General features: G+C 66.3%; 56 protein-coding genes and 1 tRNA gene (1 of these 57 running past the window's edge). 42 read left to right on the top strand and 15 right to left on the bottom strand.

All coding sequences use genetic code 11. From position 1 onward, the window contains the following. Positions 1 to 421, top strand: the 3' portion of a protein-coding gene (gene gspF, locus GEM_RS00285) for a type II secretion system inner membrane protein GspF (RefSeq protein WP_014895461.1). It extends 797 nt beyond the left edge of the window; 421 of the gene's 1218 nt are visible here — the last part of the coding sequence; its start codon lies beyond the left edge, outside the window; it ends in the stop codon at positions 419 to 421. Between the two features lie 30 nt (positions 422 to 451). Here the strand turns inward: gspF and GEM_RS00280 are convergent, their stop codons facing one another. Beyond that, the gene (locus tag GEM_RS00280) at positions 452 to 862 is read right to left on the bottom strand and encodes a hypothetical protein (RefSeq protein WP_014895460.1); all 411 of its coding nucleotides are present in this window, start codon (positions 860 to 862) and stop codon (positions 452 to 454) included. Positions 863 to 1039: 177 nt separating this feature from the next. On the opposite strand from GEM_RS00280, the gene gspG reads away from it, so the two are divergent. The 8 genes from gspG to GEM_RS00240 are packed head-to-tail and all read left to right on the top strand — an operon-like array spanning position 1040 to position 7066. After that, complete coding sequence (gene gspG, locus GEM_RS00275; protein WP_014895459.1) at positions 1040 to 1492, top strand: type II secretion system major pseudopilin GspG; 453 nt, start codon at positions 1040 to 1042, stop codon at positions 1490 to 1492. A gap of 43 nt (positions 1493 to 1535) precedes the next feature. After that, entirely contained in the window at positions 1536 to 2078 is a 543-nt protein-coding gene (locus GEM_RS00270; RefSeq protein ID WP_014895458.1) for a GspH/FimT family pseudopilin, read from the top strand. 2 nt (positions 2079 to 2080) lie between these two features. After that, positions 2081 to 2536 (top strand): type II secretion system minor pseudopilin GspI, encoded by a 456-nt coding sequence (gene gspI / locus GEM_RS00265; RefSeq protein WP_080599416.1) that lies wholly within the window; start codon positions 2081 to 2083, stop codon positions 2534 to 2536. Continuing rightward, positions 2514 to 3218, top strand: a complete 705-nt coding sequence (locus GEM_RS00260; protein ID WP_187293236.1) for a PulJ/GspJ family protein — start codon at positions 2514 to 2516, stop codon at positions 3216 to 3218. The genes gspI and GEM_RS00260 overlap by 23 nt, the downstream gene beginning before the upstream one ends. Before the next feature lie 2 nt (positions 3219 to 3220). Beyond that, positions 3221 to 4348: a type II secretion system minor pseudopilin GspK gene (gene gspK, locus GEM_RS00255; RefSeq protein ID WP_014895455.1), complete on the top strand. Its 1128-nt coding sequence runs from the start codon at positions 3221 to 3223 to the stop codon at positions 4346 to 4348. Positions 4349 to 4372: 24 nt separating this feature from the next. Beyond that, positions 4373 to 5743: a type II secretion system protein GspL gene (gene gspL / locus GEM_RS00250; RefSeq protein WP_014895454.1), complete on the top strand. Its 1371-nt coding sequence runs from the start codon at positions 4373 to 4375 to the stop codon at positions 5741 to 5743. Continuing rightward, positions 5740 to 6246 carry a type II secretion system protein GspM gene (gene gspM, locus GEM_RS00245; RefSeq protein WP_014895453.1) on the top strand — a complete coding sequence of 169 codons (507 nt, stop codon included), beginning with the start codon at positions 5740 to 5742 and terminating at the stop codon, positions 6244 to 6246. Before gspL ends, gspM begins: the two co-directional genes overlap by 4 nt. A 31-nt stretch (positions 6247 to 6277) precedes the next feature. Next, entirely contained in the window at positions 6278 to 7066 is a 789-nt protein-coding gene (locus GEM_RS00240) for a type II secretion system protein N (RefSeq protein ID WP_014895452.1), read from the top strand. 27 nt (positions 7067 to 7093) lie between these two features. On the opposite strand, the gene GEM_RS00235 is transcribed toward GEM_RS00240, so the two are convergent. Together GEM_RS00235 and GEM_RS00230 are read right to left on the bottom strand one after the other, a co-directional pair. After that, positions 7094 to 8629, bottom strand: a complete 1536-nt coding sequence (locus GEM_RS00235) for an efflux transporter outer membrane subunit (RefSeq protein ID WP_014895451.1) — start codon at positions 8627 to 8629, stop codon at positions 7094 to 7096. A gap of 280 nt (positions 8630 to 8909) precedes the next feature. Further along, positions 8910 to 9194, bottom strand: coding sequence for a multidrug ABC transporter ATPase (locus tag GEM_RS00230; protein ID WP_014895450.1), 285 nt, complete (start codon positions 9192 to 9194; stop codon positions 8910 to 8912). A 174-nt stretch (positions 9195 to 9368) separates the two neighbouring features. Here GEM_RS00230 and GEM_RS00225 point away from each other — a divergent pair, with 174 nt between their 5' ends. After that, complete coding sequence (locus tag GEM_RS00225; RefSeq protein ID WP_014895449.1) at positions 9369 to 9857, top strand: MarR family winged helix-turn-helix transcriptional regulator; 489 nt, start codon at positions 9369 to 9371, stop codon at positions 9855 to 9857. 175 nt (positions 9858 to 10032) lie between these two features. Next, positions 10033 to 11595: a DHA2 family efflux MFS transporter permease subunit gene (locus GEM_RS00220; protein ID WP_014895448.1), complete on the top strand. Its 1563-nt coding sequence runs from the start codon at positions 10033 to 10035 to the stop codon at positions 11593 to 11595. Positions 11596 to 11661: 66 nt separating this feature from the next. Here the strand turns inward: GEM_RS00220 and GEM_RS00215 are convergent, their stop codons facing one another. Then, on the bottom strand, positions 11662 to 12588 hold the full coding sequence (locus GEM_RS00215) for a LysR family transcriptional regulator (protein WP_014895447.1): 927 nt from the start codon (positions 12586 to 12588) through the stop codon (positions 11662 to 11664). 140 nt (positions 12589 to 12728) lie between these two features. On the opposite strand from GEM_RS00215, the gene GEM_RS00210 reads away from it, so the two are divergent. From GEM_RS00210 to fliR, 9 genes are all read left to right on the top strand, one after another. Continuing rightward, the gene (locus GEM_RS00210; protein ID WP_014895446.1) at positions 12729 to 13205 is read left to right on the top strand and encodes a CidA/LrgA family protein; all 477 of its coding nucleotides are present in this window, start codon (positions 12729 to 12731) and stop codon (positions 13203 to 13205) included. Between the two features lie 13 nt (positions 13206 to 13218). Beyond that, on the top strand, positions 13219 to 13941 hold the full coding sequence (locus GEM_RS00205) for an LrgB family protein (protein WP_014895445.1): 723 nt from the start codon (positions 13219 to 13221) through the stop codon (positions 13939 to 13941). Positions 13942 to 14145: 204 nt separating this feature from the next. Beyond that, positions 14146 to 14682 carry a flagellar basal body-associated protein FliL gene (gene fliL / locus GEM_RS00200; RefSeq protein ID WP_051137955.1) on the top strand — a complete coding sequence of 179 codons (537 nt, stop codon included), beginning with the start codon at positions 14146 to 14148 and terminating at the stop codon, positions 14680 to 14682. A gap of 22 nt (positions 14683 to 14704) precedes the next feature. Continuing rightward, positions 14705 to 15703 (top strand): flagellar motor switch protein FliM, encoded by a 999-nt coding sequence (gene fliM / locus GEM_RS00195; protein ID WP_014895443.1) that lies wholly within the window; start codon positions 14705 to 14707, stop codon positions 15701 to 15703. Continuing rightward, positions 15696 to 16187 carry a flagellar motor switch protein FliN gene (gene fliN, locus GEM_RS00190; protein WP_014895442.1) on the top strand — a complete coding sequence of 164 codons (492 nt, stop codon included), beginning with the start codon at positions 15696 to 15698 and terminating at the stop codon, positions 16185 to 16187. The genes fliM and fliN overlap by 8 nt, the downstream gene beginning before the upstream one ends. Beyond that, a complete protein-coding gene (gene fliO, locus GEM_RS00185; RefSeq protein ID WP_014895441.1) occupies positions 16184 to 16732 on the top strand; it encodes a flagellar biosynthetic protein FliO in 549 nt (182 codons plus the stop codon). The genes fliN and fliO overlap by 4 nt, the downstream gene beginning before the upstream one ends. Positions 16733 to 16768: 36 nt before the next feature. Next, positions 16769 to 17530, top strand: a complete 762-nt coding sequence (gene fliP / locus GEM_RS00180; protein WP_014895440.1) for a flagellar type III secretion system pore protein FliP — start codon at positions 16769 to 16771, stop codon at positions 17528 to 17530. A gap of 16 nt (positions 17531 to 17546) precedes the next feature. Further along, positions 17547 to 17819: a flagellar biosynthesis protein FliQ gene (gene fliQ, locus GEM_RS00175; RefSeq protein WP_014895439.1), complete on the top strand. Its 273-nt coding sequence runs from the start codon at positions 17547 to 17549 to the stop codon at positions 17817 to 17819. A 28-nt stretch (positions 17820 to 17847) separates the two neighbouring features. Then, on the top strand, positions 17848 to 18630 hold the full coding sequence (gene fliR / locus GEM_RS00170) for a flagellar biosynthetic protein FliR (protein ID WP_014895438.1): 783 nt from the start codon (positions 17848 to 17850) through the stop codon (positions 18628 to 18630). A 111-nt stretch (positions 18631 to 18741) separates the two neighbouring features. On the opposite strand, the gene GEM_RS00165 is transcribed toward fliR, so the two are convergent. Together GEM_RS00165 and GEM_RS30995 are read right to left on the bottom strand one after the other, a co-directional pair. Further along, positions 18742 to 19230 (bottom strand): type II CAAX prenyl endopeptidase Rce1 family protein, encoded by a 489-nt coding sequence (locus GEM_RS00165; RefSeq protein ID WP_041490414.1) that lies wholly within the window; start codon positions 19228 to 19230, stop codon positions 18742 to 18744. 140 nt (positions 19231 to 19370) lie between these two features. Continuing rightward, positions 19371 to 19916 (bottom strand): cupin, encoded by a 546-nt coding sequence (locus tag GEM_RS30995; protein WP_014895437.1) that lies wholly within the window; start codon positions 19914 to 19916, stop codon positions 19371 to 19373. 409 nt (positions 19917 to 20325) lie between these two features. Here GEM_RS30995 and GEM_RS00160 point away from each other — a divergent pair, with 409 nt between their 5' ends. The 9 genes from GEM_RS00160 (at position 20326) to GEM_RS29150 (ending at position 31564) form a co-directional block, all read left to right on the top strand. After that, a complete protein-coding gene (locus GEM_RS00160) occupies positions 20326 to 21813 on the top strand; it encodes a TolC family outer membrane protein (RefSeq protein ID WP_272148359.1) in 1488 nt (495 codons plus the stop codon). Further along, positions 21810 to 23069 (top strand): HlyD family secretion protein, encoded by a 1260-nt coding sequence (locus GEM_RS00155; RefSeq protein ID WP_014895435.1) that lies wholly within the window; start codon positions 21810 to 21812, stop codon positions 23067 to 23069. Before GEM_RS00160 ends, GEM_RS00155 begins: the two co-directional genes overlap by 4 nt. Positions 23070 to 23115: 46 nt before the next feature. Then, positions 23116 to 25266, top strand: coding sequence for a peptidase domain-containing ABC transporter (locus GEM_RS00150; RefSeq protein ID WP_014895434.1), 2151 nt, complete (start codon positions 23116 to 23118; stop codon positions 25264 to 25266). Between the two features lie 100 nt (positions 25267 to 25366). Then, a complete protein-coding gene (locus GEM_RS00145) occupies positions 25367 to 25684 on the top strand; it encodes a hypothetical protein (RefSeq protein ID WP_014895433.1) in 318 nt (105 codons plus the stop codon). Between the two features lie 49 nt (positions 25685 to 25733). After that, positions 25734 to 25985: a hypothetical protein gene (locus GEM_RS00140; RefSeq protein WP_014895432.1), complete on the top strand. Its 252-nt coding sequence runs from the start codon at positions 25734 to 25736 to the stop codon at positions 25983 to 25985. Between the two features lie 227 nt (positions 25986 to 26212). Then, positions 26213 to 26752 carry a fimbrial protein gene (locus GEM_RS00135; RefSeq protein WP_014895431.1) on the top strand — a complete coding sequence of 180 codons (540 nt, stop codon included), beginning with the start codon at positions 26213 to 26215 and terminating at the stop codon, positions 26750 to 26752. Positions 26753 to 26970: 218 nt separating this feature from the next. Beyond that, the gene (locus GEM_RS00130; protein WP_014895430.1) at positions 26971 to 27741 is read left to right on the top strand and encodes a molecular chaperone; all 771 of its coding nucleotides are present in this window, start codon (positions 26971 to 26973) and stop codon (positions 27739 to 27741) included. 104 nt (positions 27742 to 27845) lie between these two features. Further along, complete coding sequence (locus tag GEM_RS00125) at positions 27846 to 30530, top strand: fimbria/pilus outer membrane usher protein (protein WP_014895429.1); 2685 nt, start codon at positions 27846 to 27848, stop codon at positions 30528 to 30530. Continuing rightward, positions 30527 to 31564 (top strand): fimbrial protein, encoded by a 1038-nt coding sequence (locus GEM_RS29150; RefSeq protein WP_014895428.1) that lies wholly within the window; start codon positions 30527 to 30529, stop codon positions 31562 to 31564. Before GEM_RS00125 ends, GEM_RS29150 begins: the two co-directional genes overlap by 4 nt. A 61-nt stretch (positions 31565 to 31625) precedes the next feature. On the opposite strand, the gene GEM_RS00115 is transcribed toward GEM_RS29150, so the two are convergent. After that, positions 31626 to 32273 (bottom strand): response regulator transcription factor, encoded by a 648-nt coding sequence (locus GEM_RS00115; RefSeq protein ID WP_041490412.1) that lies wholly within the window; start codon positions 32271 to 32273, stop codon positions 31626 to 31628. Positions 32274 to 33032: 759 nt separating this feature from the next. Here GEM_RS00115 and GEM_RS00110 point away from each other — a divergent pair. From GEM_RS00110 to GEM_RS00075, 8 genes are all read left to right on the top strand, one after another. Beyond that, on the top strand, positions 33033 to 34037 hold the full coding sequence (locus tag GEM_RS00110) for an ABC transporter substrate-binding protein (RefSeq protein WP_014895426.1): 1005 nt from the start codon (positions 33033 to 33035) through the stop codon (positions 34035 to 34037). A 121-nt stretch (positions 34038 to 34158) separates the two neighbouring features. Beyond that, positions 34159 to 34956: an ABC transporter ATP-binding protein gene (locus tag GEM_RS00105; RefSeq protein ID WP_014895425.1), complete on the top strand. Its 798-nt coding sequence runs from the start codon at positions 34159 to 34161 to the stop codon at positions 34954 to 34956. 58 nt (positions 34957 to 35014) lie between these two features. Beyond that, positions 35015 to 35863: an ABC transporter permease gene (locus tag GEM_RS00100; RefSeq protein WP_014895424.1), complete on the top strand. Its 849-nt coding sequence runs from the start codon at positions 35015 to 35017 to the stop codon at positions 35861 to 35863. A 73-nt stretch (positions 35864 to 35936) separates the two neighbouring features. Then, the gene (locus GEM_RS00095) at positions 35937 to 37304 is read left to right on the top strand and encodes a sensor histidine kinase (RefSeq protein WP_014895423.1); all 1368 of its coding nucleotides are present in this window, start codon (positions 35937 to 35939) and stop codon (positions 37302 to 37304) included. A gap of 119 nt (positions 37305 to 37423) precedes the next feature. Next, entirely contained in the window at positions 37424 to 38101 is a 678-nt protein-coding gene (locus tag GEM_RS00090; protein WP_014895422.1) for a response regulator, read from the top strand. A 273-nt stretch (positions 38102 to 38374) separates the two neighbouring features. Then, positions 38375 to 39505: a porin gene (locus GEM_RS00085; protein ID WP_014895421.1), complete on the top strand. Its 1131-nt coding sequence runs from the start codon at positions 38375 to 38377 to the stop codon at positions 39503 to 39505. A 348-nt stretch (positions 39506 to 39853) separates the two neighbouring features. Then, complete coding sequence (locus GEM_RS00080) at positions 39854 to 41860, top strand: site-specific DNA-methyltransferase (RefSeq protein WP_014895420.1); 2007 nt, start codon at positions 39854 to 39856, stop codon at positions 41858 to 41860. After that, positions 41860 to 44895, top strand: coding sequence for a type III restriction-modification system endonuclease (locus GEM_RS00075; RefSeq protein ID WP_014895419.1), 3036 nt, complete (start codon positions 41860 to 41862; stop codon positions 44893 to 44895). Before GEM_RS00080 ends, GEM_RS00075 begins: the two co-directional genes overlap by 1 nt. A gap of 248 nt (positions 44896 to 45143) precedes the next feature. On the opposite strand, the gene GEM_RS00070 is transcribed toward GEM_RS00075, so the two are convergent. The 5 genes from GEM_RS00070 to egtB form a co-directional block, all read right to left on the bottom strand. Then, a complete protein-coding gene (locus tag GEM_RS00070; protein WP_014895418.1) occupies positions 45144 to 45512 on the bottom strand; it encodes a hypothetical protein in 369 nt (122 codons plus the stop codon). A gap of 227 nt (positions 45513 to 45739) precedes the next feature. Beyond that, positions 45740 to 45994 (bottom strand): hypothetical protein, encoded by a 255-nt coding sequence (locus tag GEM_RS00065; protein ID WP_014895417.1) that lies wholly within the window; start codon positions 45992 to 45994, stop codon positions 45740 to 45742. Positions 45995 to 46050: 56 nt separating this feature from the next. Continuing rightward, positions 46051 to 46350: a hypothetical protein gene (locus GEM_RS00060; protein WP_014895416.1), complete on the bottom strand. Its 300-nt coding sequence runs from the start codon at positions 46348 to 46350 to the stop codon at positions 46051 to 46053. A 224-nt stretch (positions 46351 to 46574) separates the two neighbouring features. Next, positions 46575 to 47588 (bottom strand): L-histidine N(alpha)-methyltransferase, encoded by a 1014-nt coding sequence (egtD, locus tag GEM_RS00055; RefSeq protein WP_014895415.1) that lies wholly within the window; start codon positions 47586 to 47588, stop codon positions 46575 to 46577. Next, positions 47572 to 48798: an ergothioneine biosynthesis protein EgtB gene (gene egtB / locus GEM_RS00050; RefSeq protein ID WP_014895414.1), complete on the bottom strand. Its 1227-nt coding sequence runs from the start codon at positions 48796 to 48798 to the stop codon at positions 47572 to 47574. The genes egtD and egtB overlap by 17 nt, the downstream gene beginning before the upstream one ends. Positions 48799 to 49338: 540 nt before the next feature. Here egtB and GEM_RS00040 point away from each other — a divergent pair. Then, positions 49339 to 49815 (top strand): carboxymuconolactone decarboxylase family protein, encoded by a 477-nt coding sequence (locus GEM_RS00040; RefSeq protein ID WP_014895413.1) that lies wholly within the window; start codon positions 49339 to 49341, stop codon positions 49813 to 49815. After that, complete coding sequence (locus tag GEM_RS00035; RefSeq protein ID WP_014895412.1) at positions 49815 to 50696, top strand: sigma-70 family RNA polymerase sigma factor; 882 nt, start codon at positions 49815 to 49817, stop codon at positions 50694 to 50696. Before GEM_RS00040 ends, GEM_RS00035 begins: the two co-directional genes overlap by 1 nt. A 221-nt stretch (positions 50697 to 50917) precedes the next feature. Here the strand turns inward: GEM_RS00035 and GEM_RS00030 are convergent. Beyond that, positions 50918 to 50994, bottom strand: a tRNA-Val gene (locus GEM_RS00030). 810 nt (positions 50995 to 51804) lie between these two features. On the opposite strand from GEM_RS00030, the gene GEM_RS00025 reads away from it, so the two are divergent. Next, entirely contained in the window at positions 51805 to 52086 is a 282-nt protein-coding gene (locus tag GEM_RS00025) for a hypothetical protein (RefSeq protein ID WP_051137984.1), read from the top strand. A 740-nt stretch (positions 52087 to 52826) separates the two neighbouring features. On the opposite strand, the gene GEM_RS00020 is transcribed toward GEM_RS00025, so the two are convergent. Then, positions 52827 to 53585 carry an anti-sigma factor family protein gene (locus GEM_RS00020; protein WP_014895410.1) on the bottom strand — a complete coding sequence of 253 codons (759 nt, stop codon included), beginning with the start codon at positions 53583 to 53585 and terminating at the stop codon, positions 52827 to 52829. Then, positions 53582 to 54100 (bottom strand): sigma-70 family RNA polymerase sigma factor, encoded by a 519-nt coding sequence (locus GEM_RS00015; protein ID WP_014895409.1) that lies wholly within the window; start codon positions 54098 to 54100, stop codon positions 53582 to 53584. Before GEM_RS00015 ends, GEM_RS00020 begins: the two co-directional genes overlap by 4 nt. Positions 54101 to 54256: 156 nt before the next feature. On the opposite strand from GEM_RS00015, the gene GEM_RS00010 reads away from it, so the two are divergent. Then, positions 54257 to 55345 (top strand): catalase family peroxidase, encoded by a 1089-nt coding sequence (locus GEM_RS00010; RefSeq protein WP_014895408.1) that lies wholly within the window; start codon positions 54257 to 54259, stop codon positions 55343 to 55345. Beyond that, a complete protein-coding gene (locus GEM_RS00005) occupies positions 55345 to 55875 on the top strand; it encodes a cytochrome b (RefSeq protein ID WP_014895407.1) in 531 nt (176 codons plus the stop codon). The genes GEM_RS00010 and GEM_RS00005 overlap by 1 nt, the downstream gene beginning before the upstream one ends. Positions 55876 to 56267 lie beyond the last annotated feature (392 nt).

The raw sequence follows: 56267 nt of genomic DNA, 5'->3' as shown, positions 1-56267 counted from the left end.
GCGCGGCTACAACACGGTGCGCTTCGCGAGCACGCTCGGCATCCTCACCGCGGCCGGCGTGCCGATCCTGCGCGCATTGCAGGCGGCCGGCGAGACGCTGTCGAACCGCGCGATGCGCGCGAACATCGACGATGCGATCGTGCGCGTGCGCGAAGGCTCGGCGCTGTCGCGCGCGCTGAACAACGTGAAGACGTTTCCGCCGGTGCTCGTGCACCTGATCCGCTCCGGCGAAGCGACGGGCGACGTGACGACGATGCTCGACCGTGCGGCGGAAGGCGAGGCGCGCGAACTCGAGCGGCGCACGATGTTCCTGACGAGCCTGCTCGAGCCGCTGCTGATCCTGGCGATGGGCGGGATCGTGCTCGTGATCGTGCTGGCCGTGATGCTGCCGATCATCGAGCTGAACAACATGGTGCAGTGACGGCCTGAGCGTCGGTCAGGCCGCCAGCGTTCAACGCATGTAGATCGCGGGGGACGGCGTGTTGGCCGGGAGCTGGATTTCGGCGCGGGCGCCGTTGCGGTCGACGATGATCGAGCGGCTGCGGACTTCGGCGAGCTTCGCGCCGGGCGTGACGTCCGCGCCGAGCGACACGGCGCGCGGCGGCTCGCCGCCGACGCCGACGATCGCAGCGCCGCCATGATCGAGCGCGAGAATGCCGAACAGGTGGATGTCCTGCACGGGATTCTTGTCGAGCTGTCCGCCGAAGAGCGCGGCGGCGTCCTCGGTGCGGATCGGCAACCGCGCGGCGGCGGCGGGCAGCGGCGCTTGGCGGGCTGACAGCGTGACGACCCAGTAGGTGGCCGTCGCGCACAAACCCGCGAAGAGGGCTAGGGAGAGGATCCGGATCGAGAGCGCGTTCATGCGCGCTATTGTACGGATGTATATGAAATTTGCGTTGGGTGAAAGCCCTCGGCAATGCACGCCTTACAATGCGTGCTCCGCGCCCGGGGAAACGGAAGCTTGCCGTCAGGCAAGCGTCCGGAATGCGCCGGCTGCGTCACTCAATCGACGACATTTTTTGTAAAGAGGTAGTCAGTCATGCAAACGTGGATCACTCGCCGTAATGCGGCCGTGCGCCGTCAGCGCGGTTTCACGCTGATCGAGATCATGGTGGTGGTCGCGATCCTCGGGATCCTGGCGGCACTGATCGTGCCGAAGATCATGAGCCGTCCCGACGAGGCGCGCCGTATCGCCGCGAAGCAGGACATCGGCACGATCATGCAGGGGCTCAAGCTGTACCGTCTCGACAACGGCCGCTATCCGACCCAGGAGCAGGGCCTGAACGCGCTGATCCAGAAGCCGTCCACCGATCCGATCCCGAACAACTGGAAGGACGGCGGCTATCTCGAGCGCCTGCCGAACGATCCGTGGGGCAACGGGTACAAGTACCTGAACCCGGGCGTGCACGGCGAAATCGACGTGTTCAGCTACGGCGCCGACGGCAAGGAAGGCGGCGAAGGCAACGACACCGACATCGGTTCGTGGCAGTAAGCCTGCGCTGGTCGGCCCGACGTTCGTCCTAGTTCTTCATTTCATGCCCGCCCTTCGCACGCCGTTGCGCTCTGCTCGCGCTCGCCGCGCCGACCGCGACAGCCGCGTGCGTCGCGTCGCGGCCGTGGCGCATGCGCGCGCACGCGGCTTCACGCTGCTCGAGATGCTGGTCGTGCTCGTGATCGCGGGCCTGCTGGTGTCGCTGGCATCGCTGTCGCTGACGCGTAACCCGCGCACCGACCTGCGCGAGGAAGCGCAGCGCATTGCGCTGCTGTTCGAGAGCGCCGGCGACGAAGCGCAGGTACGCGCGCGCCCGATCGCGTGGCAGCCGACCGCGCACGGCTTTCGTTTCGACGTGAGCTCGCCCGACGGCTGGCGCACGCTGCGCGACGACCTGCTGCGCCCGCGCGACTGGGACGGCGGCGTCACGGGCGCCGACATCGACTATCCCGGGTCCGACACGCGCGCGAGCCGCGTCGTGTTCGGCACCGAAAGCATCGACACGCCGGTGCGCGTGACGCTGCATTCGGCGGTCGGCAGCGCGACGATCGTCGGCACCGGCAACGGCCGCTACGAGGTGCAATGACGATGCGTCGTCGCCTGCCCTTCCCGGCTTCTTCTTCCCGCCGCCCAAGTGAACTTGTTGCGGCGCGCCCCCCAAGGGGACTTCCTGTGGCGCGCGGCTTCACGATGATCGAGGTGCTGGTCGCGCTCGCGATCATCGCGGTCGCGCTCGCCGCGTCGATCCGTGCGGTCGGCACGATGGCGACCAACGCGTCCGATCTCCATCGCCGGCTGCTCGCCGGCTGGAGTGCCGACAACGCGCTCGCGCAACTGCGGCTCACGCATGCGTGGCCGGAGGTCGGCGAGCAGAGCTTCGATTGTTCGCAGGGCAACGTGCAGCTGGTCTGCACGCAACGCGTGAGCACCACGCCGAACCCGGTGTTCCGGCGCGTGCAGATGTCGGTGAGCATGCCGGGGCGCGCCGGCGTGCTCGCGCAAATGGTGACGGTGGTCGCGAATGAAACCATCCGTCCGCTCTGACGCGCCGATGCGACGCCCGCCGGCGCGCCGCGTGCACGTGCCGCGTCCGAAAGGCTTCACGCTGATCGAACTGATGATCGCGATCGCGATCCTCGCGGTGGTCGCGATCCTTTCGTGGCGCGGGCTCGACCAGATCATGCGCGGCCGCGACAAGGTCGCGTCCGCGATGGAAGACGAGCGCGTGTTCGCGCAGATGTTCGACCAGATGCGCATCGACGCGCGGCTCGCCGCGACCGACGACGAAGCCGGCCAGCCGGCGATCGGCGTCGCCGGCAATACGCTGCAGATCGTGCGTGAACTCGATGTGCCGGGCGCCGCGCCGCGGCTGCAGGTGGTCCGCTACCGGATCGCCGGCGGGCGCGTCGTGCGCTACGCGTCGCCGCCGCTCGACGATGCGAACCGGTTGCAGGGCGTGCTGAAGGACAGCAGCGTCGAGGGCTGGAGCTGGGTCGCGCTGATGGGTGGCGTCGGCGCGATCGACGCGAAGCTGTACGTGCCGCGCGTCGGCTGGACCACCAACCTGCAGACGGCCAACGACGCGCTGTCGCAGAACAACGATGCGCTGAAAGTGCCGCAGATCGGCAACGCGCCGCCGACGCGCGCGGTGACGGGGCTGCAGGTCAGCATCGGCGCGACGTCGCTGCGCGTGCCCGTCACGCGCATCTTCCTCGTCGGGGAATGACGATGTGCACACGCCCTCGCCGCTCCCGGTTCGCCGCTGGTGCCGCCGCACGCAGGCCGGCGCGCGCCCGCCGCGAGCGCGGCGCGGCGATCATCACCGCGCTGCTCGTCGTCGCGCTGTCGGCGATCCTCGTGTCGGGGATGCTGTGGCGCCAGCAGGTGCAGATTCGCCGCATCGAGAACCAGCGCGTGATCGCGCAGGCGCAGTGGGTCGCACGCGGCGCGCTCGACTGGACGCGCATGATCCTGCGCTCCGAAGGCGACACGGCGCCCGGCATCACCTATCTCGGCGGGATCTGGGCCGTGCCGATCGCGAAGACCAAGCTGTCGGATTTCCTCGGCCGGATCGGCGCGCCCAACGACAATGGCGGCGAAGACACCTACATCTCCGGATCGATCGAGGACGCGCAGGCGAAGTACAACTTGCGCAACCTCGTGTCGTCGCCGGCGCCCGGCGTGCTGCAGCTCAACGTGATGCAGCTCAAGGCGTTCCAGCGGCTGTTGACGACGCTCGGCTACGACGGCGCGTTGGCAAAACGGATCGCGCTGCAGATGCGCGCGGGCCTGATGCATTCGGCAACGCGCTTCCAGACGCCGGCGTTGCCCGGCGCCGGTACGGCCGCGACCGCGCCGGTCGCCGGCGACGACATGCAGGCCGGCAACTTCACCGACGAACCGGGGATGTCCGACGGCGATCGCGGCCCCGCGCCGCTGCTGCTGACGGGCGTCGACAGCCTGCTCGACGTCGAAGGCGTGACGCCCGAGATGGTCGCGCGGCTGCGCCCGTTCGTCACCGTGCTGCCGACCACGACGCCGGTCAACATGAATACCGCCCCGGCCGAGGTAATCGCGGCGCTGATACCGGGGATGGGCGTGTCGTCCGCGCAGGCGCTCGTGGCGCGCCGCGAGACCGTGTTTTTCCGCAACGTCGGCGACGTGCAGCTCGCGCTGCGCGGTGCCGGCGCGCCGAACGTGACGATCGATTCGAGCCTCGTCGACGTCAATTCGAGCTATTTCATCGTGCACGGCCGGATCCAGCACGACCGCGCGGAGGTCGATCGCACCTCGCTCGTGTATCGTGATCCGACCACACATTCGACGCGGGTCGTGCGCATCCGCGACCAGCTATAACGACGCCATTCGGGAGAGGAGCTCTTGAGCACGCTGATTGTTTCTTTGCCGCCGCGCGAGCCGGCCGTGCCGCTGCAGGAGTGGCAGTGGCCCGAGCTGCCGTTCACGCTCGTGGACAAGGCCGGCCAGGTGCAGCGCGCAGGCCGCGCCGCGCTCACGCTGCTGCCGCGCGCGAATGCGACGGTGCTGATCGTCGCTGCGCGCGACGTGCTGCTGCTGGCCGCGACCGTGCCGCCGCTCAAGGGGCCGAAGCTGCGCCAGGCGCTGCCCAACATCGTCGAGGATCAGCTGATCCAGGATCCGCTCGGCTGCCATATCGCACTCGATCCGGTCGCGCTGCCCGACGGCCGCCGCGTGTTGGCCGTCGTCGATCGCGCGTGGTTCCGCACGATCTGCGAAGCGTTCACCGCGGCCGGCCATCGGCACCTGAGCGCGGTGCCCGCGACACGCTGCCTGCCCGCGCCGCGCGCGGCGGCGGAAACGGCACTTCAAGCACCTGCCGACGGTGAGGCCGTCAAAGCCGACGCGATCACGGATGCGGCCGAGCCGACCGTTCGCCCGACCGCGGTGGCCGCGGTGCTCGGGCTCGCGACGACGGTCGAACCGGCACTCGTCGAAGCCGGTGCGCAGCCGGCGGCGGCCGGTGCGCCGCGACTCGAACTCGCGGTCGCGCGCGGTGCGCTCGGCGAAGGTTTCGCGGCGCCCGCATCGCGCGCCGGCGGCACGCTGGCCGCGCTCGCGGGCGGCGGCGACGTCGAACTGTACGAACTCGGCGAGCCGGGCGCGGAGCCGCGGCTCGCGTCGGTCGGACGCGCCGACGGCCCGCTGCTGCCGGGTGCGCAGCCGCTGTCGTTCGACACGTTCGCGCGGCGTGCGCTCGCCGAGCACTTCGATCTGTGCCAGTTCGAATTCGAGTCGCAGCCGTGGCGCTTCGATCGCGCGACGGTGAAGCGCCTGCGCGTGCCGATCGCACTGGTCGCGGCCACGCTCGGCGTCGCGGTGATCGGCATGAACGTGCACTGGTGGAAGCTGTCGCGCGAGCGCGACGCTCTGTCCGCGCAGATCACCGAGACGCTGTTGTCCGCGTTCCCGAAGACGACGACGGTGCTCGATCCGCCCGCGCAGATGCAGCGCCAGCTCGACCAGCTGCGCGTTGCGGCGGGCGAGCTGTCGCCGAACGATTTCCTCGCGCTGTCGAGCGGGCTGTCGCGTTCGATGGGCGCGCTGCCGCTGAACGGGATCGCGTCGCTCGATTATCACGATCGGCGGCTCGACGTCGGCTTCAAGCCGGAGGTCAAGGTCGACCCCGATTTCCCGCAGCGTCTCGCACGCAACGGGCTGGCCGGCGAAGTCGACAGCAGCACCGGCAAATGGACGATCCGGAGCCGCTCATGAAGACCGAACAACTGAACCAGACGCTGGCCCAGTTCTGGGGCGAGCGCACGCCGCGCGAAAAGACGCTGCTCGGCTGGGGCGGCGCCGTGCTGGCCGTCGCGATCGCGTATTCGGTGCTGTGGTCGCCGGCGCAGGAAGGCCGCGCCAGGATCCGGCACGAACTGCCGACGATGCGCCGCGAGCTCGCGCAGATGACCGAGCAGGCCAACGAGGCGAAGTCTCTGACGGCCGCCGCGCAAGGCGTCGCGCCGACCGGGCTGGCGCTGAAGGATGCGCTGACCGCGTCGCTGTCCGATCACGGGCTGCAGGGCGCGCAGGCGCAGATCGTCGGCAACGGCGTGCAGATCCAGATGAAGAACGTGCCGTTCCCGGTGTGGACGCAGTGGCTCGACGACGCGCGCCGGCAGTTCAAGGTGCAGGTTGGCGAAGCGCACGTGACCGGACTGAAGGAAGACGGCCAGGTCGACCTGACGGCCGTGATGCAACCCTCGATGCAGAAATGACGCAGTGGATGAAACCAGCGGCGGTCGGCCGATGAGGCCAGGGATCAGGCGGCTCGTCGCCGCATTGCAGTGGGGGATGGCAGGCGGGCTCGCGACCGCGGTGACGCTCGTCGCGCTCGCGCCGGCCGCGTGGATCGCGCCGCAGTTCGCGCGCGCGACCGGCGGCCACGTGAACCTCGTCGATCCGGACGGCTCGCTGTGGCACGGGTCGGGCACGCTGATGCTCGCGCCGGGCGCGGACCAGAGCGCGGCGACGCTGCTGCCGGGCCGGGTCGAATGGACCACGCGCTTCTGGCCGCTCCTGACCGGGCGCGTGCAGATGCACATGCGGCAGACCGAGGCGATGCCCGATGCGGTCACGCTCGACGCAACGTGGCGCGGCGCGGTGCTGTCGGCGGGCACGATGGCCGTGCCCGCGTCGCTGCTCGCGGGGCTCGGCACGCCGTTCAACACGCTCGACCTGCAGGGCAACGTGCGGCTCGGCTGGACCGACTGGCGGATGATCGGCGCCAACGCGTTCGGCCAGCTGACGGTGACGATCGATTCGATGAGTTCGCGCGTGTCGCGCGTGAAGCCGCTCGGGTCGTACCGCGCAGTAGTGCAGGCGAAGGGATCGGGCGCCGATCTCGACCTGTCGACGACGCAGGGCCCGCTGTTCCTCGACGGGCACGGCAGCTTCGGCCCCGGTCAGGGCGGGTTTCGCGGCACCGCGCATGCGGCGCCCGAGCAACAGGCGAACCTCGCGGGGCTGTTGAACCTGCTCGGCCATCCGCTCGGCAACAACGAGGTGTCGCTGATCTTCGGCGACGCGACGCGCTGACGCGCGCGGCGCCCACTCCTTTCCCGCTTACTTCTGTGCGACCGGCACGGCGGCCGGCGCCGCCGCCCCGGACGCCGGCACCGGTGCCGGCGCGGCCATGTCGCCCGTTTCGCGCGTCATGTCCGACGCATCCCAGCCGCCGCCGAGCGCCTTCACGAGCCCGACCGACGACACCATCCGCTGCCCGGCGATCGTCGCGAGCTTCTGCTGCGCGGTGAACGCGGTGGTCTGCGCGGTCAGCACGTTCAGGTAGGCGACCGTGCCGGCCTTGTACTGGTTCGTGACGATCGCGAGCGCGTGCTCGGCACTGTCGACGGCCTGCCGCTGCACGTCGACTTCCTGCGCGAGGATGCGCTGCGACGCGAGGTTGTCCTCGACGTCCTGGAACGCGGTGAGCACCGCGAGGCGATACGCGGCGACGTCCTGGTCGTAGGTCGCGCGCGCGGCGTCGGTTTGCGCGGCGCGCAGGCCGGCGTCGAACAGCGTTGCAGCGAGTTGCGGGCCGACCGTCCAGAACCGCGCGGGCAGCGTAAACAGTTGCGACCACACCGAGCTCTGGAAGCCGCCGGTGGCCGACAGCGTGAGCGTCGGGAAGAACGCGGCGATCGCGACGCCGATCTGCTCGTTCGCGGAAGCCGCGCGGCGCTCGGCCGCCGCGATGTCGGGCCGACGCTCGAGCAGCGCGGACGGCACGTCGACCGGCGTGATCGGCGGTTCGGCCGCGAGCGGGTTCGGCGGCAGCGAGAACGTCGAGGCCGGTTCGCCGATCAATGTCGCGATCGCATGTTCGTACTGCGCGCGCGCGACGCCGTTTTCGATGGCCGCCGCCTGCGCGCTCTGCAGCTGCGTCTGCGCCTGGATCACGTCCGCGCGCGCGGCGACACCCTGCGCGTACTGGTTCTGCGTGAGCTTCAGCGATTCGCCGTACGACTTCACGGTGTCGTCGAGCAGCTTCTGCAGCGCATCGGACGTGCGCAGCTGGAAGTAGGTTTGCGCGAGCAACGCCTGCTGCGACAGCCGCGCGTTCGCGAGATCGGCCGCGGCGGCCGCTTCGCCGGCGCGCTGCGCGCTGACGGTGCGGCTCACCTTGCCCCACAGGTCGGGTTCCCAGCTTGCGTCGAGGCCGACGCTGTAGCTGTTGCTGATCGATGAGCTGCTGCCGAAGCTCGACGACCCCGACGTGCGCGCCGAGCGGGCGCGTGAGCCGGACGCGGTCAGCCCGACGGTCGGGAAATACGCGGCGCGCGCCTCGGTGACGAGCGCGCGGGCCTGCCGGTACGCGGCGGCCGATTGCGCGATGGTCTGGTTCGACGCGTTGAGCTTGCCGATCAGCGCGTCGAGCTGCGGATCGTTGTAGACGCTCCACCACGGGCCGCGGTCGGCCCGGTCGGCCGGCTGCGCGACCTTCCAGCCGGCCGGCGCTTCCTTGAAGGCGGCGGGGATCGACGTGTCGGGCCGGTGATAGTCGGGCCCGACGGCGCAGCCGGCGAGCAGCACGGCCGTCGCAACGGCGACGGCGGCGCTCAGCGGGCGAAAGGCGCGCGGGAGGGGGGCGTACGGCATCGTGGTATTCCTGTCTGGGCGCGACGGCCGGCGAGCGGCGTCGCGCGATGCGGTCGTGGTGCCGCTGGCGGACAAATGGTAACTGACGGCGGGAAAGCTGCGCAGCCCTAAGGGTACGGTGCGCAGCGGTGCGCATGTGTTACCGGCGCGGCCGGCCGGTTTACGGGCCATTACGGACCGCTTGCGGGCGAAACAGGGAACGCGTCCGTCGAATACGACAACGGGCCGCGGCTGGCGCGGCCGTTGGTCAGTCAGTCAGGCGGGCGGCAGTGGCGCGGCGTCAGTGGCAGCGCACGGGCAGCGGGACGGGTTCGGCGGCGGACCGCCATGTCGACGGCTCCGTTGCCGCCGGCTGGCTCGTGCGGCGTGCGGCGCCCTTCGCGTTGCGCTGCCGGCGATGATCGAACCATGCGAACCCGAGCGCCGCCAGCGATCCGCCCGGTACCACCAGCATCGTCACGTACAGCGCGATTTTCCAGCCGCGGTGCGGCCCGGAGAACACATGATGAGCGGTATCGGTCAGGTTGCGGCGCAGCGCGCCGGCGGCATTTTTCAGGAACAGCATCGCGAACATCCTCGGGGGCCTGGCAGCGCAGGCGCAGCGGTCAGAACATCGTCTCCGGCAGTGCAACATGCACGTCGTAACTGGTTGACTGAAATAATATTGACTAAGCAAGCATTTTTCAAGATACTGGGCGCGTTTTGACCTGAAACGCACTGTTGCTGCGCGCGCAATCGCATGAACGGCGGCCTCTACGATCCCGACACCATCGCACTGGAAACGAGCCTCGGTTACTACCTGACCAAGGCCCGGCAGGCGCTCGTCGAGCGGATGGATCGCGCGCTCGAGCCGTACGACCTCACCGCGCAGCAGATCGGTGTGATCCTGCTGCTGTCGCGCGGCTATGCGCGTACGCCGTTCGAGCTGTCGCGCAAGATGTCGTACGACAGCGGCTCGATGACGCGGATGCTCGACCGTCTCGAGCGCAAGGGCCTGGTCGCGCGCTCGCGCAGCGAACAGGACCGCCGGGTGATCGAGTTGACGCTGACCGAACGCGGCGCCGATGCGGCCCGCGCGCTGCCGTCGCTGATCGCGACCGCGCTGAACACGCAGCTCGCCGGCTTTTCGGCCGACGAACTTGCGACGCTCACCGGCCTGCTGCAGCGCTTCATCGCCAACGGGCCCGGCGACGCCGGCTGCCCGAAGCCCGACGAACCGGACTGCTGAGCGCGGGAGGCCCGATGTCTAGGTTAAGCATTCGCTTATTTCTCTGTCTGGGCAGAAGATGACGAGGCACGTGCTCTGTCTGTCCGCTTATCCGTTCCCCCCGGCCGGGCCGCGCGGTGTCGCGCGCCCGTGCTCTGTGCCGGCGCGTCGTGTGCGCCGGGCCTAGGAGATTCCGATGTCCGCCACCACGACATCCGCCGCGCCCCCTGCCGCCGAACCCGCGCCGCTTACCGGCGGCGCGCTCGCGCTGCTCACCGTCGGGCTCGCGCTCGGCACCTTCATGGAAGTGCTCGACACGTCGATCGCGAACGTCGCGGTGCCGACCATCTCGGGCAGCCTCGGCGTCGCGACGAGCGAAGGCACGTGGGTGATCTCGTCGTATTCCGTCGCGTCCGCGATCGCGGTGCCGCTGACCGGCTGGCTCGCGCGACGAGTCGGCGAGGTGCGGCTCTTCACGCTGTCGGTGCTCGCGTTCACGGTCGCGTCGGCGCTGTGCGGCTTCGCGTCGAACTTCGAGACGCTGATCGCGTTCCGGCTGCTGCAGGGCCTCGTATCGGGGCCGATGGTGCCGCTGTCGCAGACGATCCTGATGCGCAGCTACCCGCCCGCGAAGCGCGGGCTCGCGCTCGGGCTATGGGCGATGACGGTGATCGTCGCGCCGATCTTCGGTCCATTGCTCGGCGGCTGGATCAGCGACAACTACACGTGGCCGTGGATCTTCTATATCAATTTGCCGATCGGCATCTTCTCCGCGACCTGCGCGTACTTCCTGCTGCGCGGCCGTGAGACCAGGACGACCAAGCAGCGGATCGACGCGATCGGCCTCGCGCTGCTGGTGATCGGCGTGTCGTGCCTGCAGATGATGCTCGACCTCGGCAAGGACCGCGACTGGTTCAACTCGACCTTCATCGTCGCGCTCGCGCTGATCGCGGTCGTGTCGCTCGCGTTCATGCTCGTGTGGGAGGCAACCGAGAAGGAGCCGGTGGTCGACCTGTCGCTGTTCAAGGACCGCAACTTCGCGCTCGGCGCGCTGATCATCTCGTTCGGCTTCATGGCGTTCTTCGGCTCGGTCGTGATCTTCCCGCTGTGGCTGCAGACTGTGATGGGCTACACGGCCGGCAAGGCCGGCCTCGCGACCGCGCCGGTCGGGCTGCTCGCGCTCGTGCTGTCGCCGCTGATCGGGCGCAACATGCACCGGCTCGACCTGCGGATGGTCGCGTGCTTCGCGTTCATCGTGTTCGCGGGCGTGTCGGTCTGGAATTCGACGTTCACGCTCGACGTGCCGTTCAACCACGTGATCCTGCCGCGGCTCGTGCAGGGGATCGGCGTCGCGTGCTTCTTCGTGCCGATGACGACGATCACGCTGTCGAGCATCTCCGACGACCGGCTCGCGAGCGCATCGGGGCTGTCGAACTTCCTGCGCACGCTGTCGGGCGCGATCGGCACCGCGGCCAGCTCGACGTTCTGGGAGAACGATGCGATCTATCACCATGCGCGGCTGTCGGAATCGGTGAGCATCTACGCGCAGAACACGACCGACTATCAGGGCGCGCTCGCGCAGCTCGGGATCGTCGGGCAGACGGCCAACGCGCAGCTCAACCAGCTCGTCACGCAGCAGGGCTTCATGATGGCGACCAACGACTTCTTCCACCTGTCGGCGGGCATGTTCATCGTGCTCGCGGCGCTCGTGTGGATCACGAAGCCGAAGAAGGGCGCGGGGCCGGCGATGGGGCATTGAACGCGCGGCGGGCCGCAGCGGCGCCCGCCCGTGCCCGGTTCCGCGCCGCCGCCCGCGTGGCGGGCCTCACTCCCTCGCCCGCAACCCGCCGAACGCCAGATCGTCACCCGACGCGATCGGCAGCGTCGCCCGCGCAACCTCGAGCCACGCCCGCGCCGCGTGCGACAGGTAGCCCTTCTTCAGCCAGCCCAGCGCGATCGCCCACGTGATCTCGGGTTCGACGATCGGCCGGCACGTGAACTGCCGCGTGTCGAGCCGCCGGCAGTACGGCTCCGGCAACAGCGCGATGCCGACCCCCGCGTGCACGAGCGCGGCCATGAAATCCCAGTGGCCGCTGCGGCTCACGATCGACGGCGTGAAGCCGACCTGCCGGCACGCATCGAGCACCGCGTCGTGCAGCGCGAGGCTTTCCGCGTAGAACACGAACGACTCGCGCGCGAGATCGGCGAGCGGCACGGTCGCGTGGTCCTCCCAGCGCGACTCGCGCGGCGCGACCAGCCACAGCGGCGCGCGCACCATCGGCAGCCGCTCGAACGTGCCCGGATCGACCGGCTCCAGCAGCCCGCCGAGTTCCAGTTCGCCCGACATCAGCGCGGCCTCGATCATCCGCGCGCCCTGCTCGAACAGCTTCAGCTCGATGTTCGGATAGCGCTGCTTGTACGCGGCGATGATCGGCGTGAACAGCGACCCGCCGAGCGGCGGAATGCCGATCGTCAGCTCGCCGCGCCCGAGCGTGCCGAGATCGTTCAGCTCCGACTGCAGCTGCGCCTGCGCGGCGAGCACGTCCTGGCCGCGCTGGAACACGATCCGCCCCGCGTCGGTCAGCACCATCTGCCGGCCGTCGCGCAACAGGAGCGGCGAGCCGATCTCGTCCTCGAGCGCCTTCACCATCTTGCTGATGGTCGGCTGCGTGACGAATAGCCGGTCGGCGGCCGCGGTGAAGCTCTGCTGACGGACCACCTCGACGAAGTACCGCAGCGCGCGCAATTCCATCGATCACTCCCCAGATTGGTGCGGTGAACAAAAACGAATTCCGAATTGGAATGACAAGGATAGAGACAAGTCATTTTATTTATGGTTAGGGGAAACCCTATACTTGCACCATTGACAGAATTATCTGTATGGAGCCCGCCATGACCAAGCCGACCGCCACTGCCACCGCCCGCCCCGCCGCTTCGGGCAACGTTGCGCACACGGGCCGGATCGTGCTGCAGGCCACCGCGCTCGGCGTGCTGTGGATGGCGGTCGACTGGGCCGTGCGCGCGGTCGGGCTGCCGGTGCCGTCCGGCGTGATCGGCCTCGCGGTGCTCCTCGTGCTGCTGTTCTCGGGCCGCGTCGCGCCTGCGTGGGTGAAGGACGGCGCGAACTGGCTGCTGTCCGACATGCTGTTGTTCTTCGTGCCGGCCGCCGTCGCGGCGGTCCAGTACGGCGGGCTGTTCCGCGAGGACGGCTGGCGCATCGCGCTGGTCATGCTCGCCGGCACCGCGTTCGTGATGGTCGCGGTGGCCGTTGCGGTCGACCTCGCCGCGAAGCTCGAACGCCGGCTCGCCGCGCAACGCGTGTTCAACGAACGCCGCCGCGCACGCCTCGCCACCGTGTCCGCGCACTGAGCCGGAGCCTGCGATGCTTGCGCTGCTGTCGAACCTGTCCGCCGACCAGGTGAATACCGCGATCTCCGTCGGCTGCTTCGTGCTGACGGTCGTACTGTATTTCGCGTCGAAGCGGCTCTATGCGTACAAGAAGACGCTGCTGTTCTCGCCGCTCGTGTTCGTGCCGGGCGTGCTGGTGCTGCTCGTCGTGCTGACCGGCATCCCGTATTCGGTCTATTTCCGCGACACGCGCTGGCTGATGTGGCTGCTCGGCCCGGCCACGATCGCGTTCGCGGTGCCGATCTACGAGTATCGCGACCTGATCCGCCGCCACTGGCTGTCGCTGTCGGTCGGCGTCGCGGTCGGGATCGGCGCGGGCGTGTGCGGTTCGCTGCTGCTCGCGAAGCTGCTGCACCTGTCGCCCGAGCTGCAGCGCTCGCTGATGACGCGCTCCGTATCGACCCCGTTCGCGCTCGCCGTGTCCGACAAGATCCATGCGCCGAAGGACCTCACCGCGCTGTTCGTGATCGCAACCGGCATCTGCGGGATGCTGCTCGGCGAGATCGTGCTCGCGCTCGTGCCGATGCGCACGCGGCTCGCGCGCGGCGCGCTGTTCGGCGCGGCCGCGCACGGCGTGGGCACCGCGAAGGCGCGCGAAATCGGGAACGAGGAAGGCGTCGTGTCGAGCCTGACGATGATGATCGCGGGCGTCGCGATGGTGCTGATCGCGCCGCTCCTGTCGCTTCTGCCGATCTGACGGTGCGCGGGCGGGCGCCGCCCCCCGCCGTGCCCACCCGCCCCGCCTGGCGGCCCGGCTCCCGCCGACCGCCCCCCGCCCCGCCCGGTCGTTTCCCCCGCCGTTCCTACCCTGCATCGAGCCGACACCCGGCCGACAATCGGCTGAGATAGCCGCAAATCCCCCCTCTTTTCCGCCCATCGGGCTCGGCCCGGATGCCGAACAATGCATGCTACGAGACATCACGCACGCATTCACATGGCCTCCACGACCGCAAACCCGACTGCCGACAGGCCGGCTTCGTCCGGCAAGTTCAAGCGCATCGCGCTCATCGCCGTCATCGCGCTGGGCGCGGCGGCTGCCGCCGCGGGCGGCATGTACGTGTTCCTGAGCAAGGCGGGCGTCGGCCATGCGAGCGCGCCCGCCGAACCGGCGCCGCTCGCCGCGCCGGTGTTCTTCCCGCTCGACCCGCTGACCGTGAACCTGCAGTCTGACGACGGCGCGCAGCACTACCTGCGCGTCGGCCTGTCGCTGAAGCTCACCGACCCGAAGGCGCAGGAGCAGCTGACCGCGCGGATGCCGGAAATCCGCAGCCGGATCCTGCTCGCGCTGTCGAACAAGCATCCCGAGGAGCTCGCGACGCCGGACGGCAAGCATGCACTCGCGAAGGAACTGCGGGACCTGATCGAGCAGCCGACGCAGCCGGGCAATCAGCGCGCGAAGGTCGACGACGTGCTGTTCACCGAATTCGTCGTCCAGTAACGCGGCCGCAAAAGGAGCGCGCATGGGCCACCAGGAGTTCATGTCCCAGGAGGAGGTCGATGCCCTCCTCAAGGGCGTCACGGGCGAAACCGACACGGTCGACGAGAAGCGCGACACGTCGGGCGTCCGCCCCTACAACATCGCGACGCAGGAGCGGATCGTCCGCGGCCGGATGCCCGGCCTCGAGATCATCAACGACCGCTTCGCGCGCTTGCTGCGGATCGGCATCTTCAACTTCATGCGGCGCACGGCGGAAATCTCCGTGAGCCAGGTGAAGGTGCAGAAGTACAGCGAGTTCACCCGCAACCTGCCGATCCCGACGAACCTGAACCTGGTGCACGTGAAGCCGTTGCGCGGCACGTCGCTGTTCGTGTTCGACCCGAACCTCGTGTTCTTCGTCGTCGACAACCTGTTCGGCGGCGACGGGCGCTTTCACACGCGCGTCGAGGGCCGCGATTTCACGGCCACCGAGCAGCGGATCATCGGCAGGCTGCTGAACCTCGTGTTCGAGCACTACACGACCGCGTGGAAGAGCGTGCGGCCGCTGCAGTTCGAATTCGTGCGCTCGGAGATGCACACGCAGTTCGCGAACGTCGCGACGCCGAACGAGATCGTGATCGTCACGCAGTTCTCGATCGAGTTCGGGCCGACGGGCGGCACCCTGCACATCTGCATGCCGTACTCGATGATCGAGCCGATCCGCGACGTACTGAGCTCGCCGATCCAGGGCGAGGCGCTCGAAGTCGACCGCCGCTGGGTGCGCGTGCTGTCGCAGCAGGTGCAGTCGGCCGAGGTCGAGCTGAGCGCGGATCTCGCCGAGATCCCGTCGACGTTCGAGAAGATCCTGAACCTGCGCGCGGGCGACGTGCTGCCGCTGGAAATCGCGGAAACGATCACCGCGAAGGTCGACGGCGTGCCGGTGATGGAATGCGGCTACGGCATTTTCAATGGTCAATATGCGTTGCGCGTGCAGAAGATGATCAGCGCGGGCGAAACGATGAAGGAAGGTGGATATGAGTGAGCTGAACCCGACGCCCGAACTCGACCCGCAGGCGCTCGCCGACGCGGCGCTCGCGGAATCGGCCGCGGCCGCGCTGGCGGCACCCGCCGCCGCGGAAGAAGATCCGGGCATGGACGACTGGGCTGCCGCGCTCGCCGAGCAGAACCAGCAGCCGGTGCAGGCAGGCGCGACCGGCGCGGGCGTGTTCCAGCCGCTGTCGAAGGCGGCGGCCAGCTCGACGCACAACGACATCGAGATGATTCTCGACATCCCGGTCAAGATGACCGTGGAACTCGGCCGCACGAAGATCGCGATCCGCAACCTGCTGCAGCTCGCGCAGGGTTCGGTCGTCGAGCTCGACGGCCTCGCCGGCGAGCCGATGGACGTGCTCGTGAACGGCTGCCTGATCGCGCAGGGCGAGGTCGTGGTCGTCAACGACAAGTTCGGCATCCGGCTGACCGACATCATCACGCCGGCCGAACGTATCCGGAAGCTGAATCGATGAACGTCGCGACGCCCGGCCGCCGCGCAATCGCGGCGGCGGTGGCCATCGCCGCGTCGCTCGCGTGCGCGCCGGCCGGCGCCGCCGACATGAACGCGGTGAACAACGCCGGCGCGATCGCGTCGGGCGTGATGGTCGGGTCGGCCGCGCCGTCGCTCGGCGTCGGCGCCGTGCTGCAGACGCTGGTCGGGCTCGCGGTCGTGATCGGCCTCGTGTTCGGCTGCGCGTGGCTTGCGCGCCGCTTCGGGTTCCAGCCCGCGCGGCGCGGCGGCCCGCTGAAGGTCGTGTCGAGCGTCGGGCTCGGCGCGAAGGAAAGCGCGACGATCGTGGAGATCGGCGATACCTGGCTTGTGCTCGGCGTCGCGCCGGGCAACGTGCGGCTGCTGCATACGCTGCCGGCCGGCTCGGCTGCGGCTGCGGCTTCGACCGACGCCCCCGCCGGCGCCGCCTCGGCCGAACGCGGCCAGCCCGGCACCTTCGGCGCACGGTTTCGCGACGCGCTCGCGGGCGAAGCCGCGAAGCGCTTCGGACGCGGCAAGGACCGCTGACATGGCGTCGTGCCCTCTTTCCGTTCCTGCATTCCGATGAAACACCAATTCCTGCGTCGCGCGGCGCGCTTCGCGCCCGTGCTGATCCTCGGCCTCGCTCCCGCGCTCGCGTGCGCGCAGGCGGCCGGCCTGCCCGCGTTCAACACGAGCCCGGGCCCGAACGGCGGCACTACCTATTCGCTGAGCGTGCAGACGATGCTGCTGCTCACGATGCTGTCGTTCCTGCCAGCGATGCTGCTGATGATGACGAGCTTCACGCGCATCATCATCGTGCTGTCGCTGCTGCGCCAGGCGCTCGGCACCGCGACGACGCCGCCGAACCAGGTGCTGGTCGGCCTCGCGATGTTCCTGACCTTCTTCGTGATGTCGCCGGTGCTCGACCGCGCCTACACCGACGGCTACAAGCCGTTCTCCGACGGCTCGATGCCGATGGAGCAGGCCGTTCAGCGCGGCGTCGCACCGTTCAAGACCTTCATGCTGAAGCAGACCCGCGAGACCGATCTCGCGCTGTTCGCGAAGATCTCAAAGGCCGCGCCGATGCAGGGCCCGGAAGACGTGCCGCTGTCGCTGCTGGTGCCCGCGTTCGTCACGAGCGAGCTGAAGACCGGCTTCCAGATCGGCTTCACGATCTTCATCCCGTTCCTGATTATCGACATGGTCGTCGCGAGCGTGCTGATGTCGATGGGGATGATGATGGTGTCGCCGTCCACGGTGTCGCTGCCGTTCAAGCTGATGCTGTTCGTACTGGTCGACGGCTGGCAGCTCCTGATCGGCTCGCTCGCGCAGAGCTTCACGTAAGCGGAGGAATCGCGCGATGACGCCCGAACAGGTGATGACGCTGGCGCACCAGGCAATGGTGGTCGGCCTGCTGCTCTCCGCCCCGCTGCTGCTGGTCGCACTTGTGGTCGGCCTCGTCGTGAGCCTGTTCCAGGCCGCGACGCAGATCAACGAATCGACGCTGTCGTTCATCCCGAAGCTGCTCGCGGTGGCCGCGACGCTGGTGATCGCCGGCCCGTGGATGCTGACGACGATGCTCGACTACCTGCGGCAGACGCTGCTGCACGTCGCGACGCTCGGCGCCGGCTGACCGGCGCGCACGGCACGTTTCGACCGCGATGTTCTCGGTTACCTACGCGCAGCTCAACGGCTGGCTGACCGCCTTCCTGTGGCCGTTCGTGCGCATGCTCGCGCTCGTCGCGACGGCGCCCGTGGTCGGCCACGCGGCCGTGCCGGTGCGCGTGAAGATCGGCATCGCCGCGTTCATGGCGCTGGTCGTCGCGCCGACGCTCGGCGCGATGCCGGCCGTCACCGTGTTCTCCGCGCAGGGTATCTGGATCGTTGTCACGCAGTTCCTGATCGGCGCCGCGCTGGGCTTCACGATGCAGCTCGTGTTCGCGGCCGTCGAGGCGGCCGGCGACTTCATCGGCCTGTCGATGGGGCTCGGCTTCGCGACCTTCTTCGACCCGCATTCGAGCGGCGCGACGCCCGTGATGGGCCGCTTCCTGAACGCAATTGCGATGCTCGCGTTCCTCGCGGTGGACGGCCACCTGCAGGTGTTCGCGGCGCTGGCCGCGTCGTTCCAGTCGCTGCCGGTGTCGGCCGATTTGCTTCACGCGCCCGGCTGGCGCACGCTCGCCGCGTTCGGCGCGACCGTGTTCGAGATGGGGCTGCTGCTCGCGCTGCCGGTGGTCGCGGCGCTGCTGATCGCGAACCTCGCGCTCGGGATCCTGAACCGCGCGGCGCCGCAGATCGGCATCTTCCAGATCGGCTTTCCCGTCACGATGCTGGTCGGGCTGTTGCTCGTGCAACTGATGATCCCGAACCTCGTGCCGTTCGTGTCACACCTGTTCGCCATGGGGCTCGACGCGATGGGAAGGGTGCTGGTCGGCTGGCGGTGATGCGCGGGTCATTCGTCACGAGGCCCGGGTGCCGCCGAAGCCAATTCATCGAGATTCAGGGGGGGATTCAGGGTCTTTTCATCCGGTATTTGGTGGCGAGACTCGATCGCTTCAGATGAGGATGCTCGCCAGCGTGTTGCGGGCGGCATGGGCAGTGGCGACAACCAGAAAGGGACGGCCACCGGGGTGATCACGCAGCACGAAGACCGTTGCGAAGACCAGCCCGCCCCATAAAGCGACTGTCACATACAGGACGCTGTAGCCGTGCGTTGCACCGAACACAAGAGTTGAAGCGCTGATGGCTGTCCAAACACTCGCTCCGGGCACCCGCCGAATCAACCGAATGGGCAGCAACTGGAAAAGAAATGTTTCCACTATCGGCGCAACAAGTGAGCCGACAAGCAGGCGAGTCAGTAGGCCGTACCGCATTATTTCCGGTAGCACACTGGAAGACGGTCCGAATGGGCGTTCGAATACGAATTGGGCACCCCAGACAAAAATGCCGGAAATGTACGTGAGAGCCCAAGTCAGAAGCGCCGAAACGAGCGCCGGGCTGTGTGAGATAGCGTGAATCACGCTGTTGTCGTGACCGTTTTTCATTGCAATTCGCCGCTCACTCAAGGAACAATTTCCAGACAAAACTCGCCAACAAAATATTCAAAAAATGAAGCACTTGAGATTTGCGGCAAACTCCTGCCCGCCTCTGCTGGGCACTCTAAAGTGAGCGGCGCCATCAAAAATCACTGACCATCTGCTTCGTTTCCTTGGTTGTTAAAGTCGCTCATGGCGTTGTACATGGTTATATCGTTGACCTCCATTTTGTTTCTGGAAATCCAGTCGATGATGTATTTAATTAAATCATATTGCGTGCCCCAGTGCTTTCCAAATGACCCATCCTTTCCAAATGTGATACATCCATTCGCAACAGCATGTTCACCAACAAACCTCGATATCGCTTTATATATCAACCTGACTTTATATGATGCCAACTCCATTCGATTGAATACCAGGGTTGTTCCATTACAAAGTTCGTCGTATAGCGCGCTCTTGTCAAGTCTACGTCTGACCTGCCCCGACTCGCCGCAGTTTTCGATATATTTCGATTCATCAAAAAACCCTCCCCTATTTAATCTCGGCCACTGAGTCACCGATTCACAAATATATATCGCCTCCGATATCTCATCCCACGACAAAAAATTATTTCGCAATGCTTCCTCAAATATAACGGGACGTTCGTCGAAATAGTTTTCAACAAAATGGCCGGCATTCATATTCAATTCAGTCATGCGGCGCCACCTCCAAAAACGTCGCCCCCTCACCATGAATTAACGATTCGGTCGATGAGAGCGAAATAAAAATCAACTCTCACATTTACGGAAAATAGGCAAGTGCAACGCTGCCCACACTTGGAAATATTCCCAAATAAACATCGAATCTATAGCGAAACATCCAATTTTCGCTGGGGTTGCTCAGACACGACGTTGATTGCTACGAACATGAGAGCACTCGTGCTGCCAGCGCAACTGGTGAGGCCTGTCAAGCTGTAGATCCGGCGGCATTTCGCACCAACCCGATTTCTTCAGTGTTCTCCATTGCAGTAACGAACATGACTGTGCTTCGCACAGCGTGCCGTTACTTCAGCTCGCTGCTCGGTCGCATTCCGTTCCTCGCAACCTTGCAAGGACCAGCCGAAAATTGGACGAACGGCGATATCGGGTCGACTCGCACTGCCCGAGAATTGCTCGCTTCCCAGGAACGAGTGGCGAACGGATCGTCCCGGTTTGTCCGGCGTCCGGTGCATCAAGGCAGATGATTTCTATTGGTACGTTGCGGCTCGCTGCCGCGCTTGGATCTCTCGCGGCAGCGTGGCCGGCGGCCGCCGTGGACCTGCTCAACGCGGTACACGCAGCCCGCGGTTTCGACGCGGGAATCGCCGCTGCGCACGATGCGCAACTGGCCGGCCGCGAAAAGCGCTGGCAGGGTCTCGCCGGCCTGCTGCCGCGTGCGCAGCTTGAAGGCGACTACATCAGGCAGGATCAACCGACGGCCGCCTATGCGGCCGCCGTCCGCCGCCACAGCGCGGTTGCAAGCATCACGCAGCCCCTGTTCGACATGAACCGCATGGCCGACTTTCAGCGCGGCAACGCGCTCGCCGGCCAGGCCGACGTCGACTACGAGAAGGCCAGCCAGACGCTCGTCACCGATGTATCCGATGCCTACTTTGAGGTGCTGTACACGCGAGAAGTCCTGCAAGCCGCCGACACGGCCCAGCACGCCTTCCAGAAGCAGCTCGACCAGGCACAGGCGGCATTGAAGGTCGGCGACGGCACGCGCACCGACATCGACGAGGCACAGGCGAATCGGGACGACGCGCTCGCTCGCAGGATTGCAGCGCAAAGTGACCTGGAGGTCGCGCGCGGTACATTTCGACGGTTGACCGGTCTGCCCGCCGACGATCTCGCGCAGATCGCATGGCAATGCGTGCCGCAGGCGATGCCCGTCGACCTCGTGAGCGCGATGGACGAAGCCGCGCGCGAAAACCTCGACGTGCGCATCGCCGAGAAGGCGGTCGACCGGTCGAAGGCCGACATCGTCGCGGCGACCGGCGCACATTTGCCGGTTGTCAACCTGCAGGCGAGCTACGGCACCCAGTGGAGCCGCGGCGCCAATGAAAACGTCTGGGACCAGGTATTCGGCACGACGTCGAAAACCCGCTCGACCATGATCGGCGTGACCGTCACGATCCCGCTCTTCGCGGGAGGCGGCCCGCTGTCGGTGTCGCGCGAAGCATACCGGCGCCGCAGCCAGTCTCTCGAGGCGCTCGAGGATGCCCGTCGCAAGGCACGCGAGTTGGCGCGCACCGCGCATCTCGGTATCACGAACGGCCTTGCGCTGATGCGGGCGCGCGAACGCGCGCTCGCATCGGCCGACAGCAAGGTGAAGTCGACGCGAGTGGGGCGCGGCGTCGGCCTGCGCACGCAGATCGACGAACTCAATGCGGAGCAGCGGTATTTCGAGGCAATCCGCGATCTCGCCGACGCGCGCTATCGCTACCTGCGTGCGCGGCTGCAGCTGTCCGCCGCGCTCGGCACGCTCGGCGACGCGGACGTAGCCGCGATCGCGTGCGATCCGCGGCATCGACCGCTTGCGGCCGTGCCCGCGCCGGAGGGGCGACGCGCATGACCGACGGACTGTTCCGCCAGGAGGCGCTCGACGCGACGAAACACAAGCTGATGGGCACGGTCAGCCTGTATTCGCCGCCGTACCGCTGGCTGATGATCGGCGTGGCGACCGCATTGACGTTTGCGATCGTCGCATTGCTGGTGTTCGGCACCTATACGAAGCGCGAGCGCGTCGCTGGCCAGCTGCTGCCGACCCACGGACTGCTGAGCGTCGCGCCGCCGATGATGGGCACCGTGCTCGAGTCACGGGTACGCGAGGGGCAGACGGTAGCGGCCGGCGCCGAACTGTTGGCGATCTCGGCCGAAGTCGCGACCGAATTCGGCGGCACGCGGGAAATGGTCGCCAGGCAACTCAGGTTTCAGCGTTCGCGCCTGGAAACCGACCTCGCCGGCCAATCGCAGTTGAGCGACGAGGCGAAGCGCGGGCTGCACGCACGTGCGGTCGCACTCGACGAGCAACTCGCACAGATCGCGCTGCAAAAGGCGCAACGGACGCGCCAGGTCGATCTCGCGCAACGGCAGCTCGACAAGCTGCAGTCGATGCGCGAGCAGGGTTACGTGTCGAACACCCAGGTCGAGCAACAGGAAGCTGCGCTGCTCGACACGCAAGCACGGCTGCAGGATCTCGCACGACAGCGCCTCGACGTCGAGCAGCAGCTCGACCAGATTCGCCAGCAGTTGCGTGAACTGCCGCTCACGACCCGCAACCAGCAGAACGAGATCGCACGCAAGCTTGCCGATATCGATCAGTCGCTCGCCGAGAACGAGGCGCGCCGCGCGATCATCCTGCGCGCCCCTCAGGCGAGCGTCGTCGCAGCGCTGCTCGCGAAGCCCGGGCAAACCGTCAATGCCGGCCAGTCACTCGTGTCGCTGTTGCCGCAGGGCACGCAGCTCGAAGCCCGGCTGATGGTGCCGAGCCGCGCGATCGGCTTCGTGCGGCCGGGAGCGCGCGTCGTGCTGCGCTACGAGGCCTATCCGTTCCAGAAGTTCGGGCAGCAGTTCGGCCGCGTGACCGAAGTTTCGCGTACCGCGCTTACGCCGCAGGAAGCCGCGAACCTCACCGGACGAACGGACGTGCGCGAGCAACTGTACCGGGTCGTCGTTGCGCTCGACCGGCAGGACATCCTCGCCTACGGCAAGCGCGAAGCGCTGCGTCCGGGAATGGCGCTCGAAGCGGACGTGCTGATCGACAAGCGCCGGCTGATCGAGTGGGTGCTCGAGCCGCTGTATGCGCTCGGTCGCCGCGCGTCGACATGACTGCCCCGCTCACCCCGAAACACTCGTTACCCAGTCCACACGAACAATGAAATGGATCGACGCGTTGCAATTTGGCTGGCGCCGGCGCCTGCCGATGCTGTTGCAGACCCAGGCAGCCGAGTGCGGCCTCGCCTGTGTCGGGATGGTCGCCGGCTATTTCGGCCACCACATCGACCTCGTCAGCCTGCGGCGCCGCTTCAGCCCGTCGCTGAAAGGCGCGACACTCAACGACGTGATGCTGATCGCCTATCGGCTCGGCCTTGCATCGCGCGCACTGCGGCTCGAGCTCGACGAACTCGGCCAGCTGCGCCGCCCGTGCATCCTGCACTGGGACATGAACCACTTCGTCGTGCTGAAGTCGGTGTCGCGCGGCAAGATCACGATCCACGATCCTGCGCGCGGCATACGCGACGTGCCGCTCGCCGAGGTGTCCGATCACTTCACCGGTGTCGCGCTGGAGCTGATGCCGTCGCCGTCGTTCAGGCCTGCGGAGGGAAGCGAATCGATCTCGATGACGCGGCTGATCGGCGGTGTGACGGGCATCCGCGCGGTCTTTGCGCAGGTGTTGCTGCTGTCGGCGGCGCTGGAGGTGTTCGGCGTGATTACGCCGTTCTACATGCAGTGGGTGATGGACCAGGTGCTGGTATCGGCTGATGCTGATCTGCTGACGCTGCTCGGCATCGGGTTCCTGCTGGTCGTGCTGTTCCAGAGCGCGATGTCCGCGCTGCGATCGTGGGTCGTCACGTGGTTCTCGAGCCTGCTCGGCGTGCAGTGGACCGCGAACGTCTGCGCGCACCTGTTCAGGCTGCCGATGACGTATTTCGAGCAGCGCCACATCGGTGACGTCATATCGCGGTTCGGCGCGCTCAACACGATCCAGAGCACGCTCACGACGCAGTTCGTCGGCGCGCTGCTCGACGGCGTGATGGCGACCGTGACGCTCGCGATGCTGTTCGTCTACAGCCCGACGCTGACGTGGCTCGTGCTTGGCCTGTTCGCCGCTTACGGCGTGATCCGCTGGATCGCGTACCGCCCGTTCCGGCAGGCACACGAGGAACAGATCGTCTACGACGCGCGCGCGCAATCGAACCTGCTCGAATCGATTCGCGGCGTGCAGGCGATCAAGCTCGCAAACCAGCAAGAAGCACGCGTGGCGACCTACGCGAACGCCGTCGTCGAAGCGACCAACAAGCACGTCGCGATCCAGCGTCTGTCGATCGGTTTCTCGACGCTGCAGGGCGTGATTTCCGGCGCCGGTCGTGTGGTGCTCGTCTGGCTCGCCGCGAAACAGGTGCTCGACGGGCAGTTCTCGGCGGGGATGCTGGTCGCGTTCATCAGCTTTGCCGACCAGTTCATGGCGCGCGGCGCGGGATTGATCGCGACGGCAATCGACTTCCGGATGCTGCGGCTGCACGGCGAACGCCTCGCCGACATCGTGCTCACCGATGTCGAGGCCGACATGGAGGCGAAGGCCGCGCGGCCGTCTTCGTTTGACGACCGCGTCGCGCCACCGGCGCTCGACGTACGCGGCGTGCGCTTCCGCTACGCGGAAACGGAGCCATGGGTGCTCGACGACTGCTCGTTTTCGATCGCGCCCGGCGAATCGGTCGCACTCGTCGGCCCATCCGGCCAGGGCAAGACGACGATGGTCAAGCTGCTGCTGGGCCTGCTGACGCCCGAGCACGGCAGCGTGCTGGTGGACGGCGTCGATATCCGCAAGCTCGGTTTGCACCCGTATCGCGAGCTGATTGGCTGCGTGATGCAGGACGACATCCTGTTCGCGGGCTCGATTGCCGACAACATCGGCTTCTTCGATCCACAGCCCGATCAGGCCCGCGTCGAAGAGGCCGCCCGCCTCGCCCAGGTTCACGACGACATCGTCGCGATGCCGATGGGCTATCAGAGCCTCGTCGGCGACATGGGATCGTCGCTGTCGGGCGGGCAATGCCAGCGCGTGCTGCTCGCGCGAGCGTTCTATCGACGGCCCGCGATCCTCGTTCTCGACGAGGCGACGAGCCACCTCGACGTCGAGCGCGAACGGCTGATCAACGACGCCGTGCGCGCGATGAACGTCACGCGGATCATCATCGCGCACCGGCCCGAGACGATCCGCAGCGCGGACAGGGTGATCGTGCTCGCCCACGGAAAGGCGCGCGAAGCGGACATCGAACCGTTGCTCGCGCCGGAAGCGGCATAGGGCGACTGGAGACGAGAATCTCCGTCACGCACCGCGTGGCGGGACGGCCGACGCCGATCCGGCCTTCGATGATCGGCACATACCAGCAAGGAGCAAGACAATGCGTGAATTGACGTCGATGGAACTGGACGCGGTGAGCGGCGGTGGCTTTTTCAGCCGTATCGGCGCATCGGTGGTGGGCGGCGTGACCGGCTTGATCGAAGGTGCGTGGAAGGGTGGCGTGTCGGGCGGGAATGCCGGTCCCGGCCTGCTCGGCATGGGTTCGATTGCCGCCGGTGTCGGGATGATCTGCGGTGGCGTGCTCGGCCTGGTCGGCGGTGTGCTGTACGGCGTCATCAACGATGCGACACAAACGACCAAGTGGTTCGACAAGGCCATGGAAAGCCTCTTCGATCCGAGCTCGCCCGCACCGCGCTGAGCCGCGTCGCGCCATCAGTCCAACCTTCAATCCAATGGAACAACGAATCATGCGTGATCTGAACCTGACCGAGTGCAAGTCGGTATCGGGCGGCGCTATCTCCGCCTCCGCCATTGTCGACTTCATCAACAACCTGATGAAACCGCCGAGCGGCAAGCTCGAGAAGCCGTGGGAAAGCCCGATGCCGGCACCGGGCGGCCAGACCGGTGTTGTCGAGTCGATCGGCAAGGGCATCGTCGCCGTGGGTATCGCGATCGTCGGCTCGATCTTCGCGATCGGCCGCCTTTTCGGTACACGTTAAACATTCGCCGGTATCGCTTTATCTCAATTATTTCGTAATCCTGCTTGAATCAAGCAGATCGAAAGAAGCAAACCTGGTCTTGGGAAGGCATACCGGCACAGCGTCGGTGCCGTTCGTTCAGTTTGGACGGTTTACGATTTAGAAATATAGCTCGATCAGGATAATTGACTGTCACCGGAACGCAGTCTGGCCGGTGGAGTGATCGAGACTTCAACTAGGAATACGACATGAAAACGAAACTTGCATTGACCGCTCTGGCGGTCGCTTTCTCGGCTCTGCCGATCGCCGCCCAGGCATCGGACGGCACGGTAACCTTCACCGGCACGATCAACGGCGCGACCTGCAACGTGTCGATCAACAACGCGGGCCCGAATGCGACCGTGTCATTGCCGTCGGTGGCAGCATCGAAACTCGCCACGAAGGGGAGCGTGGCCGGCGGGACGAACTTCACGATCGAGCTGAGCGGTTGCACGGGAGGCGGCAAATCGGCGCGCGCTTATTTCGAGGCCGGCCCCAACGTCGACGGGACGGACGGCACGCTGATCAACCGCGCGGCAACCGATGCGGCAACCAACGTGGCGGTGCAGCTGCTCGGTATGGACGGACTCGCGCTGAAGGCTGGCGATAGTGGCCAGCGTACCGGTCCGTCGGTCAAAGTCGTCAACAACTCGGCGACGCTGTCTTACGGCGCACAGTATTACGCGAAAGACGCTGTCAAGGGCGGGGGCGTGAGCACGTCGGTTACCTACGCGATCGAGTACCTGTAATACCCATACCCCGCGCCTTCAGTGCGCGGGGTATGGACGATCCCGCGGATCGCCTGGCTTGTAATTCATTCAGGCACACCTGCTGGCATGGCCGGTGGGTGCACCGCCATGACAGCGGATGCTCGCGACGCCATGACACGGCATCGCGAGCCATCCCGAGCATTCCCGCCGTCTTGCCGATAATCCGGCAAGCTAATTACTTCGCATTCCAAAACGTAATGCAGATCCAGAAACATCTTTCCCGTTGCTTGCCGGTTATTCTCGGCATGGCGTTGGCGCTCGCGGCCCCGTGGACCAAGGCCGGCGTCGTCGTGACTGGAACCCGCGTGATCTATCCGGCGGGCGACCGGGAGGTCACTGTCAAGCTGGACAATACAGGCGCGCTGCCTTCGCTCGTGCAGGCATGGGTCGATGACGGCGACATGCACTCAGGCCCAGGCAAGTCGCAAGCACCGTTCATCCTGATGCCGCCCGTGTCGAGGATCGACCCCGGCAAAGGCCAGACGCTCCGGCTCGTCTATACGGGCGAACCGCTACCGCAGGACCGGGAATCGCTCTTCTGGCTCAACGTGCTGGACGTTGCGCCACAACGCGCGGCCGAAGAGGCCGTGAATTCGCTTCAGCTCGCGTTTCGCACGAGAATCAAGATCTTCTTTCGCCCGAACGGCCTCAGTGCGGACGATGCGGCTGATGCGGCGAAGCAGCTCGGCTGGGCGCTCACAGGCGCTCGCGATGGCCACGCGCGTACGCTCGAAGCCACCAACCGGTCCCCGTACCATGTGACGGTGCTCGACGTGCGAATCAAGCACGACGGCCGCGCGTTCCAGATCGACGAAGGCACGACGATCGCGCCCGGTCAGTCGCACGCATTCCGCTTCGACGCCCCCCTGCCCGATGTGCCGCAAGGGACGAAATTCGAATATTCGACGATCAACGACTACGGTACCGACGTCAAGTCCGACGCGACTCTCGGCGGCGCGATCCACTGACGCCATTCTCCCTTACCTACGCAACGTCGTGCACACAGGCTAGCCGCTCTCGTGACGCATCAAGTGGACGACGACTCGCTTTATTCAGCAGGAACGAAGTCCTCATGAAGCAAGCCCCTCGCGCCACCCGGACGCTCGCCAGCACGCCGATGCCCGCGCTAAGCCGGTCGCATGTGCTGGTGATGCTGGCATACTCCGCCATCCCGCTCACGGCAGCCGGCGGCCAGCACACCTCGCCCGATATTCCGCCGCACACGAGCCCGGGAAAAGACGGTAGCGCGATACAGGTCGCGCAAGTCACCTTCAATCCCGATTTCTTCGTGACGGAACCCGGCGGCAGCATCGATCTGGCCCGGTACGAGAAGGGCAGCCCGGTCTGGCCCGGCAGTTACCGTCCGGACATCTATGTCAACGGCAACCTGATTGGACGCAAAGACGTCACGGTGCGCGACGGCGACGACGGGGCGCTGATCTGTTTCGATCGACGCCTGCTCGAAGCAGTCAATGTCGATGTCGGCCGGCTCCCCCCCGCCGTGCTCGACGAACTGGCCGATCCGGCCGCCTGCATCCCGTTGTCGCGTGCGGTACCGGGCGCGACCGTGTCGTTCGACGCGGGCGAGGCGCGGCTCGACGTCGGCATCGCGCAGGCAATGCTGCGTCGCGTCGCGCGCGGCTATGTCGATCCGTCGAGCTGGGATGCTGGCGTGACGTCCGCGATGCTCGGCTATAGCGCGAACGTCTATCGCAACGTCGCGAGCGGCTTCGGATCGAATTCCGCTTACGTCGGGGTGAATGCGGGCGTCAATGCAGGCGGCTGGTATTTCCGTCACGACGGTGCGCTGAACTGGCAGCAGCACGACAAGCGGCACTACGGCGTCGTCAATACCTACGTGCAGCGTGACATCGAGCGGCTCGATGCTCGCCTGACGCTCGGCGACGCGAACACGTCCGGCGAACTGTTCGACACGTTCGCGTTCCGGGGCGTCCAGATCGCGACCGACGATCGCATGCGGCCGGATTCGCTGCGCGGCTATGCGCCCGTCGTGCACGGCATCGCGAACTCGAACGCACGCGTGACCGTCCGGCAGGGCGGCGTGGTGCTCTACGACACGTCCGTCCCGCCCGGCCCCTTCGTGATCGATGATCTCTATCCGACGGGCTACGGCGGCAATCTCGACGTCACGATCACGGAATCGGACGGCAGCAAGCGCACGTCGCAGGTGCCCTATGCGGCCGTCGCGCAATCGTTGCGTCCGGGCATGACCCGCTTCAGCCTCGTCGCCGGCACCGTGCGCAACATGAACCTGTCGTACACGCCGAGCGTGCTGCAGGCGACGCTGCATCGAGGCGTGAACAACCTGTTGACGCTGTACGGTGGCGTGCTCGCAAACGAGCACTACCAGAACGTGATGGCGGGTAGCGCATTCAACACACGCTACGGCGCGCTGGCATTCGACGTATCCGGCGCCCGCACCTCGTCGGCCGGGCGCAGCCAGCAGGGCATGAGCGTTCGCGTCACGTACAGCAAGCTGTTCGAGCCGACCGGCAGCAACCTGTCGGTTGCCGCCTATCGCTTCTCGTCGTCAGGCTATCTGGATTTCAGCAATGCGCTGACCTACGTCGACAATGCAAAGCGCAACGTGACCGCCTCGTCGGCCACGGCGCTGTGGCGCACCCGCAATCGCGTGGCGATCACCGCGACCCAGCCGCTTGGCGACAAGTGGGGACAGGTCTACGCGAGCGGCTTTACGCAAAACTATTGGGAGCGCGCCGGCACGGATACGCAGTTCCAGATCGGTTACAGCAATCGCTATCGGAACATCGACTACAGCGTCAACGTCAGCCGGTCACGGCTCTCGGGCGGGCAATTCGACACGCAAACGATGTTCAGCGCGTCGCTGCCGCTCGGGCGGTCGATCAAGGTACCACGGTCGGCCATCACGGTCGGGCACAACACGGAAGGCGGCATCCGGGCGACCGCGACCGTCAGCGGGCTTGCCGGCGCCGACAATCAGGCAAGCTATTCGATCTCCACGGCGCGCGATCCCGACATGGGTTACTCGGGGAACCTGTCGGGCGAATACCGAACCCCCTATGCGGCGTTCAAGGCGGCGTTCGGCAAGGGGGAGCATTACGGATCCGGGTCGATCGGCATCAACGGGACGGTCGTTGCGCATCCGGCCGGCGTCACGGCATCGCCCTATACGGCGGACACGATCGCGATCGTCGCTGCGCCGTCCGCCCGCGGCGCGACCGTCATCGGCTATGGTGGCGTCAAGCTGGATCCGCGCGGGTACGCAGTGGTTCCGTATCTCACGCCGTATCGCGTCAACGAGATCGCGATCGACCCGCGCGGCCTGCCCGACGACGTCGAATTGCGCACGACGAGCCAACAGGTCGCGCCGCGCGCCGGCGCAACCGTGATGCTCCGTTATCCGACCGTCGAGGGCCGGCCGGTGCTGATTCATGCGTCGCTGCCCGACGGTTCGTCGCTGCCGTTCGGCGCCCCCGTATTCGACGGCAACGGCAGCAGCGTCGGCATGGTGACTCAGGGGGGCCAGGTCTATGCGCGACTGAGCGGGTCGAACGAGCGCCTCACGGTGAAATGGGGGCACGCGGACGCGTGGCAATGCGCGATGCAGGTTGCGGTGCCGCCGCTTGATACGCAAGCGAGCCGGATGAGCATCGCGCGGACCGACGCGCGCTGCGACATCACCACCAGCCCGACAGCAGAGACGGACATTCGCGCGAATCAGCCCACAAGCAACACGCAATCGGAGTGGAAATGAACTGGAGCAATCTCGAAGCGACACCGCGACAACTTGCCGGGCCACGGCCGCACGTCGCAGCCGGCATCTGGCGCGCGGCCGGCTGCGCGCTGCTGCTGTGGAGCGTGGGGATCGGTAACGCATTCGCGCTGAAATGCACGGCAACGAGCCTGACCCGGCTCGGCGAGCTGCCTAAGGTGTTCAAGGTTTCCTCGGATGTACCGATCAATACGGTGCTGTGGCGCAAGACCGGCATCAAGATCACCGCGGACTGCGGCCTTGCCGATATCCTGGATCCGCCCGTCGAAGCGATGGTGATGCGGCCGTCGCTCTACATCGGCAACGGGCTGTCGCTGATGCTCACCTATAACGGCAACCGCGGTTCCACGGAAGCGGCCATGCCCACCGGCGTCATGGTCAATCTGTACTACCCCATCAAGACAACGCCGGTGACGGCAATCGTGGACGTCGAGCTGGTCAAGACAGGCCCGACGCCTTCGACACACGAGCCATTTCCGTTCACTGCGTTCGCCACGGCGCTGATCGGAAATCCCCGCAAGAAGGCGAGCGCCGCGCCCTTTTTTACTTACGGCGCCGACAATATTTCATTTCAGGCTACCACCTGCGATGCGACGAACAAGGCGATCTCGGTTCCGCTCGGCCCGCATACGCTGAATGCATTTGCCGGCCTGGGATCGGGCGTCGGCTCCACGTCGGCAGCCAAGGATTTCACGATCGGCCTGAAATGCGACTCCGGTATCGCCGGCGAATTCGTCGTGAACCTGATGCTGGACGGCAGCGTCGCCGTGCCGGATGCGGGCGTGCTGGCGCTGTCGTCGTCGAGCGATGCGTTGGGCATCGGCGTGCAGGTGCTCAAGGGTCGAGCCGAGAACAACCAGCCTGTCAGATTCGGCACGCCGTGGCAGGTTGCGGATACGCCGGCCACCTCGACCGTCGTGAATGTTCCGTTGTCCGCGCGCTATTACCAGACGGCGGCAAAGGCCAGGCCCGGATCCGCGGCCGCGACCGCGACGTTTACGATCATCTATCGATAGCGCCCGGGGTGCACCGGCGCCTTCGCATCGCGGGCCGAATGCCACCGCTTCGGCCACGCGATCATATGAGCCCGGTTTCGTATGCGTACCGGATTAGGCATGTGTTCGAATCGGCCTGCAGCTTTTGCATCGCCATATATTTCTGCGTCGACACGGTGCTGACCGAACGACCGAGCTGCTTTGCGATGCTGGCGAGCGAATGCCCCGATACGAACAGCCGTACGACTTCGAGTTCCTTCTGGGTGAGCTCGGGTTGATTCTCGTACGCAGTCGCGCCCGCCTGCTCGACGATTGCGCGAACGGCCGGCGAGAAATAGCGGGTGCCGCCGGCACGGACAAACTGGCAAGCACGCACGATTTCGCTGACCTCGTCCTCCTTGCTGACGATCCCGGCAACGCCGAGCCGTATCGCGGAGGCGAACACGCTCGGATTCGTCTGGGCCGTAAACATCACGCAGCGTACGCCCGGCATGGTATCGCGCAGCTTCCGCAGCAGCATGAAGCCGTCGAGCGGGTTGTCGCCGCGACTCATTGCATAGTCGACGATCGCGAGATCGGTCGGGAACGCGGCCAGTGCCTCGAGCAGCGCCGCACCATTACTGCAACGATGAACAATGTGGAAGTTTTGTGTCCATTGCGTAAGGCTTCCGATCAGCGCGAGCACCATCGGATGGTCGTCCACAATCGCAACTGTAGTTCTGCTGATCAATTGATTTTCCGAAAATGAAAATCAAATGGTATCGAACAATCGTCGACAATAAATTTGTACAAGTACGAAATTAATTATGATTAAACCTCAGTTCAGGGCAATCGCACGAAATGTGTAAATCGTTAAAGAAGGCTTCCGTTTGCTTGAAAGCCTGTCCGAAGCAGGATGCAGTGACGGTTTTTCGCCCTGACAGAAACCCGCGCGACAGTCCGTCTTGCAGCAGGAAGTGTTGAGTATCGAAGAAGCATTCGGAGGTTTGACGGATCCGCGTAGCCGGCCGTCCCCGCATGGGAGCCTGATCCGGACTTATGGCCCGGCCTGCGTTCGATCGTGATGGTCGAGGCCACTCGAAAAATCGGCGATACCAAGACGACCGAACGGCGTTACTAGGTGTCGAGCCTGCCTCCCGACGCAGCGCGAATCGCGCAGGCCGTGCGGGCGCATTGGCGTATCGAGAACAGCATGCACCGGGCGCTGGACATGGTAATTTCAAGATGCATACTGGAATGCTATCGTCCAATACGCGGGCAATGCGCCATATCTCGATCACCGGATGCAGGTCGCGCGGAATCTCGAAAAAGCCGGCCTGTTCGTCGTCAAAATCGCCCGCGGCAGCGGCTTCCGGCCATGATTTACATGGAAAACCCCTAAAGGAATCGCTGCCCCGCGAAAGGTAGCAGAAGGTTTCGCCTCCCTATACTCGTCGTGACGATGCAGCAAGCATCGCGCCAGACGAATACAACGAAGGAGACGACCCCGATGCGACCCATCCTGCGCACCCTCGCCGTGGCAGCCAGCCTGAGCTGCGCGCTCGCCGCTCACCCCGCTTTCGCCGATGACGGCGGCAAGATCACGATCATGGTCGGCGGGATCGCGAAGCTGATCTACCTGCCCGCGCGGCTCACGCAGGAACTCGGCAACTTCAAGGCCGAAGGGCTCGACGTCGAGCTGCTGTCGCAGCCGGCCGGCGTCGACGCCGAGAACGAGCTGCTGGCGGGCGCCGTGCAGGGCGTCGTCGGCTTCTACGACCATACGATCGACCTGCAGAGCAAGGGCAAGGACGTGAAGGCGATCGCCGTGTTCGGCCAGGTGCCGGGCGAGGTCGAGATGGTGTCGACCAAGGCCGCGCCCACGTTCAAGTCGATGGCCGACGCGAAGGGCAAGACGCTCGGCGTGACGGGCCTCGGCTCGTCGACCAGCTTCCTCACCCAATACCTCGCGCTGCAGCACGGCGTGCCGTCGACGCAGTACACGATGCTGCCGGTCGGCGCCGACGCGAGCTTCATCGCCGCGATCAAGCAGGGCCGGATCGACGCCGGGATGACGACCGAGCCGACGGTGTCCGCGCTCGAGAAGATGGGCGAGGCAAAGGTGATGGTCGACATGCGTACCGTCGACGGCACGCGCGCCGCGCTCGGCGGCACCTACCCGGCCGCGAGCCTCTACGTGCAGTCGGCGTGGGCCGATTCGCACAAGGCGGAAGCCACCAAGCTCGCGCACGCGTTCGCGAAGACGATGCAGTTCATCCACACGCACAGCGCCGAGGAAATCGCCGCGAAGATGCCGGCGGACTACCAGAAGGACAAGAGCCTGTACGTGGCCGCGCTGAAGGCGTCGCTGCCGATGTACACGGCCGACGCGAAGATGCCGGCCGACGGCCCGGCAACCGTGCTGAAGGTGCTGTCGGCGTTCAACCCGTCGGTGAAGGGCAAGCATATCGACCTGGCGCGCACCTATACCAACGATTTCGTGAACGCGAAGTAATCGATATCGGTACAGGCGCCGGCGGCGGCGATCCCGCCGCCGCGCGTTCCCCGTTCCGGTCCGGCTGACCGGCCCGGCGTCGCCACGATGCGACGCCCTCTTCACCCGCAGGACAAACGCGATGAACCAGGCAGTTTCCCCGAGCACACCGGCGATCGAGTTTCGCAATGTGTCGTGCCGCTTCATTTCGCCGGAAGGCAAGGCCACCGTCGCGCTGCGCGACTTCAGCATGAGCGTCGCGCGCGGCGAGTTCATCGCGATCGTCGGGCCGACCGGCTGCGGCAAGTCGACCACGCTGAACATGATCACCGGGCTGCTCAAGCCGGTGTCGGGCGAGGTGCGCGTGATGGGCCGCCCGGTCGACGGGATCGACCCGCGCATCGGCTTCGTGTTCCAGGCCGACGCCGTGTTCCCGTGGCGCAACGTGATCGACAACGTCGCGGCTGGCCCGCTGTTCCGCGGCCGCTCGAAGGACGTCGCGTACACGCAGGCCGAGGAATGGATCCGCAAGGTCGGCCTCGACAAGTTCACGAAGCACTACCCGCATCAACTCTCCGGCGGGATGAGAAAGCGCGTCGCACTCGCGCAGACCTTCATCAACCAGCCGGAAATCCTGCTGATGGACGAGCCGTTCTCCGCGCTCGACATGCAGACGCGCACGCTGATGCAGGACGAGCTGCTGCAGCTGTGGTCGGCTAACAAGGGCTCGGTCGTGTTCGTCACGCACGATCTCGAGGAGGCGATCGCGCTCGCCGACCGCGTCTTCGTGCTGACCGCGCGCCCCGCGACGCTCAAGCGCGTGTACGAGATCGACCTGCCGCGCCCGCGCGTCACGTCGGAGATCCGCTACGACCCGCGCTTCATCGAGATTTCCAAGGACATCTGGCACGACCTGCGCGAAGAAGTGCAGATCGGCTGACGCATACGCCCCACGGCACGCAATGGCAAGAAACAGCAAGGACAGGAGCATGACCGACATGACGCTTCCCACTACCGCCCTTCCGGCGACGACGCTCGAGGACGACGAGCGCGCCGCGCAACGCCGGCTGCGCCGCCGGCGCAACCTGATCGTCACGCTGCGGATCGCCGTGCTCGTCGTCGTGCTCGGCGGCTGGGAGCTCGCCGCACGCCTGAAGTGGATCGATCCGTTCTTCTTCTCGATGCCGACGCTGATCTTCGAGCAGATCCAGGACTGGTTCGTGAACGGCACGTCGCAGGGCCCGCTGCTCACGCAGGTGTGGGTCACGCTCGAGGAAACCGGGATCGGCTTCCTGATCGGCTCGGTCGCCGGCGTGATCTGCGGGATCGTGCTCGGCCGCAACAAGCTGATGGCCGACGTGTTCGGCCTGTACATCCAGATCGCGAACTCGATCCCGCGCGTCGTGCTCGGCTCGATCTTCGTGATCGCGCTCGGCCTCGGAATGGCGTCGAAGATCGCGCTGGCCGTCGTGATGGTGTTCTTCGTCGTGTTCGGCAACGCCTTCCAGGGCGTGCGCGAGGCCGACCGCTACCTGATCGCGAACGCGCAGATCCTCGGCGCGTCGCGCCGGCAGATCACCACGGCCGTCGTGATCCCGTCCGCGCTGAGTTGGATTCTCGCGAGCCTGCACGTGAGCTTCGGCTTCGCGCTGGTCGGTGCGGTGGTCGGCGAATTCCTGGGTTCCAAGCAGGGCATCGGCCTGCTAATCTCCACCGCCCAGGGCGCGTTCAACGCGAGCGGCGTGTTCGCGGCGATGATCGTGCTGGCCGTGGTCGCGCTGGCCGCTGACTACCTGCTGACCTGGGTCGAGAAGCGCTTGCTGAAGTGGCGCCCCGCCGCGTTCTGAACATCGCACGCATCACATGACACGCCCGAACCGCGCCGGTTGCCCCGGCGCGGTTCGGCATTGAGGAGAAGGAATGGCGCACAGCCTGCGCGGACGGCTCTTGTGGTGGCTGCTGCTGCCGCTCGCGGCCTTCGTGCTGATCGCGGGCGCGATGTCGTACGAAACCGCGCGGCGCACGGCCGGGCTCGTGCAGGACAGCGCGCTCGTCGCGTCCGCGCGCACGATCGGCGAGGACGTCGAATGGCGCAACGGGCTGCCGGTCGCCGACGTGCCGCCGGCCGCGCTGGAGATCTTCGAATCGCCGTCGCGCGATTCGGTGTTCTACAAGGTGATCGACGGCCACGACCGGCTGCTCGCGGGCAACCCGGCGCTGGCCGTGCCGGCGCAGCACGGCATCGACCCGACGCTGTACGACACGACGCTCGACGGCCTGCCGCTGCGCGCGGTCGCCTACGATCGGCAGCTATACGACGAGGGGCAGATCGAGACGGTCACGGTGATCGTCGCGAAGACGACCCGCTCGCGCGACGCGATGGTCGACACGATCTGGCGGCCGCAGCTCGTGCGCCTGTCGCTGATGCTGGTGCTCGCGGTGGTGCTCGTCTATCTCGGCCTCACGCTCGAGCTGCGTCCGCTGATGAAGCTGAAGGACGACGTCGCCGACCGCGGGCCGATGGAGCTGGAGCCGATCCGCCCCGAGCGGCTGCAGCACGAGCTGCGGCCGATCGTCGACGCGATCAACCAGTGCATCGCGCGGCTCAATACGCACACGGCCACGCAGCGCCGCTTCATCGCCGACGCCGCGCACCAGTTGCGCACGCCGATCGCGGTGCTCGACACGCAGATCCAGTACGCGCAGCAGCGCGGCAACGGCGATCCGGACCTCGCGTCGGTGCTCGACAGCATGCAGCGCAGCAGCCGCAAGATGGCCGACGTGACCGACAAGCTGCTGCTGCTCGCGCATGCGGAAGCGACGCCGTCGACGCTGCTCACGCATCGCGTCGATCTCGCCACCATCGTGTCGAGCGTGCTCGAGGAAACGATCGTGCTCGCGCAGCGGCGCGATATCGACCTCGGCGCCGATCTCGGCGAGCGGCTCGACGTCGCGGGCAGCGACAGCCTGCTGACCGCGCTGGTGATGAACCTCGTCGACAACGCGGTGCGCTACACGCAGCCGGGCGGCTGCGTGACGGTCGCCGCGCGGCGCGACGGCGACGCGGTGGTGCTCGACGTGGTCGACAACGGCCCCGGCATCCCGGCCGAAGCGCGGCCGCACGTGTTCAAGCGCTTCTACCGCGTGTCGGCCGACACCGAAGGCTCGGGCCTGGGGCTCGCGATCGTCCGCGAGATCGCGCAGGCGCACGGCGGCAGCGCGTCGCTTGCGCCGGGGCCCGGCAATCGCGGTATCGTCGTGACCGTGCGGCTGCCCGCCTATGATTGAAGCGTGCCCCCCAAACCTGCCGCTACGCGCCAGGCCGCCCGAGGGGGCACCCCCCCAAGGGGACTTCGTTCCGGGCGGAAAACCTGGGGCGGCCCGGCGTTTTCTTTAGAGATGTGGTCATGAAACTCCTGCTGGTCGAAGACAACGCCGAACTCGCGCACTGGATCGTGAACCTGCTGCGCGGCGAGGATTTCGCGGTGGACTGCGTCGGCGACGGCGAGCGCGCCGATACGGTGCTGAAGACCGAACGCTACGACGCGGTGCTGCTCGACATGCGCCTGCCCGGCATCAGCGGCAAGGAAGTGCTCGCGCGGCTGCGGCGCCGCAACGACAACGTGCCGGTGCTGATGCTGACCGCCCACGGCTCGGTCGACGACAAGGTCGACTGCTTCGGCGCAGGTGCCGACGACTACGTGGTCAAGCCGTTCGAGTCGCGCGAACTGGTCGCACGAATCCGCGCGCTGATCCGCCGGCAAGCCGGCGTCGGCACGACGCAGCTGGTGTGCGGCGATCTCGTCTATGCGTTCGGCACGCGCGAATTCCGCTGCGGCGACGCGGTGCTCGCGCTGCGCCGCCGCGAGCATGCGATTCTCGAAACGCTGATGCTGCAGCAGAACAAGACGGTGTCGAAGGCGCGGCTGATGGACAGCGTATTCGCGCTCGACGACGAACCGAGCGCCGATGCGATCGACATCTACATCCACCGGCTGCGCAAGCATCTCGCGGGCAGCACGGCCGAGATCATCACGCTGCGCGGGCTCGGCTATATCCTGCGCGCGAAGCATGCGCAGGACTGACGGCCCCACCCTCGCTGTCGATTCGTAGCACGAAGCGTATCGAAAGCCCGCCATCGGCCTGGCGGGCTCGGGTTCGCACGCCCTGCCCGATTCGCGATTATTGCGCGTTCGGTGTTTTCACCGATCCGATTCTTTCCTCCGGGAAAGCGGCGTGAAGGATTGCACCCTCTACGATGCTATGCGTCGGCCCCCTCGCTGTGGTCGGCAACATCCGGCATACATTACGTACTGCCGACGAATAGATTTCAATGCGGCAGCTCGGAGGAGACGATCTTGAAACGAAAAACCCTTGCCCTTTCCATCGCGGCGGCAGGCCTGTGCGCCGGCACCCAGGCGCATGCGCAATCGAGCGTGCAGCTCTACGGCCTGATGGACCTGAGCTTTCCGACCTACCGGACCCACGCCGACGCGAACGGCAATCACTCGATCGGGATGGGCAACGAAGGCGAGCCGTGGTTCAGCGGCAGCCGCTGGGGCCTGAAAGGCGCTGAAGATATCGGCGGCGGCACGAAGATCATCTTCCGCCTCGAAAGCGAATACGTGGTCGCGAACGGCCAGATGGAAGACGAAGGCCAGATCTTCGACCGCGACGCGTGGGTCGGCGTCGAGGACGAGCGCTTCGGCAAGCTGACGGCCGGCTTCCAGAATACGATCGCGCGCGACGCATCGGCGATCTACGGCGACGCGTACGGCTCGTCGAAGCTGACCACCGAGGAAGGCGGCTGGACCAACTCGAACAACTTCAAGCAGATGATCTTCTACGCGGCCGGCCCGACCGGCACGCGCTACAACAACGGCATCGCGTGGAAGAAGCTGTTCAGCAACGGCATCTTCGCGAGCGCCGGCTACCAGTTCAGCAACTCGACGCAGTTCGCGACCGGTTCCGCGTACCAGGTCGCGCTCGGCTACAACGGCGGCCCGTTCGCCGTGTCGGGCTTCTACAACCACGTGAACCACAACGGCTTCACGAACCAGACGTTTTCGGCCGGCGGCACCTACGCGTTCAGCATCGTGCGCCTGAACGCCGGCTACTTCCGCTACAACGGCGACCAGGGCGCGCTCGGCCAGCGTCACGACGATTCGTGGACCGTGTCGATGAAGATCGCGCCGAAGGGCGCGCTCGACTACGAGCTCGGCTATCAGCAGATGCGCATCAAGAATGCCGCGAACAACGCGGACGGCTTCACGCCGAATGCAAACCTCGGCGCGTTCAGCCTGACCAACGGCGTCGCCAACGGCTTCAAGGAGACGATCTACGGGTCGGTGTTCTATCACCTGAGCAAGCGCACCGAGCTGTACCTGGCCGGTGACTACATGAAGCTGCACGGCGGTTACACGGTGTCGTCGACGTTCGGCGCGAAGAACCAGCTCGAACTGACGTCGGGCATCCGCACGCGCTTCTGACCTCAAGCGGGGCCGATCCGGCCCCGCCGTACCCTCCATCCGGGATTTCTCCATGCGGGCACGCCGGCGCTTTGCGCCGACCGTGCCCTTTTTTTCGTCGTTTTCGGGGTACGAGAGATGCCCGGGAACGGCCCGCCGGCCGGCCCGTGCGACAACCGGCCCGAAGCCGCTTGCGGCCCGTCGGGCGGGCGATCGCGGCCGATGCGCGCACGATCGCCTCACATCGGTGCTTGACCTGCGCCGACCGACTCGCTAGCGTTTCGGGTTTGCCCGGGTGGCCGTTGCCGCCGGTGCCGTGAGTGCGCCCGACGTCCTGGCGCACGCGGCCGGGCTCCGATGGAAAAAACGATGCAGAAACTCGATGCGGCGAGCCCGCAGGCGATGTCGACGGATTTCACCGCCGACAACGTCGCGCGCCTGAAGGCGCTGTTCCCCGAACTCGTGACCGAAGGCCCGGACGGCGCGTCGGTCGACGTCGACGTGCTGAAGGCGCTGGTCGGCGAGCGCACGGTCGGCGCCGCCGACGAGCGCTACGGCTTCCACTGGCACGGCAAGCGCAGCGCGCGCCAGGCCGCGCTCACGCCGTCGACGGGCACGCTGCGCCCCTGCCCCGGCGACAGCGTCGCGTGGGACGACACGCGCCATCTCGTGATCGAGGGCGACAACCTCGACGTGATGAAGCTGCTGCACAAGAGCTACGCGGGCAAGGTCAAGCTCGTCTACATCGACCCGCCGTACAACACCGGCAGCGATTTCGTCTATCCGGACGACTTCAGCGACAGCATCCGCCACTACCTGTCGATGACGGGCCAGACCGACGGCGGCCTGAAGCGCAGCACCAATACCGAGGCGAACGGCCGGTTCCACACCGACTGGCTGAACATGATGTATCCGCGCCTGAAGCTCGCGCACGCGCTGTTGTCCGACGAAGGGCTGATCGCGGTGCACATCGACGAGCACGAAGTGCATGCGCTGGTGCTGATGCTGCGCGAGATCTTCGGCGAGGAGAACGAGCTCGGCGTGGCCGTGTGGGACAAGCGCAACCCGAAGGGCGATGCGCGCGGCGTCGCGTACCAGCACGAATCGCTGGTGCTGTTCGCGCGCAATGCCGAGACGCTGCTCGAACAGGCGCCGCTCAAGCGCCCGAAGCGCAACGCGCAGCGCATGCTGGATGCCGCGCACGACGCGGTGTACCGCAGCGGCAACGCGAAGGACGCGCAGAAGGCGTACCGCGCATGGATGAAGGCGCAGACCAACCTGTCGGGCGGCGAGGTGATGTACGACCGGCTGTCGGCCGACGGGCGCGTGTACCGCCTCGTGTCGATGGCGTGGCCGAACAAGAAGAAGGCGCCGGATGAGTATTTCACGCCGCTGCTCCACCCGGTCACCGGCAAGCCGTGCGCGATGCCGGCGCGCGGCTGGCGCAACCCGCCCGCGACGATGCAGGCGCTGATCGAGCGCGGCCAGATCGAATTCGGCGCGGATGAAACCACGCAGCCGCAGCGGATCTACTACCTCGACGAGAACATGTACGAGAACGTGCCGTCGGTGCTGCCGTTCGCCGGCTCCGACGACGCGCTGCTGAAGACGCTCGGCATCCCGTTCGACCAGCCGAAGCCGGTCGATTTCGCGGCGGCCGTGATCGGCTGGTGCACGCGCGGCGACGACATCGTGCTCGACTGCTTCGCGGGCTCCGGTTCGACCGGCCACGCGGTGATGCAGGTGAACGCGACCGACGGCGGCGCGCGCCGCTACATCCTCGTGCAGCTGCCCGAGGCGCTCGACCGCCGCGACAAGACGCAACTGGCGGCTGCCGATTTCTGCGCGAAGCTGAAGAAGCCGCTGACGCTCGCCGAAGTCACGAAGGAACGCCTGCGCCGCACCGCGCAGCAGGTCGCGCGCGACTATCCGGAAAGCTATGGCGACCTCGGTTTCCGCGTGTACCGGCTCGACACGACCAACGTAATCGAGTGGGATCCGCGCCGCGACGACTTCGACCATGCGCTGTTCGCGTCCGTCGAGCACGTGAAGACCGGCCGCAGCGAGGACGACCTGCTCGCCGAGCTGACGCTGAAGCTCGGCCTCGACCTGTGCACGCCGGTCGAGCACCACCAGGTGGCCGGCAAGACCGTGCACCTGATCGGCCGCTCGATCGTCGCGTGCTTCGATGCACGCGTGTCGCGCGACGACGCGGGCCCGCTCGCCGACGGCATCGTCGCGCTGCTCGACGCGACCGGCGCGACGCGCGACGTCACGTGCCTGTTCCGCGACAGCGGCTTCGTCGACGACGTCGCGAAGCTCAATCTCGCCGCGCTGCTCGAACAGCACGGCGTGAAGCGCGTGCGGAGCCTGTGATGCGGCTGCATTTCGAAGCGGATCTCGACTACCAGCGCGAGGCGATCGACGCCGTCTGCGACCTGTTTCGCGGCCAGGAATCGTATCGCGGCGACTTCAGCGTGCTCGCGAACGCCGCGCCCGGCACCACGGCCGCGGCGCAAGGCTCGCTCGGCTTCGCGGTGTCGGAGCAAGGCGTCGGCAACCGGCTGTCGCTGACCGACGACGCGCTCGCGCGCAATCTCGCCGACGTGCAATTGCGCGGCGGGCTGCCGCCGTCCGGCCTGCCCGGCTCGCGCGACTTCACCGTCGAGATGGAGACCGGCACCGGCAAGACCTACGTGTACCTGCGCACGATCTTCGAGCTGAACCGCCGCTACGGCTTCACGAAGTTCGTGATCGTCGTGCCGTCGATCGCGATCAAGGAAGGCGTGCACAAGACGCTGTCCATCACCGAGGATCACTTCCGCGCGCTGTATGCCGGCGTGCCGTACGACTACTTCCTGTACGACTCCGCGAAGCTTGGCCAGGTGCGCCACTTCGCGGCGAGCGCGGCGATCCAGGTCATGGTGATGACGGTGGCCGCGATCAACAAGAAAGAGATCAACAACCTCTACAAGGACAGCGAGAAGACCGGCGGCGAGAAGCCGATCGACCTGATCCGCGCGACGCGGCCGATCGTGATCGTCGACGAGCCGCAAAGCGTCGACGGCGGGCTCGAGGGGCGCGGCCGCGAAGCGCTGGCCGCGATGGCGCCGCTCTGCACGCTGCGCTATTCGGCGACGCACGTCGACCGTCACCACATGGTGTACCGGCTCGACGCGGTCGATGCGTACGAGCGCAAGCTGGTCAAGCAGATCGAGATCGCGTCGGCAATCGTCGAGGATGCGCACAACAAGCCGTACGTGCGGCTCGTCGGCGTGTCGAACCGGCGCGGCGCGATCAGCGCGCGCATCGAGCTCGACGTCGCGACCACGGCCGGCGTGAAGCGCCAGATCGTGTCGGCCACCGACGGCGACGATCTCGAACGCGTGACCAAACGCGCGCTGTATGCGGGGCTGCGGATCGGCGAAGTCCATGCGGTGAAGGGCGCCGAATACGTCGAACTGCGCCATCCGGAGGGCGAGGCATTCCTGTCGCTCGGCGAGGCGTTCGGCGACATCGACACGCTCGCCGTGCAGCGCGAGATGATCCGCCGCACGATCCGCGAGCATCTCGACAAGGAATTGCGTCTGGCCGAGCGCGGCGTGAAGGTGCTGTCGCTGTTCTTCGTCGATTCGGTCGAACGCTATCGCCGCTACGACGAGAACGGGGTGCCGGTAAAGGGCGACTACGCGCTGATCTTCGAAGAGGAATATGCGCGCGCGGCGCGCGTGCCGGCCTACCGTGCGCTGTTCGACGGCGTCGACGTCGCGCTCGAAGTCGAGCGCGCGCACAACGGCTACTTCTCGATCGACCGCAAGGGCGGCTGGACCGACACGAGCGAGAGCAGCGCGGCGGCCCGCGAGAACGCGGAGCGCGCGTACGGCCTCATCATGCGCGAGAAGGAAGCGCTGCTGTCGTTCGACACGCCGCTGAAGTTCATCTTCTCGCACTCGGCGCTGAAGGAAGGCTGGGACAACCCGAACGTGTTCCAGATCTGCACGCTGCGCGACATCCAGACCGAACGCGAACGCCGCCAGACGCTTGGCCGCGGGCTGCGCCTCGCCGTCGACCAGGACGGCGAACGCGTGCGCGACCCGGGCGTGAACACGCTCACCGTGATCGCGACCGAGCGCTACGAGTCGTTCGCGGAGAACCTGCAGAAGGAAATCGAGGCCGACACCGGCATCCGTTTCGGGATCGTCGAGGAACACCAGTTCGCGGCGCTGCCGGTGCAGGAAGGCGACGGGCCCGCGCATGCGCTCGGCATCGAGCTGTCACGGGTGCTGTGGACGCATCTGCATGAGCAGGGCTATGTCGACGCGCAGGGCAAGGTGCTCGACCGGCTGAAGGATGCGCTGCGCCAGAGCGCGCTCGTGCTGCCCGAAGCATTCGAGTCGCTGCGCGCGCCGATCGTCGCGACGCTGCGCAAGCTGTCGGGCCGCTTCGCGGTCCGCAATGCCGACGAGCGCCGTGCGATCGCATTGCGGCGTGACGCGTCGGGCAAGGCCGTCGTGTTCGGCGACGACTTCCGCGCGCTGTGGGACCGTATCCGCCATCGCACCGTGTACAGCGTCGAGTTCGACAACGCGAAGCTCGTGCGCGACTGCACGGCCGCGCTGCGTGACGCGCCGGACATCGCGCGCGCCCGGCTGCAGTGGCGCAAGGCCGAGATCGACATCGGCAAGGCCGGCATCGAGGCGATCGAGGTGGCCGGCGCCGGCACGGTGCTGATCGACGAAGGCGAGCTGCCGCTGCCCGACCTGCTGACCGAACTGCAGGACCGCACGCAGCTCACGCGCCGCTCGCTCGCGACGATCCTGGCCGACAGCGGCCGGCTTGACGATTTCCGCGTGAATCCGCAGCAGTTCATCGCGCTGGCCGCCGACGCGATCAACCGTTGCAAGCGGCTCGCGCTGGTTGCCGGCATCGCGTACCGAAAGCTCGGCGAGCGCCACGTGCATGCGCTCGAATCGTTCGAAAGCGAGGCGCTGACCGGCTATCTGCGCAACCTGCGGCCCGAGGCGCGCAAGTCGATCCACGAGGCGGTCGTGTGCGAGACCGATGCGGAGCGCGCGTTCGCTGACGCACTGGAGGCGCACGACGGCGTGAAGCTGTACGCGAAGCTGCCCGCGTGGTTCCGCGTGCCGACGCCGCTCGGCAGCTATCACCCGGACTGGGCGGTGCTCGCGGAGCAGGATGACGGCGAGCGGCTGTACTTCGTCGTCGATACGCCGAATGCGGATGGCGATGTGTCGAGCGAGCACGAGCGCGCGAAGCTCGCGTGCGGCGAGGCGCATTTCCGTGCGCTGGTGCAGGGGGGAGACGCGGCGCGGTTCGTGCGCGTCAGGCAGGCCGATGCGTTGTTCGAGCCTGTCGCACCCGTTGCGCCGCTTGCGGGCGCCGGGCGCTGAAACGAAGGGCGGCGATGAGCCGCCCTTTTTTCATGGATCGGGCCGCGACGTTGATGCGATACCCGCCGCTGCGCGGCGAATCCGCCTGTCATTCGGATGAAAGCGAATCGTATCCTCGCGCGTTCGCGCGCGTGGTTACGGCTGGTTGCAAATCGGGGTCGATGCGATGCGCGCGCGCGACAGCCGCGTTCGCCGCCGCCATGAAAAAAGGGCGCCGAAGCGCCCTTCTTTCTCGCGCAGTCCCGCGCTTACAGCGTGTGGCCGAACGCGTCGTGATGCGCGTGATGGTGGGACGTCGATGCATGCGCGGTATGCCCATGCGAGCGCCCGTGACCGTGACCCGGTTGCGCACCGGCACGATCGGCGATCGAATCGGAGCGATCGGCCGCGCGCGACAGGCCCTTGTCGCGGTCGCCCGCGCGCATGCCGTTCGAGTTGCTCATCGCTTCGCCGCTCATGTGGCCGCCGGACATGCCGCCCGCGTTGCCGCCGGAGCCGCCTGCGCCATGACCGCCGCCGTTGCCGCCGCCATTACCTCCGGCCGCCGCATACGCGGAAACCGTACCGAGTGCGAGCAGCGCGGCTGCCAGCACGGACAGATATCGTTTGGTTTTCATTGTTTGCTCCCTGGAGCGCGTTCGAGTGATTGCATTCTAGGAACGCGCGAAGGTCGCGCTGTTCGACGTTGTAAATGATCGTAACGGCGCGTGTACAACGAAATCGTCAGATCAATCGGCGGCGGGCTGGCTGCGGGTGCGGAATGCGTGGCCGGCCGTCATCGAACAAGGAAGATGTAAGGCGGAAACGGCGCCTGCCGTTCCGCCTGGGATGCGCTTGCTGCGGCTTACTGCGCAGGCTGCATGCCCTGCGCGGCGGCCTTGCGCTGCGCGGCCTGCTCCTGCTCGTGCTTCTTCGCCATGTGGTGGCCGACGATACAGCCGCCGACCGCGCCCACTACCGCGTGATGTCCGGCGTAGTGGCCGGCGACGCCGCCCACCACCGCGCCCTTCATGCAGCCTGCCGCGTGCGCGCTGCCGATCGTTGCGAGCGCAACGACAGCTGCCGTTGCGCACAACCTGATGTGTTGAATGGGCTTCATGCGATCACTCTCCTCTTGTTGTCGTGATCAATGTTCTTGTAAATCGGTCGCCGGGCTCAGTCCCAGCGGCCGCGCCAGCCGCCATCACGTCCGCCGTGCTCGCGCCACTCGTGCTCGCGCCATTCACGGCGGCGCCACTCGTGTTCACGCCATTCGCGCGCACGCCAGTCGTCGTCGCGGTAGCCCACCGGAGCGTACATCACCGGCGGCGGCGGCGCGACGTAGACGGGCGCCGGTTCCGCGTAGACGCCCGGCACGCCGATCCCGACCGACAGGTCGACGTGGGCCGATGCGACGCCCGAGGCTGCCAGCGCTGCTACACCGAGAACTGCACCGAGAATAAGTTTCTTGCTCATCTCGCGACTCCCTGCACGTGTCGTGCGTCATGTGAATACGGTTCGGAGTCTAGGCACGCGGAGCCGACACAGGTGAAACCGGTATGCGAGACCGGTAACGGGCGTTTACGGACGCACGCAAAGCCTTGCGGGACAAGGAAGGGGCGAGATTCGACACGCCGTTGCGACGGCGCATCGAATCGGTAAAAGCGGGCATTTTTGCCGGGATGCAGCCCGCGTTGCCGTTACGCGCGGATGTCGTCGACGCTGCGCAGCCAATGCACGCTGAACAGGTTGTCCGCGTCGGTCCACACGGTATCCGGTTCGAAACCCGCGCGCCGTGCGATCGCCTGGAAGCCGTCGATCGTGAACTTGTGCGAGTTCTCGGTGTGAATGCGCTCGCCGGCATCGAAGCGGAATGCGTGGCCGCGCACGTGCACCGTCTGCGCGAGGTCGCTGACGAGATGCATCTCGATGCGCTGCCGCTCGGCGTCGTAGAACGCGCAATGCGAGAACGCGTCGAGATCGAAATCCGCGCCGAGTTCGGCGTTCGCGCGGGCGAGCAGGTTCAGGTTGAACTGCGCGGTCACGCCCTGCGCGTCGTTGTACGCGTGATGCAGCGTGCGCTCGTCCTTCACGAGATCCGCGCCGACCAGCAGTCCGCCGCCGCGCAGCAGCCGCGCGGCATCGCGCAGGAACGCGTCGGCTTCCTCCGGCGAGAAGTTGCCGATCGTCGAGCCGGGGAAGAAGCCGATGCGCCGTCGCGGCGTCTCGGTCAGCTCGGCCAGTTGCTCGGCCTTCGTGTAGTCGGCCGCGATCGGCGCGACGTCGAGCCACGGATACGCGGCACGCAGCCGCGCGGCCGCGCCGTGCAGGTAGTCGGCCGAGATGTCGATCGGCACGTAGCGCGCCGGCGCGTTCGCGTAGTTGTCCGCGCACGCGTCGAGCAGCACGCGGATCTTCTCAAGCGAGCCCGCGCCGAATTCGACGATGTCCGCATGCGGGCCGACGCGCCGCACGATCTCGGCGGCGCGATCGCGCAGGATGCCGAGCTCGGTGCGCGTCGGGTAGTACTCGGGCAGTTCGCAGATGCGGTCGAACAGCTCGGAGCCTGCCGCATCGTAGAAGTATTTCGGCGAAATGCTGCGCGGCGTGCGCGACAGTCCCTCGATCAGGTCGCGCTCGAACGCGCTCGGCCGCGAATCGCGGGCGGGTTGCAGGCCACCGCTCGTGGCCGTCAGGTCAGACGTCTCGCGCAAGTCGCACTCCCGTGAATTGCCAGCGCGCGGCCGGCGGAAAGAAATTGCGGTACGTCGGCCGTTCGTGCCCCGGCGGCGTCGCGATGCTGCTGCCGCGCAGGACCTGCTGGCCGACCATGAACTTGCCGTTGTATTCGGCAGCGACGCCCGCGAGCGGCCGAAAACCCGGGTACGGCTCGTAGGACGAACGCGTCCACTGCCACACGTGGCCGAGCATCTGCCGGATGCCGTCCGTGTCGAACGCGGCTTCCCATTCGAATTCGGTCGGCAGGCGTGCACCGGCCCATTCCGCATACGCGGCTGCTTCGTAGAAACTCACGTGACACACGGGCGCATCGGGCGCGAACGGCGCCACGCCGTGCAGGCCGAACGTGCGCCAGTCGCGCGGGGCTATCGCACCGTCGTCGTCGGGAATCCAGTACGCGGGCCCTCGCCACCCTTCCCGCTGCACCGTCGCCCAGCCGTCGGACAACCAGTATTCGGGGCGTTGGTAGCCGCCGTCCGCGATGAAGGCCGCAAATTCCGCATTCGTCACGAGACGGTTCGCGATCTCGCAAGGCTGGACGAGCGCCGTATGGCGCGGCCGTTCGTTGTCGAACGAAAACGCGTCGCCGTCGTGGCCGATCTCGACAAGCCCGCCCGGCTGGTGCAGCCAGCGCAACGGACCGGCGTCGCCCACGGCCAGCGCGGCTTGCGGGTCGGCCGCGTCGCGCGGCCGGAATGCCGGCTTCAGCGGGTTGCACGAGAACGCATGCAGCATGTCCGTGACGATCAGCTCCTGGTGCTGCTGCTCGTGATGCAGGCCGAGCTCGACCTCGGGCGCGATCGCGGCGAGCCACGCCGGATCGGCATCGGTGAGCGCGCGCAGCATCGCTTCGTCGACGTGCTGCCGGTACGCATGCACCTCATCGAGCGACGGACGCGTAAGCAGCCCACGCTGCGGCCGCGGATGGCGCGGGCCGAGCGCTTCGTAATAGGAGTTGAAGAGGAACTGGAACGCGTCGTCGAACGGTGCGTAGCCGCGCACGCGGCGCATCAGCACGACGGTTTCGAAGAACCAGGTCGTATGCGCGAGATGCCATTTCACCGGACTCGCGTCGGGCATCGACTGCACGGCCTGGTCTTCAGCGGATAGCGTCGCCGTCAACGCGACGCTATGGGCGCGCACGTCCTGGTAACGGCGCTGAAGCTGGGATGCAAGGAGGCTCATCGGTTTACCGTCCACGTCGCGATTCGCTGCGTTGCGTTGCCGGAAAAAGGAAAGCCTTGCGCTCGGATGCGCGCGGCTGACGTGCGATCTTCGTTGCTGCATCGTCGGGCAGCCGGCGCGTGCCGGGCCGCTGATGCGGCATCACTTCATCTGCCCGTGCAGAACAGTATGGGCCAGAAATGTGAACGTCGCGAATCGGATTTCGGGCGCAACCAAAGCGAAAGAAAAATGAAAGCATGCGGGGTGAACGGGACGGCGGTGTGACAAGCCGCCGGCGCCTGTCATGGTGGGGCTCGGCACGTGGATGCAATGCGCATGCCCGCGCGTGCTCGCTACTGACGGCCCATGTCAACCGCGCGGCACTCGTGAAAGCTTGACGCGGGTTCGTCGGAGGAACCGCATCATGCAGCCGATGCGCGAGCGTCGGCGTCCCGTTCAACCGCGCTTCCCGGCTTGTTGAAGAATTTTTTGCGTCGATGTCACACCCGCGGGGGGCTCGCTCGTCATATCACCGGAACCCACACGAAAGGAGAAGGAGCCATGACTGCGAAACTCAATCCGTTTGCCGCCGCCCCCGCGCTGATGAAGAACTGGATGGCCGTGTCGGTCGCCGCTGCCGGGAGCCTCGAGCCGACGCTGATCGAGCTGGTCAAGATCCGCGCATCGCAGATCAACGCGTGTGCGAACTGCCTTAACATGCACACCGTCGAGGCGCGCGAGCAAGGCGAGACCGAGCAGCGCATCAACCTGCTGGCCGCGTGGCGCGAAGCGCCCTGCTACACCGACCGCGAACGCGCGGCGCTCGGCTGGACCGACGCGCTCACGCGACTGTCGGAGGGCCATGGCGCGCACGAAGCCGCGTATGCGGCGCTGAACGACCACTTCAGCCAGGAGGAACAGGTGAAGCTCACGGTGATGATCAACGTGATCAACGGCTGGAACCGGCTTGCCGTCGGCTTCGGGCTGTGGATCGATCCGGCCGACGCGAAGGCCTCTGCCGCGAAGATGGTGGCGTGATGACCCGCCTCGATCCGGCCGCGGGCAGCGCCGAACACCAGGCCGACGCAGCGGCGAGCTTCGATCCGCTGCGTCGCACGCTGATCCGCGTCGCGTACCGGATGCTCGGTTCCGTCGCCGATGCCGAGGACATGGTGCAGGAAGCGTTCATCCGCTGGATGAACGTCGATCGCACGGAGGTGCGCGTGCCCGAGGCGTTCCTGCGCCGCATGGTGATGCGCATGTGCCTTGATCAGCTGAAGTCCGCGCGGCACCAGCGCGAGACGTATATCGGCCCGTGGCTGCCCGAGCCGGTCGTCGAGGAAGATGAACAGGAGGACGTCACGCTGCCGCTGATGCTCGCGCTCGAACGGCTGTCGCCGCTCGAACGCGCGGCGTTCCTGCTGCACGACGTGTTCGGCCTCGAGTTCGACGAGATCGCGACGACCATTCAGCGCGACCCAGCCGCATGCCGCCAACTCGCCGCTCGCGCACGCACGCATGTGCGCGAGGCGCGGCCGCGGTTTCATGTCGAGAAGCAGCGCGGGATCGAGCTGGCGGAGGCGTTCTTCGCGGCATCGCGCAGCGGCGACATGCGCGCGCTCGGCGCGATGCTCGCCGAGGACGTGAGCCTGCATGCGGACGGCGGCGGCAAGCGCACGGCCGCAGGCAAGCCGGTATTCGGTTTCGAGCACGTGATGAAGGTGCACGCGTACCTGGCCGAGTTGTTCGCCACGCATGCGTCGACGCTCGTGCGTGCAGGATTCGTCAACGGGTTACCGGGGTTCGTCACGCTGGAAGCTGACGGTGAGCTGCAGACCACCGCGCTCGAGATCGACGACGGGAAGATCGTCGCGATCTATGTCGTGCGGAATCCTGACAAGTTGAAGCATCTGCACTGACGGTAGCTGGCGGGCGCCTTGTGCCCGCTTTCCCCGCTCTGCGCCCTGCTTTGCCGATCGCCGGCTGCTACGTGGATCGCACGATGCAACGGCACGTGCATGCGTTGTTTCGGCCGGAAAAAGAAAAACGCCACGCGATGTTGCCGCGTGGCGTTTGTATGTTTGGCGAGCCGGATTGCCTGTAGGCAATGCGTGCTGCCGGACCCCTTCATTTTGTTCGTTGGTAGGCTCGATTGGATTCGAACCAACGACCCCCACCATGTCAAGGTGGTGCTCTAACCAACTGAGCTACGAGCCTAAGAAGCCGCGAATTATAGAGAGGGTTTTTGAGGAGCACAAGCCCCTTCGTGAAAATTTTTTGAATCGAGGGTCCTGAGCGCTGGCGATCGACCTTGCCTGGGGCGCTCCGAGGACGTGGGTTTCATGCCTTGGCGTCACAGCAAAACGTGTCGGCGCGCTGTGAAGTTATCCACACTTCCCTCTGGATAACCGTCCTGCAAGCCTCTGAATTCACAGTGGAACGATTGAGGATATGTCGGCGCCGCTGTGAATCGACGAAAAGTTGTTCTGTGCTCCACAGAGCTGTGCACGCGCATCGCCTACGGTTATGCATTCCGCTTCGTGCTGAAAAATCAGTGCGTTACGGAGGTTATCCACTGTGAGGCAGCCAGCTTGTTAACTATCACTACGTATGTATACGAACTCTGTTAACACCCTTGGATAAGCACAGTCCGGGGACTGTGATCCGGGCAGGATATGCACTGCGTGCAGCGAGCAGACAACCAAAGAGACAGGCTGTGATGCGTGAGGACGATGGGCCAACGCGCCGCATCTGTAGAATCGCCGGCGTTCACAGCGTGGCGATCCTGTTCGATACGGTCGGCTTCCTCGACGCGAACGTCACAGGGTCGAAGATCGTCTGGTCGATAGCGAAGTCATTGGGATTGACGGTGGTAAGCGAACATCCCGCGGTGGCGAGTCGCGAACCGTGTGCACAGGCAGCAGACGAGTTTCGCTACGATCCGCACCAGGGGAATCCGGGATCACAGATGAGATTCAGCCAGGATTCCACGCCCTCACGACAACCGAGCAATCGATCATGACCTTCATGCAACCCGCGCCGTTGTGTGCCGACCTCGACGCGATCGTTCGCGAGGAACTGAAGTTCGGCAATGCGCTGCCGGAAAAACCTGTCCGCGCTGACTGGCCGACGAAGGGCGGCGTGTTCGCGGCGTTACGTGACGATCTTCATCTGCGCGCGCTCACGTTGCCCGCGCATGTGCGGCACTCGGTCTGCACCGATCCGCATTACGGTTGGCATGACGAGTGTTTCTGCGAGCGGCATGGCCATTTGCTGGTGGCAGGGCGGACCAAGCCACCGCAGCGCTGATGCGTGTGGATATTGCGCCGACTGAGGAGGCAGAATGCTGTGTGCACGTGAACTCTGCCGCGAACGCAGAAGGCGGCGTGATCGCGCTGACGAGCATGTCGGAATGGCATGCTCGTGTGAGCGTTGCGATGGATGTGGACAAACGGCGCAAACCGGATCGAAAACGCTGTGGCACATTCGCAGCCTTACCTGAAGCGTGTTTCACGACAAAGGCAGACCGGGAAGGATTCAGTTATTCGAGCGGCGCAGCATGTTGAAAAAGATGTTGATAATCCCGCTTTAGAATCAATCAAAATGCTGTGCCACGAAAGAGTTGGCACCCGGAAGCGGATGGCTTCATCGCGCCGCGAGGCCCGTGTGGCGTGGCTTTGCCCGTTTTGATGTGATGAATCGATCAACTGATTGGCGATCGATGACATTGGTGCTCGAGATGTGGATATCTCAATTACCAGAGCACTTAAAAAACTGTGCGCTTGCCCGGTGAGCGCGATCGAGAATGGAAGCTTCGATGTGGATATCCAACACGGAAACCACTCAAAATGCTGTGGAGGACGAAGGTGAGAGCAGCGATTTTCAATCCAGACATCGAGCCGTCTTCCCGATGTGGACAACCGATTCCAAACTGACTCCAAACGCTGTGCGCTTGAGCGGTGGGCGGGCACACGGAGGCCTGGTCGCCCGCGTGATCAGGCACCCGGGCGACGGTCCAGCGCCGGCCGCGAGGCCGCGCATCGTATCACTCAGGTCTGCGCGTCGAGCGCCCGCACGATCGCTTGTTCCCCGAGACTATCCGCCGGTCCGACCACGGCGAAGTTGAGTCCGTTCACCGACCCATACCGCGCCAGCAACGCGCCATCGACCCGTTGGCCGGCTTCCATCAACCGGTGCGCGGATTCCGGCGGCCGCAGGTAGAAGCTCAGCGTGCGTCCCGCGTCGTCCTGATAGAGCACCATCGCAGCCGCGCCATGCCCGGTTGCAAACAGACGCCCGCCAACCGGCCTGAACCCCGCCGCGCTCAAATCCGGCAGCCTCGCCGACGCGCCCACGCGGCTGGTGAGCCAGGTTTGCAAATCTCCCGCACCCGTCGGCCGGAAATCCACCTTCGCGGCCCGATCGACCACCATCATCCGGTAAGCCTCGACCGCATCGCTCATCGGCGCAACGGCCGGCGGCGCGTTCCAGCCGCGCGCCTGCCACCCGCCGAACGTGCCCAGCCCGATGCAGAACACGAACGAAGCCGCCATCGCGAACCGCATCCGCGAACGCTCCGCGCGCCGCGCACGAATTGCCGCAGGATCGAGCTCGGGGTTCTCGCCAGGCATCCGCACGCCCTCCAGCGCGGCCCGCAACCGCTGCGCATCCTGCTGCCATTGCTTCACCTGTTCCGCACTCTCCGGATGCAGCGCGAGATAGCGCTCGACCGCGGCGCGCGCGTCGTCGTCGAGCTGGCCGTCGACATAGGCCTGGAGATCGTGTTCGTCGGGATGGAGGTTGTTCATTTCATCAACCGCAAAGAAGGGGCAGGAAGCTCGCCGTCGCTGAGCTGGCGCAGCGCCTGGCGCGCGCGGGAGAGTCGCGACATCACGGTGCCGATCGGCACGTCGAGCAGGTCGGCGACTTCCTGATAGGTGAAGCCCTCGACCGCGACCAGCAGCAGCAGGCTGCGCTGTTCGTCGGACAGGCGGCCAAACGCCTCGAGCGTCGCGCGCGCGGTCACTTCGCGTTCGGCGGACGGCCAGTGCGGCTCGTCGTCGCTGCGGATGCGGCCGAGCAGCCACGCGTAGCGCTTCGCGCTGCGTTTGCCGTCGAGAAACTGCCGGTAAAGGATCGTGAAGAGCCAGCTGCGCAGCGACGCGTCGTCGCGGCGGCTCGTCCAGCGCGACAGCGCGCGCTCGAGCGTCGACTGCACGAGATCGTCGGCCGCGTGGACGTCGCGCGCCAGCCAGAGCGCGAAGCGTCGCAGCCTGGGGATGAGTTCGCGTAACGCGTCGTCGTCGGGGGCGTGTGGTGGCATGGCCGGGCCGGGAGCCGAAAGCGTGGAGATGCCGCGTAGGACGCCGGTCGGCGCCGCTTATTCCGTCAGCATACGAAAAATTTCTTCGAGGAATAAAGCGGCGCGGGTGGCGTCCTACGTGCGTTCGACAATGATCTGACGATCGGGAGTGCATCCATGAAGCAATCTTCCTCTTCTTCGCCGCCGCGCGAGCCCGGGCGCGGGTGGTGGCGCTGGACCGTGATCGGCGGCGCGGTGGCTGGCGTGGCCGTGGCGTTCGGGTATGTCGGCGGCTGGCTTGCGCCGGCGCGTCTGACCCCGCACCGGCTCGTCGACGCGCTGCAGATGGCCGGCGGCGAGCATCCGGGCTTCCGCCGCAATCACGCGAAAGGCGTGTGCGTGACCGGTTACTTTGAAGGCAACGGCGCCGCGAGCGCGTATTCGGTCGCGCCGTTCTTCAAGGCGGTGCGCACGCCGGTGGTCGGGCGCTTCGCGTTGCCGGGCGGGAATCCGTACGCACCCGACAGCAGCGTGCCGATCCGCAGCCTCGCGCTGAAGCTCACCGCGTCGGACGGCCAGCAATGGCGGACCGGGATGAACGCGATGCCCGTGTTTCCGGTGGCGACGCCGAAGGCGTTCTACGCGCAGCTGCTGGCGACCCGGCCGGATCCGGCGACGGGCAAGCCCGATCCGGCGAAGGTGAAGGCGTTTTTCGGTGCGCATCCGGAGACGGCCGCGTTCCGCACCTGGGTGAAGGGTGCGAAGCCGAGCGCGAGCTACGTCACCGAAAGCTATTACGGGCTGAACGCGTTTTACTTCGTCGACGCGGCCGGCAAGCGCCAGGCGGTGCGGTGGCGGGTCGTGCCGGAGCAGACGGCCGGCGCCGGCGACGTCGCGACCGCCGCGGATCCCAATGTATTGCAGCAGGACCTGACGCGACGCATCGCGGACGGTGCGCAGAAGTGGAAGCTGCTGGTCACGCTGGCGGAGCCGGGCGACGCGGTGGACGACGCGACGAAGGTCTGGCCGGCGCAGCGGACCACGATCGATGCGGGGACGCTCGTCCTCGATCGGGTGGAGCAGCAGGACAGCGGGCCGTGCCGCGATGTGAATTACGACCCGACGGTGTTGCCGCAGGGCATTCAGGTGTCAGGCGATCCGTTGCTGGCGGCGCGGTCGGCGGCCTATGCGGATTCGTATCTACGCAGGACGAGTGAAGAGGCCGGCGTGGCCGGCGCGGCGCGGTTGAGTGCGGAGGGACGGTGATGAAGGCTACGACGACGTTTGGTTTGCCGGCGAGGGTGCTGCATTGGGTGATGGCCGCGATGATCGTCGCGATGCTGTTCATCGGGGTGGGGATGGTGGCGTCCGTATCCGAGCGGCATGATTTCCTGGTGGCTTTGCATAAGCCGCTGGGGATTGCCGTGCTCGTGCTGGTTTGCGTGCGGATCGTGGTGCGGTTCGTGTCGAAGCCGCCGGCGCTGCCTGGCGATTTGCCTGGGTGGCAGAAGGTCGCCGCGCACGGGTCACATCTCGTGCTGTATGCGCTGATGGTCGCGATGCCGCTGATCGGGTGGGCGATGCTTTCAGCTGGCGGGTATCCAGTGACTTTGGGTGGCGGCGTGCAGTTGCCGGCGCTGGTCTCGGCTGATCCGGTGGCGTTTGCCTGGCTCAGGGTCGCGCATCGGGTATTGGCTTACCTGTTCTTCGCTACGTTCCTCGCGCACTTTGCGGCTGCGCTGTATCACGGGTTGATCCGGAGGGATGGGGTGGTGAGGGCGATGGTGGGGAGGTGAGCGACGGAGGGTTGCGTTCAATGCGGCGGGGTTGTCCACGGGCTACCGTGGCTGCTCTTGCCGTGTCACCTATATATGACCACTGGGGCCGTTCAACGGACCCCGGCACCGCACGTCAAAAAAATTTCACAAAGGGGGTTGCGGAGATCGGGACACGTGCTTAGAATCACGCCTCTTTCGCGCTAACGGAAACGCGGCGCGGGAGGGAAGAAGGGAAGCGGTGCTGTTGAGGGAAAGTTGTAGAGCCCCAGCGCATACGAATTTAAACCGCAGTCGTCGCAACGAAGTAGTTAAAAAAGTTGTTGACGAGTTTTAAAAAACGGTTGATAATCTCGCTTCTCTGCTGCTGAAAACGCAGCGCTGCTGAGAAACACGAAGTTTCTTGCAGAAAT

This window comes from Burkholderia cepacia GG4, from assembly GCF_000292915.1.
GTDB lineage: Bacteria > Pseudomonadota > Gammaproteobacteria > Burkholderiales > Burkholderiaceae > Burkholderia > Burkholderia cepacia_D.
The sequence above is the reverse complement of the archived record's forward strand: the minus strand, read 5'-3'. Positions and strand labels throughout refer to the sequence as shown.

Coding starts and splice junctions, on each gene's coding strand:
- GEM_RS00280 (WP_014895460.1), bottom strand. CDS start 862: ATGAACGCGCTCTCGATCCGGATCCTCTCCCTAGCCCTCTTCGCGGGT.
- gspG (WP_014895459.1), top strand. CDS start 1,040: ATGCAAACGTGGATCACTCGCCGTAATGCGGCCGTGCGCCGTCAGCGC.
- GEM_RS00270 (WP_014895458.1), top strand. CDS start 1,536: ATGCCCGCCCTTCGCACGCCGTTGCGCTCTGCTCGCGCTCGCCGCGCC.
- gspI (WP_080599416.1), top strand. CDS start 2,081: ATGCGTCGTCGCCTGCCCTTCCCGGCTTCTTCTTCCCGCCGCCCAAGT.
- GEM_RS00260 (WP_187293236.1), top strand. CDS start 2,514: ATGAAACCATCCGTCCGCTCTGACGCGCCGATGCGACGCCCGCCGGCG.
- gspK (WP_014895455.1), top strand. CDS start 3,221: ATGTGCACACGCCCTCGCCGCTCCCGGTTCGCCGCTGGTGCCGCCGCA.
- gspM (WP_014895453.1), top strand. CDS start 5,740: ATGAAGACCGAACAACTGAACCAGACGCTGGCCCAGTTCTGGGGCGAG.
- GEM_RS00240 (WP_014895452.1), top strand. CDS start 6,278: ATGAGGCCAGGGATCAGGCGGCTCGTCGCCGCATTGCAGTGGGGGATG.
- GEM_RS00235 (WP_014895451.1), bottom strand. CDS start 8,629: ATGCCGTACGCCCCCCTCCCGCGCGCCTTTCGCCCGCTGAGCGCCGCC.
- GEM_RS00230 (WP_014895450.1), bottom strand. CDS start 9,194: ATGCTGTTCCTGAAAAATGCCGCCGGCGCGCTGCGCCGCAACCTGACC.
- GEM_RS00225 (WP_014895449.1), top strand. CDS start 9,369: ATGAACGGCGGCCTCTACGATCCCGACACCATCGCACTGGAAACGAGC.
- GEM_RS00220 (WP_014895448.1), top strand. CDS start 10,033: ATGTCCGCCACCACGACATCCGCCGCGCCCCCTGCCGCCGAACCCGCG.
- GEM_RS00215 (WP_014895447.1), bottom strand. CDS start 12,588: ATGGAATTGCGCGCGCTGCGGTACTTCGTCGAGGTGGTCCGTCAGCAG.
- GEM_RS00210 (WP_014895446.1), top strand. CDS start 12,729: ATGACCAAGCCGACCGCCACTGCCACCGCCCGCCCCGCCGCTTCGGGC.
- GEM_RS00205 (WP_014895445.1), top strand. CDS start 13,219: ATGCTTGCGCTGCTGTCGAACCTGTCCGCCGACCAGGTGAATACCGCG.
- fliL (WP_051137955.1), top strand. CDS start 14,146: ATGCATGCTACGAGACATCACGCACGCATTCACATGGCCTCCACGACC.
- fliM (WP_014895443.1), top strand. CDS start 14,705: ATGGGCCACCAGGAGTTCATGTCCCAGGAGGAGGTCGATGCCCTCCTC.
- fliN (WP_014895442.1), top strand. CDS start 15,696: ATGAGTGAGCTGAACCCGACGCCCGAACTCGACCCGCAGGCGCTCGCC.
- fliO (WP_014895441.1), top strand. CDS start 16,184: ATGAACGTCGCGACGCCCGGCCGCCGCGCAATCGCGGCGGCGGTGGCC.
- fliP (WP_014895440.1), top strand. CDS start 16,769: ATGAAACACCAATTCCTGCGTCGCGCGGCGCGCTTCGCGCCCGTGCTG.
- fliQ (WP_014895439.1), top strand. CDS start 17,547: ATGACGCCCGAACAGGTGATGACGCTGGCGCACCAGGCAATGGTGGTC.
- fliR (WP_014895438.1), top strand. CDS start 17,848: ATGTTCTCGGTTACCTACGCGCAGCTCAACGGCTGGCTGACCGCCTTC.
- GEM_RS00165 (WP_041490414.1), bottom strand. CDS start 19,230: ATGAAAAACGGTCACGACAACAGCGTGATTCACGCTATCTCACACAGC.
- GEM_RS30995 (WP_014895437.1), bottom strand. CDS start 19,916: ATGACTGAATTGAATATGAATGCCGGCCATTTTGTTGAAAACTATTTC.
- GEM_RS00155 (WP_014895435.1), top strand. CDS start 21,810: ATGACCGACGGACTGTTCCGCCAGGAGGCGCTCGACGCGACGAAACAC.
- GEM_RS00150 (WP_014895434.1), top strand. CDS start 23,116: ATGAAATGGATCGACGCGTTGCAATTTGGCTGGCGCCGGCGCCTGCCG.
- GEM_RS00145 (WP_014895433.1), top strand. CDS start 25,367: ATGCGTGAATTGACGTCGATGGAACTGGACGCGGTGAGCGGCGGTGGC.
- GEM_RS00140 (WP_014895432.1), top strand. CDS start 25,734: ATGCGTGATCTGAACCTGACCGAGTGCAAGTCGGTATCGGGCGGCGCT.
- GEM_RS00135 (WP_014895431.1), top strand. CDS start 26,213: ATGAAAACGAAACTTGCATTGACCGCTCTGGCGGTCGCTTTCTCGGCT.
- GEM_RS00130 (WP_014895430.1), top strand. CDS start 26,971: ATGCAGATCCAGAAACATCTTTCCCGTTGCTTGCCGGTTATTCTCGGC.
- GEM_RS00125 (WP_014895429.1), top strand. CDS start 27,846: ATGAAGCAAGCCCCTCGCGCCACCCGGACGCTCGCCAGCACGCCGATG.
- GEM_RS29150 (WP_014895428.1), top strand. CDS start 30,527: ATGAACTGGAGCAATCTCGAAGCGACACCGCGACAACTTGCCGGGCCA.
- GEM_RS00110 (WP_014895426.1), top strand. CDS start 33,033: ATGCGACCCATCCTGCGCACCCTCGCCGTGGCAGCCAGCCTGAGCTGC.
- GEM_RS00105 (WP_014895425.1), top strand. CDS start 34,159: ATGAACCAGGCAGTTTCCCCGAGCACACCGGCGATCGAGTTTCGCAAT.
- GEM_RS00100 (WP_014895424.1), top strand. CDS start 35,015: ATGACGCTTCCCACTACCGCCCTTCCGGCGACGACGCTCGAGGACGAC.
- GEM_RS00095 (WP_014895423.1), top strand. CDS start 35,937: ATGGCGCACAGCCTGCGCGGACGGCTCTTGTGGTGGCTGCTGCTGCCG.
- GEM_RS00090 (WP_014895422.1), top strand. CDS start 37,424: ATGAAACTCCTGCTGGTCGAAGACAACGCCGAACTCGCGCACTGGATC.
- GEM_RS00080 (WP_014895420.1), top strand. CDS start 39,854: ATGCAGAAACTCGATGCGGCGAGCCCGCAGGCGATGTCGACGGATTTC.
- GEM_RS00075 (WP_014895419.1), top strand. CDS start 41,860: ATGCGGCTGCATTTCGAAGCGGATCTCGACTACCAGCGCGAGGCGATC.
- GEM_RS00070 (WP_014895418.1), bottom strand. CDS start 45,512: ATGAAAACCAAACGATATCTGTCCGTGCTGGCAGCCGCGCTGCTCGCA.
- GEM_RS00065 (WP_014895417.1), bottom strand. CDS start 45,994: ATGAAGCCCATTCAACACATCAGGTTGTGCGCAACGGCAGCTGTCGTT.
- GEM_RS00060 (WP_014895416.1), bottom strand. CDS start 46,350: ATGAGCAAGAAACTTATTCTCGGTGCAGTTCTCGGTGTAGCAGCGCTG.
- egtB (WP_014895414.1), bottom strand. CDS start 48,798: ATGAGCCTCCTTGCATCCCAGCTTCAGCGCCGTTACCAGGACGTGCGC.
- GEM_RS00040 (WP_014895413.1), top strand. CDS start 49,339: ATGACTGCGAAACTCAATCCGTTTGCCGCCGCCCCCGCGCTGATGAAG.
- GEM_RS00035 (WP_014895412.1), top strand. CDS start 49,815: ATGACCCGCCTCGATCCGGCCGCGGGCAGCGCCGAACACCAGGCCGAC.
- GEM_RS00025 (WP_051137984.1), top strand. CDS start 51,805: ATGCAACCCGCGCCGTTGTGTGCCGACCTCGACGCGATCGTTCGCGAG.
- GEM_RS00020 (WP_014895410.1), bottom strand. CDS start 53,585: ATGAACAACCTCCATCCCGACGAACACGATCTCCAGGCCTATGTCGAC.
- GEM_RS00015 (WP_014895409.1), bottom strand. CDS start 54,100: ATGCCACCACACGCCCCCGACGACGACGCGTTACGCGAACTCATCCCC.
- GEM_RS00010 (WP_014895408.1), top strand. CDS start 54,257: ATGAAGCAATCTTCCTCTTCTTCGCCGCCGCGCGAGCCCGGGCGCGGG.
- GEM_RS00005 (WP_014895407.1), top strand. CDS start 55,345: ATGAAGGCTACGACGACGTTTGGTTTGCCGGCGAGGGTGCTGCATTGG.